The sequence below is a fragment of the Streptomyces goshikiensis genome, from assembly GCF_014650555.1.
Classification (GTDB): Bacteria; Actinomycetota; Actinomycetes; order Streptomycetales; family Streptomycetaceae; genus Streptomyces; species Streptomyces goshikiensis.
In genome coordinates this window covers 55,545-111,183 of record NZ_BMVE01000011.1, presented here as the reverse complement: position 1 = coordinate 111,183, position 55,639 = coordinate 55,545, and the positions used below count along the sequence as shown (strand labels likewise).

Here is a 55,639-nt window from a genome sequence, read left to right as displayed (position 1 = left end):
ACGCCATCCGCCAGGCCCGCCGGGTCGTCGCCCGCCTCAACCACCGCAAGCCGCAGGCCGCCCCGCCGCGCGCCGAGGAGCCGGCGTACGACCCCGAGGAGCTCCTCGGCATCGTCCCCGCCGACCTCAAGACCCCCTTCGACCCGCGCGAGGTCATCGCCCGCCTCGTCGACGCCTCCGACTTCGACGAGTTCAAGCCCCTCTACGGCACCAGCCTGGTCACCGGCTGGGCCACCCTGCACGGGTATCCCGTCGGCATCCTCGCCAACGCCCAGGGGGTGCTGTTCAGCGCCGAGTCGCAGAAGGCCGCCCAGTTCATCCAGCTCGCCAACCAGCGCGACATCCCGCTGCTCTTCCTCCACAACACCACCGGCTACATGGTCGGCAAGGAGTACGAGCAGGGCGGCATCATCAAGCACGGCTCGATGATGATCAACGCGGTCTCCAACTCCCGCGTCCCGCACCTGTCCGTCCTCATCGGCGCCAGCTACGGCGCCGGCCACTACGGCATGTGCGGGCGGGCCTACGAGCCCCGGTTCCTGTTCGCGTGGCCCAGCGCCAAGTCCGCCGTCATGGGCCCCCAGCAGCTCGCCGGGGTGCTCTCCATCGTCGCCCGGCAGTCCGCCGAGGCGAAGGGGCTGCCCTACGACGAGGAGGCCGACGCCGGGATGCGCGCCTTCGTCGAGGCGCAGATCGAGTCCGAGTCCCTGCCGATGTTCCTGTCCGGGCGGCTGTACGACGACGGGGTCATCGACCCGCGTGACACCCGTACCGTCCTCGGCCTGTGCCTGTCGGCCGTCCACAATGCCCCCGTCGAGGGCGCCCGCGGCGGCTTCGGCGTCTTCCGGATGTGAGCCCGCACATGACGAACCTGACTTCCCTCCTGGTGGCCAACCGCGGCGAGATCGCGGTACGGATCTTCCGTACCGCCCGGGCCCTCGGCCTCGCCACCGTCGCCGTCCACTCCGACCCGGACGCCGACGCCCTGCACGTACGGGACGCCGACGCCGCCGTACGGCTCCCCGGCGCCGCCCCCGCCGACACCTACCTGCGCGGCGACCTGATCATCGCGGCCGCCCTCGCGGCGGGCGCCGACGCCGTCCACCCCGGCTACGGGTTCCTGTCCGAGAACGCCGGCTTCGCCCGGGCCGTCGAGGACGCGGGCCTCACCTGGATCGGCCCGCCCCCCGACGCGATCGAGGCCATGGCCTCCAAGACCCGCGCCAAGGAACTCGTGCGCGCCGCCGGGGTCCCGCTCCTCGACCCCGTCGACCCGGCGACCGCCACCGCCGCCGACCTGCCCCTGCTCCTCAAGGCCGCCGCGGGCGGCGGCGGCCGCGGCATGCGCGTCGTACGCGACCTCGACGCGCTGAAGGAGGAGCTGGAGGCCGCGTCCGCCGAGGCCCGCTCCGCGTTCGGCGACGGGGAGGTCTTCGCGGAGCCCTACGTCGAGCGCGGCCGCCACGTCGAGGTGCAGATCCTCGCCGACGCCCACGGCACCGTCTGGGCGCTCGGCACCCGCGACTGCTCCCTCCAGCGGCGCCACCAGAAGGTCATCGAGGAGGCCCCGGCGCCCGGCCTCCCGGACGCCCTGCGCGAGAGCCTCCACCAGGCCGCCACGGCCGCCGCCCGCGCCGTCTCCTACCGGGGCGCCGGCACCGTCGAATTCCTCGTCACCGCCGACGGCCGCCCGTACTTCCTGGAGATGAACACCCGCCTCCAGGTGGAACACCCCGTCACCGAGGCCGTCTTCGGCCTCGACCTCGTCGCCCTCCAGCTGCGCGTGGCCGAGGGCGCGGCGCTGCCCCCGGCGCCGCCCGAGCCCGGCGGGCACGCCGTCGAGGCCCGCCTCTACGCCGAGGACCCCGCCCGGGACTGGCGCCCGCAGACCGGCGTCCTGCGCACCCTCGCCGTCCCCGGCCGGGTCCGCGTGGACACCGGCTTCGCCGACGGGGACACCGTCGGCATCCACTACGACCCCATGCTCGCCAAGGTCATCGCCCACGCCCCGACCCGCGCCGAGGCCGTCCGCGCCCTCGCCCGGGCCCTCGCCGAAGCCCGGATCCACGGGCTGACCACCAACCGCGAACTCCTCGTACGGTCCCTGCGGCACCCGGAGTTCGCCGCCGCCCGCCTCGACACCGGCTTCTACGACCGCCACCTCGCCGCCCTCACCGAGGACACCCCGGACACCGCGCGCGCCCTCGCCCTCGCCGCGCTCGCCGCCGCCCTCGCCGACGCCGCCCCGGCCCCGGACGCCCCGCTCGCCACCCGCCTCGGCGGCTGGCGCAACGTGCCGTCGCAGCCGCAGACCCGCTCCTACCGGTCGGGCGAGACCACCTACGAGATCCGCTACCACCCCGCCCGCAGCGGGCCCCCGGTCCCCGTCGACCAGCCCGGTGTGCGCGTCCTGGCCACCGGACCCGCTCTCGTCACCCTCGAAGTCGACGGGATCCGGCGGATGTTCCACGTGAAACACGAATCGAACAGCCCCGAGGTCCACGTCGATTCGGCGCTCGGCGCCCACACCCTGACCCGGCTGCCCCGGTTCGCCGACCCCCAGGACCGCACCGCGCCCGGCTCGCTGCTCGCCCCCATGCCCGGCACCGTCGTCCGTGTCGCCGAGGGCCTCGCCCCCGGCAGCCCCGTCACCGCCGGGCAGCCCCTGCTCTGGCTGGAGGCCATGAAGATGGAGCACCGCATCGTCTCGCCCGCCTCCGGCACGCTCACCGCGCTCCACGCCGCCACCGGCCGCCAGGTCGAGTTCGGCGCCCTGCTCGCCGTCGTCCAGGAGGAAACGCCCGCATGAGCTCCGTCGTCGAAACCGAAGAGCACAAGGCCCTGCGTACCGCCGTCGCCGCCCTCGGGCAGCGCTACGGCCGTGACTACCTCGCCCGCGTCGCCCGCGAGGGCGGCCACCCCGACGAGCTGTGGGCCGACGCGGCCAAGCTCGGCTACCTGGGGGTCAACCTCCCCGAGGAGTACGGCGGCGGAGGCGGCGGCATCGCCGAACTCTCCATCGTCCTCGAAGAACTTGGCGCCGCCGGCTGCCCCCTGCTGATGATGGTCGTCTCACCCGCCATCTGCGGCACGGTCATCGCCCGCTTCGGCACCGAGGCCCAGAAGCGGGCCTGGCTCCCCGGCCTCGCCGACGGCAGCCGCACCATGGCCTTCGGCATCACCGAGCCCGATGCGGGCTCCAACTCCCACCGCATCACCACCACCGCCCGCCGCGACGGCGAGGAGTGGGTCCTCACCGGCCGCAAGGTCTTCATCTCCGGCGTGGACATCGCCGACGCCACCCTCATCGTCGGCCGCACCGAGGACGCCAGGACCGGCAGCCTCAAGCCCTGCCTGTTCATCGTCGACCGCGACACCCCCGGCTTCTCCCGCTCCGTCATAGAAATGGAGCTCCAGGCGGCGGAGAAGCAGTTCGAGCTCGTCCTCGACGAGGTCCGGCTGCCCGCCGGTGCGCTGGTCGGCGACGAGGACGCGGGCCTCCTCCAGCTGTTCGCCGGACTCAACCCCGAGCGCATCATGACCGCCGCGTTCGCCATCGGCATGGGCCGCCACGCCCTCGCCAAGGCCGTCGACTACGCGAAGACCCGCCAGGTGTGGAAGGAGGCCATCGGCGCCCACCAGGCCATCGCCCACCCCCTCGCGGCCGCCCACATCGAGCTGGAACTGGCCCGCCTGATGATGCAGAAGGCCGCCCATCTCTACGACGCCGGCGACGACATGGGCGCGGGCGAGGCCGCGAACATGGCCAAGTACGCTGCCGCCGAGGCCTGCGTGAAGGCGGTGGACCAGTCCGTCCACACGCTGGGCGGCAACGGCCTCACCCGCGAATACGGTCTGGCCTCCCTCATCACCGCCTCGCGGGTGTCCCGCATCGCCCCCGTCAGCCGCGAGATGATCCTCAACTTCGTCTCGCACCAGACCCTGGGACTCCCCAAGTCCTACTAGGGCGCGCGCACCGCGTCACCCGCCCCACCTCCGGAGGAGAACGGCATGTCCCCGCTCGTCGGCGCAGTGCTCACGCACGGCGTCACCACTCTCACGCTCGACTCCCCGGCCAACCGCAACGCACTCTCCGCGGCCCTGGTCGGGGAGGTGCGGGCGGCCCTCGCCGCGGCGGGCGCGGACCCGGCCGTGCGGGCGGTCGTCCTCACCCACACCGGCAACACCTTCTGTGCCGGGGCCGACCTCAAGTCCCCCTGCGACCCGGCCGACTTCCTGGCCCTGCTCCGGGAGATCGCCGAACTGCCCAAGCCCGTCGTCGCCCGCGTCACCGGCCACGTCTGCGCGGGCGGCCTCGGCCTGCTCGGCGCCTGCGACATCGCCGCCGCCGGGCCCGCGTCCACGTACGCCTTCACCGAGACCCACCTGGGCGTCGTCCCGGCCGTGATCTCCGCACCGCTGCTGCCCCGCCTGGACCCGCGCGCCGCCGCCCGGTACTTCCTGACCGCGGAGGCCTTCGACGCGGCCGAGGCGACCCGCATCGGCCTGCTCACCCTGCACGGCGAGGACGTGGACCAGGCCCTCGCACCCGTCCTCGCCGGCCTGCGCAAGGCCGGCCCGCAGGCCCTCGCCGAGACCAAGCGGCTGGTCACCGCCCCCGTACGGGCCGCCCTCGACCGGGACGGCGCCGCCCTGACGGAGCTGTCCGCCCGCCACTTCGCCTCCGACGAGGCCCGCGAGGGCATCGGCGCCCGCTTCGCGCGCCGGGATCCGTCATGGGCGCTGTGAGCGGCCCCGGCACCGAGACCCCCTCCAGGGCCGCCGCCGGACCCAAGCAGGCCCGCAGCCGGGTCACCCGCCGCCACCTCCTGGAGGCGGCCGTCTCCTGCCTCGCCGAACAGGGCTGGGCCGGCTCCACAGTCGCCGTCGTCGCCGAACGCGCCGGCGTCTCGCGCGGGGCCGCCCAGTACCACTTCCCGACCCGCGAGGACCTCTTCACCGCCGCCGTCGCCTACGTCGCCGAGGAACGCTCCGCCGCGCTGCGCGAGCTCTTCCACGCGGGCCCCGCCCCGCGCCTGGCGGTCGTCGAGGCCCTGGTCGACCTCTACACCGGCACCCTCTTCCGCGCCGCCCTGCAACTGTGGGTCGCCGCCTCCAACGAGGACCAGCTGCGCCCCCAGGTCACCGAACTCGAAGCCCGGGTCGGCCGCGAGACCCACCGCATCGCCGTGGAACTCCTCGGCGCGGACGAGTCCGCACCGGGCGTACGGGAGACCGTGCAGGGCCTGCTCGACATGGCCCGCGGTCTCGGCCTGGCCAACGTCCTCACCGACGACACGGCCCGCCGCGCCCGCGTCGTCGCCCAGTGGTCCCGCATCCTGGACGCCGCCCTGGGCTGAGCGCGGCGCACACCGGGCACGCCGGGCACACCGGGCACGCGGAAGGCGCCGCACCCCGCCGTGGGGGTGCGGCGCCTTCCGCGCGCTCAGGCCGTTCAGGCCGTCGCGGCGATGTCCTCGTAACCGGCGATCTCCCGCGGGTTGCGCACCCCCGGTCCGATGTACCGCGCCGACGGCCGCACCAGGCGGCCCGTGCGCTTCTGCTCCAGGATGTGCGCCGACCAGCCGGCGGTCCGGGCGCAGGTGAACATCGAGGTGAACATGTGCGCCGGGACCTCCGCGAAGTCCAGCATGATCGCGGCCCAGAACTCCACGTTCGTCGCGAGCACCCGGTCGGGACGGCGCGCGTGCAGCTCCTCCAGCGCGGCCTTCTCCAGCGCGGCCGCCACCTCGTAGCGCGGTGCGTCCAGCTCCTTGGCGGTGCGCCGCAGCACGCGCGCACGGGGGTCCTCGGCGCGGTACACGCGGTGCCCGAAGCCCATCAGCCGCTCGCCCTTGTCCAGGGCCTTCTTCACGTACGCCACGGCGTCGCCGGTGCGCTCGATCTCCTCGATCATGCCGAGCACGCGGGACGGCGCGCCGCCGTGCAGCGGCCCGGACATGGCGCCGACGGCACCCGACAGGGCGGCGGCGACGTCCGCGCCGGTCGAGGCGATCACCCGGGCGGTGAACGTCGAGGCGTTCATGCCGTGCTCGGCGGCCGAGGTCCAGTACGCGTCGACGGCCTTGACGTGCCTCGGGTCCGGCTCGCCCCGCCAGCGGATCATGAACCGCTCGACGACCGACTCGGCCTTGTCGATCTCCTTCTGCGGAACCATCGGCAGGCCCTGCCCGCGCGCGGACTGGGCGACGTACGACAGCGCCATCACGGCCGCGCGCGCCAGGTCGTCGCGGGCGGTCCGCTCGTCGATGTCGAGCAGCGGTTTCAGGCCCCACACGGGGGCGAGCATCGCGAGCGCGGACTGCACGTCGACGCGGATGTCCCCGGAGTGCACGGGGATCGGGAAGGGCTCGGCGGCGGGCAGGCCGGGGTTGAACGCGCCGTCGACCAGCAGACCCCACACGTTCCCGAAGGACACGTGCCCGACGAGGTCCTCGATGTCGACGCCGCGATAGCGCAGCGATCCGCCTTCCTTGTCCGGTTCGGCGATCTCGGTTTCGAACGCGACGACCCCTTCGAGCCCGGGTACGAAGTCGGACATCAGGCGGCTCCTCAGATAGTGCGAACACGCGCGGCTCCCGGCGTGATTCGCGGTCCGGCGCGGTCATCCCCGTTGATGCCCGGCACGGCCGTCGGTGACCCCTCGGGGGCCCCTCGGACCGGCCCCAAGATTTTGGCGGTTCCCGATGGCGTGCGGAAGCGTGACATACGGCACACTGCCGGGCGCCGTCCTGCGGCAGGATGACCGGGGTGACCCATCAGGACCTTGATCCCGCCCTCATGCGCAAGCAGTACCGCTCGGAAATCGTCGCCGAGGAATCCCTCGAAGACGACCCCATGCGGCAATTCACCCGGTGGTTCCAGCAGGCGGCCAACGCGCACCTCTTCGAACCGAACGCGATGATCGTCTCGACCGCGACCTCCGACGGCCGGCCCAGCTCCCGCACGGTGCTGCTGAAGCAGTTCGACGACCGGGGCTTCGTCTTCTACACCAACTACGGCTCCCGCAAGGGCCGCGAGCTCGCGGAGAACCCGTACGTCTCGCTGCTCTTCCCCTGGCACCCCATCGCCCGCCAGGTCATCGTCACCGGCACGGCCTCCCGTACCGGCCGCGACGAGACGGCGGCCTACTTCCGCTCCCGCCCGCACGGCTCCCAGCTGGGCGCCTGGGCCAGCGAGCAGTCCCGGGTGATCGCCTCCCGCGCCGCGCTGGACCGCCGCTACGCGGAGCTGGAGGAGCGCTACCCGGAGGGCGAGCAGGTGCCGGTCCCGCCGGAGTGGGGCGGCTACCGCGTCGTCCCCGACGCCGTGGAGTTCTGGCAGGGCCACGAGAACCGGCTGCACGACCGGCTGCGCTACGTCAGCGAGGGCGGGAAGTGGCGCGTGGAGCGTCTCTGCCCGTAGTCGACGGGCGGGGCCCGCGCGGGCGTCCCGGGGGCCGGGCATCCGGGCGTCCGGCCGGGGCCGGAACGCAGGCGACCCGCGGGCTCTGGTTCCTCTCCTGCAGTGAGAGGAGCCGGCCGGACGTACCGGCGAGCCCGCGGGTCGGGTGACTGCTTGGGATTGGCGCCTGGCGATCCCGCCGGGCACCGCACTGGGTGCGTGCGACGACGGGCGCTTAGCCCGCAGCCACCTCACGCGTCCGGTTTCCGTACATTTCGGGAACCACCTCCCTTCTCGTGTACGCCGAGCATACGAGCCCCTTCCCGGGTGCTCAAGGGATTTATTTCTCGGGGCAAAACGGGATGATTCAAAGAACCGTGTGTGGGCTGCGTCACGTTCCAGTTGAATGATCTGACGTGCCGCACACGCGAACACCTGCGGGGGGTGCCAGGTGAGTGCTTCCGGGCGTAACGAGACCGCCGACGATCTGCTCGCGGCGTTGCTGGACGGGATGGACGCCGCCCTGTGCGCGTTCGACGCCGGCGGGGTGATCACCCACTGGAACCGCGAGGCCGAGCGGATCCTGGGCTGGTCCGCCGCCGAGGCGGTGGGGCGGCACGGGTTCGCCGGGTGGGCGGTGAGACCCGCCGACGCCCACGACGTACAGGACCGCCTGATGTCCGCCCAGGACGCGCCGGGCCGCCAGGTGCACGAGTTCGCCCTGCTCACCAAGGACGGCGGCCGCGTCCTCGTCCGCACCCAGTCCGCCGCCGTGCCCGGCGCGGACGGGAAGCCCGCCGGGGTGTACTGCGCCTTCAGCGAGGTGCACGCGCAGATCGACCTGGAACGCTCCATCGCCCTCAGCGAGGCGCTGATGGACGACGCCTCCTGGGGCGTCGTCCTCGTCGACGTCGACCTGCGTCCGGCGGTGGTCAACGCGCACGCCGCCCGCGCCTTCGGAACCGGGCGCACCGCGCTGCTGGGGCGCCCGCTCGGGGAGCTGCTGGCCCAGGGCGTGGAGGAGCTGGAGGGCGCGCTCCAGCACGTACTGGCCGAGGGGGCGCCGCCCGCCCCGGTGGAGCTGTGGGTGTCGGTGCGCACCCCGGAGGGCGTGCGGCGGCGCTGCTGGCGGTGCGGGTTCCTCCGGCTCGGCTCCCCGCTGGCGGAGGAGCCGGTGCCGCTCGGCGTCGGCCTGCTGTTCCAGGACGTCACCGAGGCGCGCCGGGCGGAGCTGGACACCGGCCAGCTGCGGTTCCGGGCCAACCAGCTGTACCGGGCGGGGCGGGCCGCCGCCGAGTGCGAGGATCCCGCCGAGGCGGCGGCCGTACGCCTGGACTTCGCGCTCGCCGGGTTCGCGGAGCACGCGCTGGTCGACGTACTGGAGCGGCCCGGCGGCCCGGATTCCGTGCGGCCGCGGCTCGTCCGGGCGGCCGTCTCGCCGTCCGGGATGACCCTGCTGCTGCCGGGGCGGGCCGCGATCCCCTTGCGGTACGAGGCCGGGCACCCGGCGTTGCAGGCGCTGGACCGGATCGGCCCGGTGCGCAGCAGCTCCCCGCGCGGCGAGGCGGACGAGGCCTGGGCGCGGGCCCGCCAGTGGCCGCAGGGCGCGGCGCACGCGCTGTCCACGGTGCTGCGCAGCCGGGGGCGCACCCTGGGCGCGCTCACCTTCCTGCGGGGGCCCTCGCGCCCGGCGTTCGAGCGCGCCGACGCCCTCTACGCGGAGGAGGTCGCGGCCCGGGTCGCCGCCGACCTGGACCTGGCCGCGCCGGGTCCGGCGTAGCCGGGCGGTCCGGCGCGGGTCGGTGGCACGATCGGCGGCGTGATCAGTGGTGCGATCAGCGGCGTGATCAGTGGCGGAAGAAGATGCGGTCGCCGTACTGCTTGAGGACGCGCCCGTTCCACTCGTGGCCGCCGTCCACGTTGCCCGAGCGCAGCAGCGGGGGCTCCACGCCGCGCGCGACGAGCTCGCCGGCCGCCGCCGCCATCACGGCCTGCATGATCGCGCTGGTCACGACGGTGGAGGCGGGGGCGAACGGGGCGTCGATGCCGTCCAGGCTCAGCTCGGCGTCCCCGACGGTGATCTTGCTGTCGAGGACGATGTCGCAGTGGTCCTTGAGGTAGCTGCCCGAGGCGTGCCGCGACTTGGTCTCGGTCGCGTACGCCACCGAGGTGACCCCGATGACCTTGAGGCCGAGGGCGCGGGCGTTCATGGCCATCTCGACGGGCAGGGCGTTGCGCCCGGAGAGCGAGATGATCACGAGCACGTCGCCCGCGGTGGCCGGGCTGCTGTCCAGGACGGCCCCGGCGAGGCCGTCGACCCGCTCCAGGGCGCTGCCGAGGGTGGCCGGCATGACGTCGATGCCGACGGTGCCGGGGACGGCGAGGAAGTTCATCAGGGCGAGCCCGCCGGCCCGGTAGACCACGTCCTGGGCGGGGAGCGAGGAATGGCCGGCGCCGAACGCGAACAGCCGGTTTCCGGCCGCGACGGCCTCGGCGATCACGGCGCCCGCCTCGGACACCCGCTCGCCCTCCTCGTCCCGCACCCGCTCCAGCAGGCCGATGGCGGCGTCGAAGAACTGCCCGGCCAGCTTGCTCTCGCTCATACGCCGATGGCCCTTTCGGAGGTGCGATGCGGTGGGTGTGCGCCTGTGTGGTGCCCGTGTTCGCCGCTCACCGTGCGGTCTGGACCAAGGGCGTGTCAATACGGCCGTCAATCCCGGGGCTGAAGGGGAGGGAGGGGCGGGGGAGATGTCCGGGGGGCGGGCACCGGGTGATCGCCGGATGTCCAGGACTGCCCTTGACGCTTGGCACGGGACGGTTGTCCGCGTGATGCGTCAGAATTGGGGGCAGGGCCAGCGCACGCAATCCGAGGGGCACGAATGTCCGGACTGATCGATACCACGGAGATGTATCTCCGCACCATCCTCGAACTGGAAGAGGAAGGCGTGGTCCCCATGCGCGCCCGTATCGCCGAGCGGCTCGACCAGAGCGGTCCGACGGTGAGCCAGACGGTGGCGCGGATGGAGCGCGACGGCCTGGTGGCGGTCGCCAGCGACCGGCACCTGGAGCTGACCGACGAGGGCCGCCGGCTGGCGACGCGCGTGATGCGCAAGCACCGCCTCGCGGAGTGCCTGCTCGTCGACGTCATCGGCCTGGAGTGGGAGCAGGTGCACGCCGAGGCCTGCCGCTGGGAGCACGTGATGAGCGAGGCGGTGGAGCGGCGGGTGCTGGAGCTGCTGCGCCACCCGACCGAGTCGCCGTACGGGAACCCGATTCCCGGCCTGGAGGAACTGGGGGAGAAGGCCGAGGCCGATCCGTTCATCGAGGACGGCATGGTCAGCCTGAACGAGCTGGATCCGGGCGCCGAGGGCAAGACCGTCGTCGTACGGCGGATCGGGGAGCCGATCCAGACGGACGCCCAGCTGATGTACACGCTGCGGCGGGCGGGCGTGCAGCCCGGCTCGGTGGTGAGCGTGACCGAGTCCCCGGGCGGGGTGCTGGTCGGCAGCGGCGGCGAGGCCGCCGAGCTCGACGCGGAGATCGCCTCGCACGTGTTCGTGGCGAAGCGCTGACCGCGGGGCGGCCTGCGGCCGCCCGACGGAGCGCGTGGACGTGTGGCGGCCCCGCTGCGGGCGGCCCGCACATGTGGACGGCCCCGGCGCCTTTACGGCGCCGGGGCCGGTCCTCCCCTGGTGACCTGGAGCCCCGAGCTCTCAAGGTCATCCCCTCGGACCGTCTTCCCCGAGCGGCCCGCCTCCCCGTTGGAAAGATCCCCTCGGTAGCGGCGGCCAATCCTTGAGGAAGGTCACTCGAAAGAGCGGTGTTGGCGGCGAGACAGGCGTTTTCGAATACGGGTTCGATAGTCTGGCCGGGAGCGAAGGGGGTGCATCTGCGGTGGTACAGCGCATCGATGTGACAGGGTCCGGCGGCGTCCGCCTGGCCGCCTGGGAGTTCCGGGAACCGGCCACCGAGGGCGCACCGGATCCGGAGCGCCCGGCCGTGCTGTTACTCCACGGGCTGATGGGCCGCGCCTTCCACTGGGCCGGCACCGCCCGCTGGCTCGCCGAGCGGCACCGCGTCGTGGCCCTGGACCAGCGCGGGCACGGCCAGAGCGACCGCCCGGCCACCGGCCCGTACACCCGCGAGGCGTTCGTCGCCGACGCGGAGGCCGTGATAGAGCAGCTGGGCCTGGCCCCCGTGACCCTGATCGGCCACTCCATGGGCGCCCTCACCGCCTGGCAGCTCGCCGCCCGCCACCCCGATCTGGTGCGGGCGCTCGTCATCTGCGACATGCGGGCCTCCGCCCTCGGTGAAGCCTCCCAGCAGGAATGGGAGGAGTGGTTCCACCGCTGGCCCCTGCCCTTCCCCACCCAGGACGCCGCCCGCCGCTGGTTCGGCGAGGACGACCCCCGGGTGGAGCGCCCCGACCCGGGCCGGGGCGCCTTCTTCGCGGAGGTCATGCACCAGGCGCCGGACGGCTGGCGCCCGCTGTTCTCCCGCCGCCAGATGCTGACCGCGCGCGAGACCTGGGTGCACGACGCGCACTGGGAGGAGCTGGCGCAGGTCCGCTGCCCGACGCTGGTCGTCCGGGGGCTGGACGGCGAACTCGGCCGCGCCGAGGCCCAGGAGATGGTCCGGGTCCTCCCGGCCGGCCAGTACGCGGAGATCCCCGATGCGGGGCACTACCTCCACTACGACCAGCCCACCGCGTGGCGCGCGGCGCTGGAGCCGTTCCTGGACGGGGTCAAGAGCGGCCCGTGACCCCGTGGCCGCCCGGGCTCAGGCGGTGAGGACGAGGGCGCCGATGACGGGGGCCGCGTAGAGCAGCGGGAAGGGGATGTGGGCGTAGGAGCGGGCGCGGATCACGGTGATGACCGCGCCGGTGAAGTACAGGACCAGGGAGACCGCGGCGACGGCGCCGATGACGGGTACGAACAGCCCGAGCAGCAGCCCCGCCGCGCCCGCGGCCTTGGCGGCGCCGAGCCGGGTCCACCAGCCCTGGGGGACGCGGTACTCGGTCATGGCCTCCACGACCCACGGGGCGCGCGAGAGGAGCGAGTACCCCGAGAAGCCCGACATGGCGGCGGCGAGAACGGTGACGACGGTGGCGGCGACGGACATGAGAGGTGCTCCTCGTCAGGCGGGCTGCGGCGGTTTCTTGCTCGACACCGCACTGACGGACCGGACGCCGCGGATGTGACGGCCCGGGGAGATTCATCTTTCCGGGGCGGGGCGGGCTACTCGGTGCGGGGCAGCCAGCCGCGCTGGACCGCTCGGACGCCGAACTCGAAGCGGCTCGCGGCGTCCAGGCGTTCCATCAGGCCGTTCGCCAGCCGGCGGGCCGTGCGCGGGGAGACCGCGAGGCGCTTGGCGATGGCCTCGTCGGTCAGGCCCTGCGCCAGGAGCCGGATCACCGTGCGCTCCTGCGAGCTGAGCCCGCCCTCGTCCCGCTCCTCCGAGGTGCCCAGCGTGCGCGCCCCGGCCCAGACGTTCTCGAAGAGCGCGCACAGGGCCGTCAGCGTCCCGTGCCCGGTGAGGACGACCGCGCCCGCCGCGCTGTCCTCGCTGCTGACGGGGATCACCGCGGTGGCCCCGTCGAAGATCATCATGCGGGTCGGCAGATCGGGGGCCGTGCGGATCTCGCCGCCGAGCTCGCTGAGCCACGTCGCGTACGCCACGGTGCTCTGGCTGTTGCGCACGCTGTCCTGGAACAGCGACCGCATCCGCACCCCGCGCCCCAGCAGTGCCGCGTCGTTCGGCTTCGAGGCCTCCAGGGTCTCCGGCCGGTGGCCCCCGCCCGGGGCGAAGCTCATCAGCTCGCTCTGGAGTCCGTGCGCCAGGCCCGAGATGCGGTTGCGGATCTCGTCGAGGCCGACGAGCTGCTCGACCCCGGGGCTGGCGGCGGCCGGGCTCAGGTCGGCGTACTCCGCGATGAGCTGCGCGGCGGCCGCGCGCGAGGCCTCGATCCGCAGCTGCTGGGCCGCGAGCTCCGCCTGCTGGCGGGCCATCAGGATCTCCATGCCGACCTCGGGCGAGACGGCGCGGAGCTCTCCGGCGTGGTCGTAGGACGGCCGGATCAGTGCGAGCTCGCTGAGCGTGTCCAGGCTGCGCCGTACATCGGTTTCGGATACCCCGAGGCGGGCGGCGAGCGCCTTCACCCCGTCGCGCGGCGCCGCGAGCATGGCGCGGTAGACGGCCTCCGCAGTCGTGTCGAGGCCCAGAGTGGCCAGCACAGTCCCCCCCGGTGTGTGCCGTAATGATCAAAGTTGGTCGGATTATCTCACGCGGGGGTCTGGCGGACCATCGGATGGACGGTTCCGTCCAGGGCCCGAAGTGTCCACCCCGGGGGGCTTCGCTGGAGGCGCGTCATTCGCCAGGATGGGGCTCATGTACCTCGTTCACGCAGGTCTTCGGGCTGCCGAGCCCGGCTCCCAACTCCCGTCCGAGACGGCAGAGTTGATTCGCTCGGTCGCCGACACCGACGGCCCTCCCGCCGAGCACGTCTCGGCGCATCCCGACGCCCTGCCCGACCCCGTCGTGGGCGTCTTCCTGGTCGCCGACGGCCTCGCCGAGGCGGAGCGCACCGCGGAGACCCTCTTCCGGCGCGCCCTGGCCGTGGTGCCCGCGCTGCGCGGCTGGCGGCTCACCCGGGTCGGGGCGCCCCTGGTCACGCCGTACTACGAGCAGCTGCTGCTGTCCTCTTCCGGTCCCGCTGGCCGGATCGGGTCAGGGCCGCTTCCGTCCAACTGAACCCCCTTCCACCCGTCCTGACCTGCGACGAGAGTAGTGATTGCCGGCAGGGAGCCACACGGAACCCGGCCGGCGCCACCGGAGGAAACGTCACCGCGGGACGCGAATCCGGACCACCACCGCCTCGTTCCGGCTCTCGCAAAGGACCACTGCCATGCTTCGCACCCGCCTCGTCAAGGCCGCCGCGGTCACCACCCTCGCCCTCGCCGCCTTCGCCCCGGCCCTGACGGCCCACGGCGCCGGCCGGACCGGCCACGTCTCCGCCACCACCGCCTGGGAGACCGCCCCGGCGGGCAAGAACACCACCGCCTGGGAGACCGCCCCGGCGGGCAAGAACACCACGGCCTGGGAGACGGCCCCGGCGGGCAAGAACACCACCGCCTGGGAGTAGGCAAAGGCCGGCCCCTCCCCGTCCGGGAGCACAGGCCGGCCTCGTGTCCGTACGGCGCGGGACGCTCAGCCCTTGCTGACCGCCACCAGGATCTCCGGCAGCTTCCGCGCCACCGTCGGCGCCGCCAGCCGCAGCCCCGCCCACGTGGCCAGCACGCCCCAGCCCGCGCCCAGCGGAAGCAGCAGCGCCGCCAGGAACCGCTGGTCGGCGACGTCCGCGTAGATCGTCAGCGCGATCACCGGCGCGCAGATCAGCGCCGACGTCAGCATGCCGCCGAAGATGCCGATCCAGGCGAGCCCCGCCTGCCCCGGCGCGACGTTCTTGAAGGCCCCGTCCGACGGGATGGAGTACGGGAAGCGGGCCGAGGCCAGCGCGCCCGTGCACAGCATCGACCCCAGCAGCGCCAGCGCCAGCCCCGTCGCCGCCGGGAAGTCCCGCCAGTTGCCGACGAGCGCGGCCGTGACCACCGTGAGCAGCACCGTGTACGGGACGGTGACCAGCGCCAGCGCGTACGACCGGGCGCGCAGCTCCACGAACGCGTCGCGCGGGGTCGAGATGGTCTGCGCCACCATCCAGAACGCCGAGGTGTCCTGCCCGAACTGGTTGTACATCTGGATGCCGAGCATGCCCGCGCCGAAGCACGCCAGGTACAGCGAGCCGGTGCCCTGGAGGGCGTTGGCCACGGGGACGATCACCCCGATCGCCAGCGCCGTCACCCACGCCGACTTGGTCTTCGGATCGCGGACCGCGTACCGCAGCGTGCGCCGCATCGCCGCGCCCGTGCGGCCGCCCGGCATCAGCGACCAGAAGCCGCCGTCCCGCTCGGCCTTGCCCGACGCGGCGGACTCCGCGACCGCGAGCGTCGAACCGTCCGGGGAGACCATCAGCTTCGTCAGGCTGCGCTCCCAGGACCACAGCAGCAGCGCCAGCGCCGCCAGCGTCACCGCCAGCTGGGCCGCGGCCACCCCGTACGAGCCCTCGCTCGCCGAGTCCACCATGCCGACGGCGGTCGCGGGCGGCAGCCAGCGCACCACCGCCTCGGCGGGCTCCAGCTGCGCCAGGCCGCCGCTCTGGAACAGGCGCTGGCTGCCGAAGTTGGCGGCCTGCCCGCCCACCGCGATCAGCAGGCCGCTGAGTACGGCCAGGTCGCGCCCCTTGCGGCTGGTCAGCAGCCGGACGTTCGCCGTGGCCACGGCGCGGGCGAGCGCCACGCAGCCCAGCAGCAGCAGCGGCGCGGCCAGCACCGCGGCCAGCGCGCCGACGGGCCCCCGGGCCACCGCGATGGCCGATCCGGCCGCCAGGCACAGGGTGAACAGCGGGCCGATGCCGACCAGCGAGGACGCGAACAGCGCCCGCACCAGCGGCCGGGGCCGCAGCGGCAGCATGACGAGCCGGCTCGGGTCGAGGGTCTCGTCCCCCGTGGGGAAGAACAGCGGCATGAAGGCCCAGCCGACCGCGAGGATCGCCGCCAGCAGGACGACGACCGTCCCGGCGTGGGCGTTCCCGTGCAGCATCGCCAGGCCGAGCGTGACGAAGAAGGCGACGACGAGGGCGAAGACGAGGCTGGAGACGTAGGCGGCCTTGCGCTTCGAGGAGCCCTTGAGCCCGTTCCTGATCAGCGACAGCTTGAGGCGGACGAAGACCGGGGTCAGGGAGGCGGCCCGCTCGCGCCCCGGTGCGAGGGTGCTCATCGCGCGGCCGCCCCGCCGCCGAGCCACTCCAGGGAGTCGCCCGAGTCCCGGCCCCGCGCGCCGACCAGCTCCAGGAATGCGGCCTGCAGCGACGGCGCCTCCCCCCGTACGTCGGCGAGCGGGCCCGCCGCGCGGATCCGGCCGGCCGCCATCACGGCCACCCAGTCGCACAGCGACTCGACGAGCTCCATCACGTGGGAGGAGAAGACGACGGTGGCGCCGGAGGAGGTGTACCGCTCCAGCACCCCGCGGATGGTCTGCGCCGACACCGGGTCCACGCCCTCGAACGGCTCGTCCAGGAAGAGCACTTCCGGGTTGTGCAGCAGCGCGGCCGCCAGGCCGATCTTCTTCCGCATGCCCGTCGAGTAGTCCACGACCAGCTTGTTCTGGGAGCCCGCGAGGTCCAGTACGTCCAGCAGCTGGGTGGCCCGCTTGTCCGTCTCCTCGCCCGGCAGCCCCCGCAGCCGGCCCATGTAGCCGAGCAGTTCCCGCCCCGACAGCCGCTCGAAGAGCCGCAGCCCCTCCGGCAGCACGCCGATGCGGGACTTCACCTCGGCCGGATCCGCCCAGACGTCGTGCCCGGCGACGAAGACCCGCCCCATGTCCGGGCGCAGCAGCCCGGTCACCATCGACAGCGTCGTCGTCTTGCCCGCCCCGTTCGGCCCGACGAGCCCGATGAACTGCCCGGCCGGCAGCTCCAGATCGATCCCCGAGACGGCCACCTGCTCACCGAACCGCTTCCACAGCCCCTCGACCCGCACGGCGGGGACGGCGGACGGCGCCGGTCGCGCTCCGTCCGCCCCTGCCGCCCCGTCCGTCCGGCCCGCCGCATCACCCTGGTCAGGCATGCGCCCGCCTCTCCTGTGTCCCCGTATGCGTAGGTCCTACGCTCCTGCGTTCTTCACGATAGGAGGAGGGGGAAGGGGCCGAGCAGTTACGAATGTCATGAACTTGCCCGTACGAACGGCACGTACGAACCGCAGGTACGAGCAGCGGGTACGGCCCGCTACGCCGACTTGCGGTCGCGCGCCTCCGCCGCGTCCCGGCCGCACGCGTACGCGAGCCCGTCGATCAGCTCCTCCACGTCCGGCAGCCACCGGTTCGCCGCCGTCGGGGCCTGCGCCCACTGGACGGAGCCCCGGCCGCCGAAACGCGTCGGGGGAGCGGCCACGTACTGCCCCTCGCTGCGCGCGAACAGGTCCAGCGCGGACGGGGACCAGCCGAGGTCGCGCACCAGGTCCTCCAGCTTCGCCCCGGCGCCCGGCAGGACGAAGAACAGCATGCGGTGGTCGGGGCTGAGGGTGACCGGGCCGACGGTGCGGTTCATCCGGTGCAGCCGCGCCAGCGCCAGGAACCCGGCGGAGTCCGGTACGTCGATCGCGTCGAAGGTCCGGCCGGTCGGCAGCAGGATCGAGGCGTTCGGCTGCTTCCCCCAGATCCGCCGGACCTGCACCGCGCTGCCCGAGGCCAGCGCCTGCCAGTCCTCGACGGCGGGGTGGGCCCCCGGAGCCGGGCAGTCCGCGGCCCCGCAGGAGCACAGTTCCCGCCCTTCGGCCGGCTCCAGCCAGGTGCCGGCGAAGACGTCCCAGTGCCGTTCTTCCGCGTACCGCACGGCATGGTCCAGCAGCCGCTCGCCGCGCTGCTCGGGGATGGGTGCCGTCTCCGTGACTCCGATGGTCTCTTCCACGCCCATCACAACTCTCGCGCCCACCGGTGGTTACGGCCGCAAACCGGCCGGTGGCCGGAGCATCGATCCTGCAAACGGGGCGCATGGATGCATGAGCGGGGGCGCGTGGGAGGTCGGGGCGCCGCGCGTGGGTAGCCACACCACGCAGAGGGGAAGATTCTCCGCACATCAGGCGGGAAGTGATCATTCCAATGCTCACCCGCGGCCTCAGGGGGTTTTCATGGCAGCCAGGCCTCTCGTCGCGCGCCAGCCGAACGAACGGCTCCAGGCGCTCATCCAGGAAGCCGGGTGCTCCAACGCCGGGCTCGCCCGGCGCGTGAACATGTGCGGGGCCGAGCACGGCCTCGATCTCCGCTACGACAAGACCTCCGTGGCCCGCTGGCTGCGCGGCCAGCAGCCGCGCGGCCGGGCTCCCGGCATCATCGCCGAGGCGATCGGCCGCAAACTCGGCCGGACCGTCACCATCGACGAGATCGGCATGGCCAACGGCAAGAACCTCGCCTCCGGCATCGGGCTGCAGTTCTCCCCGACCGTCATCGGCGCCATCGAGCAGGTCTGCGAGCTGTACCGCAGCGACGTGGGCCGGCGCGACTTCCTGACCGGGGCGAGCGTGGCCTCCTCCGCGCTCGTCGAGCCGAGCCGGGACTGGCTGATCACCGGGGCGGACGCGCAGGTGGCCCGCAGCGGGGGCGCGCGCGTCGGGATGTCGGACGTGGAGGCCGTGGTGGCCACCACCGAGGCGCTCAAGGAACTCGACCACCGGTTCGGCAGCGGGCACGTCCGGCCCGTGGTGGTGCACTACCTCAACTCCGTGGTGTCCGGGCTGATCGGCGGCTCCTACCGGGAGCCGGTCGGGCGGGCGCTGTTCGCGGCGGTTTCCCGGCTGACGGAACTGGCGGGCTACATGGCCGTCGACACCGGGCAGCCGGGGCTCGCGCAGCGGTACTACATCCAGGCGCTGCGGCTCGCCCAGGCGGCGGGGGACCGGGCGTACGGGGGGTACGTGCTGGCCGCGTCGATGAGCCACCTCGCGGCGGAGCTCGGGAACCCGAGGGAGATCGCGCAACTGGCGCGGGCCGCGCAGGAAGGGACGAGGGGGCAGGTCACACCCCGGGTGGAGGCGATGTTCTACGCCGCCGAGGCGCGCGGGCACGCGCTGCTCGGCGACAACCGGGCGACGGCGGTGCTGTCGGGGCGGGCGGTGACGGCGCTGGAGCGGGCCGAACCGGAGTCGGGGGACGACCCGGTGTGGATCCGGCACTTCGACGGGTCCTACCTCGCGGACGAACTGGCGCACTGCCACCGGGACCTGGGCCAGGCGGAGGCGGCGGCGCGGCGCGCGGAGGAGGCGCTGCGGGGGCTCCCGGAGACGAAGGCGCGCCGCCGGGCGATCGGGCTGCTGCTGCTGGCGGCGGCGCAGGTGCAGCAGCGGGAGGTGGAACAGGCGTGCCAGACGGCGACGAAGGCGGCGGAGCTGCTGGGGACGCTGCGCTCGCGCCGGGGCGCCGAGTACCTGGACGACTTCCGCGTCCGGCTGGAGCCGTACCGGGAGGAGGCGGCGGCGCGGGAGTTCGGCGCGCGGCTGGAGGCGGTGTCGGTGGCGTAGCTGGGACCTGCGTCACAGTGGCGCCGGCCGGGCGTCACTGTGGTCAGGGCCCTTCCCGCCCGTCGCGGAACCCCCGCGGGCCTCCCCCTCGGCGGGGTCCCCGGGGTGCGGGCTGCCCGGGGACGGCGGTGACCGGGTAGCGTGACCCGACGGTTCCGAAGGTTCGGGCGAGTCGGAGAAGGAGTCCCGGTGACGGAGAGCGGACAGGGAAGCGGTCAGCACCGCGCCCCGCAGTCTGGCGTCCCGCAGGGCGGTGAGCCGTGGGGGCAGCCCGGTTACGGGTACCCGCAGCCCGAACCCGAGCCCGGGCACGTCGTGGGGCCCGGCTTCGAGGGGCCCGGCCAACCGCACGGGTACGGCTACCCGCCGCTGCCCGAGGCCGTCACCCAGTACATCCCGCCGGTCCCGCCGGGCCCCGGTCCCGGCCAGCACGAGGCGGCGACGCAGTACATCCCGCCGGTTCCCTCCGGTCCTGGCCCTGGCCAGCACGAGGCAGCCACCCAGCTCATCCCGCCGGTCCCGCCGGGCCCCGGTCCCGGCCAGCACGAGGCGGCGACGCAGTACATCCCGCCGGTTCCCTCCGGTCCTGGCCCTGGCCAGCACGAGGCAGCCACCCAGCTCATCCCGCCGGTTCCGTCGGGCCCCGGCCCCGTTTCCGGGCAGCACGAGGCGGCCACCCAGTACATCCCGCCGGTCCCCTCCGGCCCCGGTCCCGGCGCTGGCCAGCACGAGGCGGCCACCCAGTACATTCCGCCGGTCCCGTCGGGCCCCGGCCCTGGTTCCGGCCAGCACGAGGCGGCCACGCAGTACATCCCGCCGGTTCCTTCCGGTCCTGGCCCCGGTCCCGGCGCTGGCCAGCACGAGGCGGCCACCCAGTACATTCCGCCGGTCCCGTCGGGCCCCGGCCCCGGCGCCGGGCAGCATGACGCGGCCACGCAGTACATACCGCCCGTCCCGCCCGGCCCCGCGCCGAACGCCGCCGAGGGGTTCGACGGGCTGTTCCGGAACGACGCCGCCGCCGGGCAGACGCAGCACCTGCCGCCGGTCCAGGCACCGGTGCGCCGGCAGCAGCCCCCGCCGCGCGGCTACCCGCAACAGCAGCAGCCGCCGCAGGCGCACCCCCACCCCCAGCCCGCCGCGCAGCAGTACGCGCCGCCGCCGCCCGCCGAGCCCGGCCGCCGGGTCTCGCCCCTGATCATCGGGGCCGTCGTCGTCGGTCTGGCCGTCGTCGGCCTCGGCGTCGGCGCGCTGCTCAGCGACGACAAGCCGCAGAACACCGACCCCGGCGCCGCCCCCGCCGCCCCCACCGGCTCCGGCTCCGCCGCGGCCGGCGGCGAGGCCCCGGTGGACCCGGCCCGCCCCCAGGCCGTCCAGCTCGACAAGCTGCTCGCGGACAGCAACGACAGCCGCGCCTCGGTGATCAAGGCCGTCGATGACATCAAGGGCTGCCGCAACCTCGGCCAGGCCGGCGACGACCTGCGCGACGCCGCCCGCCAGCGCGAGGAGCTCGTCACCCGGCTCCAGGAGCTCAAGCTCGACAAGCTCCCCGACCACGCGAAGCTGTCCGCGGCGCTCACCAAGGCCTGGAAGTCCTCGGCGGACGCCGACAACAGCTACGCGGCCTGGGCCGACGACGTGGGCGACGGCAAGAAGAACTGCAAGGACGGGCAGGCCAAGTCCACCCCGCACGCCGTGGACGGCAACAAGTCCAGCGGCGAGGCCACCCGGGCCAAGGACTCGGCCGCGGCCATGTGGAACTCGATCGCGGCCAAGTACGGCCTCACCAAGCGGGACAAGTCCCAGCTCTGACGGGCGGCTACGCCGCGCGCGGGGCCTGCTCCAGGGTCGGGGTCATGTCCATGGACTCCTCGCCCGGCTGCGCCACGAGCCGGCCCGACCGGACGATCTGGAAGGTGACCTGCCCGTTCACGATGCGCGGGAACCCGGCGACGGCCCGCATGTCCTGGTAGCGCCAGGACAGGTCCGGGGTGAGGCCGCCCGTCCGGATCTTCTCCGACTGGTTCAGCACGCGCGCGACCTTCCGCGCCGTGATGTCCTCGCCGTCCTTGAACCGCTTCACGACCTCGTCCAGCACCGTGTACGCGATCCAGGTGGTCTGCGCCCCGCTGTCGTCGGGGTCCACTCCGTCGTCGCCGAAGGAGTGCTCGGAGATCACCTTCCGCATCGGGTCCCACAGCGGATCGTTCGAGACGGGGTACCAGCTGGTGAGGAACGCGCCCTCGAAGGGGCTCTCCTTGCCGCCGGTGCGGTTGACCAGGGCCTGGCTGACGCTGCCGAGGACCGAGGAGATCTGCGGCGTGCGCTGCTTCTCGGCGGCGGCGCGGCGGAAGGCGTCGAAGAACGTCTCGGTGCGCTCGCCGAGGACGGCGGTGACGCAGCCCTTCTCCTTGTCCTTGTCCTTCTCCTTGGCGGACGCCCCACCGGCCCCGCCCGCCCCGGCCGTGTCGGCGAGGGCCTCCCGGGCCGGCGCGGAGAAGTCGGCGGTGTCCTCGGCGGCGCGGATGTCGGAGGCCTCGGGCGCCTTGTTGGCCTTCAGGCCGGCGTTGAGCAGCACGGGCATCGAGTCCCCGGCGAGGGTGTCCGGGCGGACGATGGACACCTGGCCGCAGGCGCGTCCGAGCTGGTGTCCGGCGCCGGCGAGGAGCACGGGCTGGCCGCCGTTGACGGGGTAGGAGAGGGTGCTCTGGAACTCCTCGGAGGAGACCCCGTAGCCGCCGATGAAGGGGATTCCCTCGGCCTCCAGCGGGGCCATGAAGGCACGGCCGTGCTGGCTGTACGAGCCGACGACAGCGACCGCCTTCTCGGAGATGGCCTTGCGGGCGCAGTCGGCGGCGCCGGCCGGGGTGTTGCGCTCGTTGCAGGTCAGGACCCGGAGCTTGCGGCCGTTGATGCCGCCCTTGGAGTTGACCCAGCGCTCGTACGCCTTGGCCATGGCGGTCATTCCGGGCATGTTGGTCGCCTTCGTGCCCTCCGGGGCGAAGGTCATGACCGTGAGGGTGTCGCCGGGACCCCCCGAGCCGCCGGGTATGGCCCCACAGCCGACGACGAGAGCGGCGCCCGTCGCCGTGGCCAGGAAGGTGCGGGAGAGGGTTGCTGCGCGTCGCCAATCGGTCATGTCCATGCACCATGCCGCCCCACGGGTAACTGGAGTCTGAGGTGTACACAACATCCGGTGACGCCCAGGTGAATTGCCGGGGTGATCACGCACAGCTGCCTGAAGATCACGAAATGGCGGAACGTACGATCGAAAGCGTGACAATCGCCCAAGGTTCGAAGAACCCTTCCCGTCGCGGCGGCCGCTCCTCCACCATGGGCGGCATGCCCCTCAACGACATGCCGTGGTGGCGCTGGCGCAGCAACGTGCGCTCGGCGCTGCACATGCTTTCCGACCCGGAGTTCCAGGAGAACACCTGGCTGGCCGGCGTCCAGGGGTACGGGGATGTCACCGACGCCGTGTACCGGCTCGTCGAGGACACCTGGCTCGACAGCTGGTCCGCCGACAAGTACGTCGGGACGATCTTCCGCGACTCGCAGGAGGCGGCCCTCGTCGACCTGGCCGTCCTGCGCGTGCTGCGGATCCTGCACCAGATCGGTCCGGACGCGCCCGTCTCCAGCTACCTGGAGCACCACGCGTGGCCCGAGGCGGTGCGCGCGGCGCGCGAGGCGCACGTACGGCTGACGATCGCGGACGGGGACGATCCGGACGTACGGCCGCGGTCGCTGGAAGTGCTGAGGATGCTCACCCGCGCGGTGTGAAAGGCTGTGGGGTCATGAGCGCAGACCCGCAGTCCCAGGCCCCCCAGCAGTACGTTCTCACCCTGTCCTGCCCCGACAAGCAGGGCATCGTGCATGCCGTGTCCAGTTACCTGTTCATGACCGGATGCAACATCGAGGACAGCCGCCAGTTCGGCGATCACGACACCGGCCTGTTCTTCATGCGGGTGCACTTCTCGGCGGAGACGCCCGTGACGCTGGAGAAGCTGCGGGCCAGCTTCGCGGCGATCGGCGACTCCTTCCGGATGGACTGGGAGCTGCACCGCTCGGACGCGCGGATGCGGATCGTGCTGATGGTGTCGAAGTTCGGGCACTGCCTGAACGACCTGCTGTTCCGCGCGAGCATCGGGGCGCTGCCGGTGGAGATCGCGGCGGTCGTCTCCAACCACACGGACTTCGAGGAGCTCGTCGGCTCGTACGACATCCCCTTCGTCCACATCCCGGTGACGAAGGACACGAAGGCGGCGGCGGAGGAGCGGCTGCTGGAGCTGGTGCGGGAGCAGGACGTCGAGCTGGTGGTGCTCGCGCGGTACATGCAGGTGCTGTCGGACACCCTGTGCAAGGAGCTCAGCGGGCGGATCATCAACATCCACCACTCGTTCCTGCCGAGCTTCAAGGGCGCGAAGCCGTACCACCAGGCGCACGCGCGCGGTGTGAAGCTGATCGGCGCGACCGCGCACTACGTCACCGCCGACCTGGACGAGGGCCCGATCATCGAGCAGGAGGTCGAGCGGGTCGGCCACGAGGTCACCCCGGACCAGCTGGTCGCCGTCGGGCGCGACGTGGAGTGCCAGGCGCTGGCCCGCGCGGTGAAGTGGCACAGCGAACACCGCGTCCTCCTGAACGGCTCCCGCACGGTCGTCTTCGCCTAGCCCTGCCGTTGGCCTCGCCGACCCCCCTTCAGCCTCGCCGGCGTTTGAGGCGCGGGGTCTGGGGCGGAGCCCCGGGAAACCCGGCTCCGCCGGGCACCGGGCTCCGCCCGGGCCCTCCCCAGACTCCGTCCGGGGGACCCCCACTCAAACGCCGGCGGGGCTGAGGGGGTCCCCGGCGGGGCTGAAGCGGCCCGGGGAACCGCCGGAGGTTACAGGCGGCTGAGGGAGGCGGCGGTGAACAGGACGTCGCGGATGGCTTCGCGGTCGCCCTGCTGGCCGATGGCCGCCTCCTCCGGGGAGATGTGGCCGGCGGCCAGCTGGCAGAACTCGCCGCCGTCCAGCGCGATGTGCGCCACCCGGTGTTCCGGCGACGGCTTCGCCGCCGGGGAGTCCAGGGCGATGTCCCAGCTGCCGCCGCCCGAGCCCTCGATCTCCAGGTGCAGGGTCCGCCCCGGCGCGCCCGCCGCGACCAGGCCGCGCGGCGGGGCGGCCAGCCCCGACCGGCGCCGGTGCGCGAGCGCCCCCGGTAGCAGCCGCGCCGCCAGGTCGATCATGCGGTGCATGTCCGGCCCCGACGGCGGGTCGTACGGGTAGTCCACCGCCTCCGCGATGTCCCACGCGTGGACCCAGCACTCGAAGGCCCGCTCCAGGAACGCGTCCCCGAGCGGCAGCGCGAACGGCCCGTAGTCGACGGACAGTTCCGCGACCCCGCGCCCCGCGAAGGACACCGTACGGACCAGGGTGTGGCCCTGTTCCCGCCACGGCTCGCGGACCTGCCGCGTCACCGGCCGGTCCGAGCCGCCCCAGAAGAACTCCGTACGCTTCGACGGATTGCCCTGCGGCGCGTCCGGGCCGAGCGGGTCGTCCAGCCCCAGCGCCGTCGCGACCATGCCGTCGACCGTCAGCAGGTGCCCGATCACCCCGGCGACCGTCGTGCGGTGCGACCGGCCCCGCTCGCCCTCGAACCACTTCAGCCGGACCGGCGTGTGCCACTCCGCGTCGCCGAAGTCCTGGAGCAGCGCGTCCAGCCGCGCCGTCTCCGTGTCGTACGGGGTCGCCCACGCCGGCACCGGGATCCGCGCCGGCCGCTTCCCGAGGCAGTCCTCCAGCACCCGCGACCGCAGCATCGGCTTCAGGTCCAGGCTGTCCGCCGGGTGCAGCAGCCCCACCGCGTCGCGCAGCCGCAGCGCCTCCTCCGCGCAGGGCGCGCACTCCGTCAGGTGGTCCTCCACGGCCTGCGTCTCCTCCGCGGAACACGCGGCCAGCGCCCACGCCCCGAGCAGGGACTTCAGCACGCCGTGCGGCGGCGTCGGCGGCGGCGTCACCGGCGCGGCGACGGGCGGCGCGTCGGGCGCGTACCGCGGGTCGAGGTCGTCGGCGGCCCCGCGCGGGCCCGGTATCCGGGTCCCGCCGCCGGGGAGTCCGTACCCGTCGCCGCACCCGTCGTCGTACCCGTCGCCGGGCGCGCCGGAGGGACCGGTCATCGGGAGCCTCCGTAACCGGGCGGGGCGATGTCCTCCCGGGGGAGGGTGTTGGCGGTCGACAGCAGTTGCAGCCCCAGGCGCAGCCGGCGCCGCGCCTCGTCCTCGCTGATCTTCAGGTCGGCGGCGGCCTGCCGGTAGTCGCGCCGCTTGAAGTACGCGAGTTCCAGCGCGGCGCGCAGCGGCGCTGGCATGGAGGTGACGATGAAGTCCGCGCGGGCGGCCGCGTTGGCGCCGGCCACCTTGCGTTCCAGGTCCTCGCGGGAACCGCGCCCCAACTCGGCCTGGCGCAGCCGGGCCACGGCCTGGACCTGGGTGACGCGGGCGACCCAGGACCGCATGGAGCCCTGCTTGGGGTCGTAGGCGTCCGGGTTCTCCCAGATGTAGCCGAAGACCTCGCGGGTGATCCGGTCCGCGGCGCTCTCGTCGCCGAGGACCCGGTGCGCCAGGCTGTGCACGAGCGAGGCGAACCGGTCGTACAGCTCCCCGAGCGCGGCGGCCTCGCCGCGGGCGAGGCGCTGCTGCATGCGGCGGTCCCAGCGCGGTGGTACGTCCTTCGGCATCGTGCCCCCAGCGGTGTGTCGACCCTACGAATGTAGTGGCCACGGGGTGGATCCCGCCCGTTTTGAGGGAATCCCGTCTCCGGTCCCGATCTTCGTGCTACGGACGGCACATGGGCACACCCGTACGCGCCGTGGCGCGCTTCCCGTGCGCGGGTTCGATGCGGCCGCCTGCTTGTCCGCTTCGCTTAACGCGCAGGCCACTGAGGGCTTACGCTCCTGCCTTGACTTGAAGCCTCGTCTTGAAGAGGGCACCCACCGCACAGGTAAGGCGGAACACGAATATGGACAGCGCAGAGTACGAGCGCAAGATCGCCTCCCGATTCGCCACCTTCGACCAGGACGGGAACGGCTCCATCGACCGGGAGGACTTCAGCGCGGCGGCGCGCGCCGTGCTGGCCGAGTTCGGGGTCACGGCGCGGTCCGACAAGGGCCAGGCCGTCTTCGCGGGCGCGGAGGCGTTCTGGCAGGGCATGGCCGGGATCGCGGACGTGGACGGTGACCAGCGGGTGTCCCGCGAGGAGTTCATCACCGGAGCGGCGAAGCGGCTTCGGGACAGCCCGGACCGGTTCGCGGAGATCGCGCGCCCGTTCCTGCGGGCGGTCATCGCGGTGACCGCGCCGGACGCGGCCCGTACGGGCGCGACCCCGGAGGCCGTCGCCCGCGTCCTCGGTGTCCTCGGGACCCCGGCCGAGCTGTCCGCCCAGGTGGCGGCGGCCCTGGACGGGGACGGCGACGGCCACGTCTCGGAGGACGAGATCCTGGCGGCCTTCTCGGGCTACTGCGGCGTCGAGGCCCCGGACGCGTGACCGCCGCGGCCGCCGCCCCGGCCGGCGCGTCGGCCCCATCGGCCTCGGCTGACACGGCTGTTACGCGAACCGCTCGCGGAGCTTGTACTTGAGCACCTTGCGCAGGGCGTCGTTGCGGGGCAGGGCGTCCACCAGCTCCAGCTGCTCGGGGAGTTTGTGGGGGGACAGCCCCTGGGCCCGCAGGTGCGCCGTCAGCCGCTCCAGCGTCAGGGGGTCGGCGTCCGCGGGCTGTTCGACCACCGCGCAGACGCGTTCGCCGCGGGCGGGGTCGGGGAGGCCTATGACGGCCACGTCGGTGATGCCCGGGAGCTGGTGGAGGAGGTCCTCGATCTCCTTCGCGGAGATGTTCTCGCCCTTGCGGATGATGACGTCCTTGCTGCGGCCGGTGAGGACGAGGTGGCCGCTCCCGGTGAGGTGCCCGAGGTCGCCGGTGATCAGGTAGCCGTCGGCGTCGAAGGCGCCGGTGTTCTGGCCGGGGTCGAGGTAGCCCCGGCACACCGCCTCGCCGCGCAGCCGGACCTCGCCGTCCCTGCCGGCGGGCAGCGGGGTGCCGTCGGGCGCGGTGACGCGGACCGACATGCCGGCGGGGGGCCGGCCCTCGGTGGTGGCCAGGTTCTCGGGGGTGTCCCGGGGGTCTCCCATGGTGATCATCGGGACCTCGGTCATGCCGTAGCCGTGGGTGAGCTGGCAGCCCAGCTCCCGCACCACCGCGTGGTAGATCTCCGGGGGTTTGGGGGCGCCGCCGCCCGCCAGGAGGCGCAGGGTGGGGATGAGCGGGGTTCCCGGGGCCTTGCGCTGCTCGGCCAGGAACATGGAGTAGAAGGCCGTGGAGCCGCCGGCGACCGTGACGCCGTGGCGGCGGTACCCGTCGAGGGCGTCCGGCAGGGCGAACTTCTCGAACAGCACCGCCGGGAACCCGTAGAGCAGCAGCATCACGGTGTAGTCCGGGCCGGCGATGTGCGCGAAGGGGAACGCCATCGAGCCGACGTCGGCCGGGCCGAGGCGCAGGGCGTGGGCCAGGCAGGAGCCGCCGGCGATCAGGGAGCGGTCGGTGTGCAGGACGCCCTTGGGGTCGGAGGTGGTGCCGGAGGTCCAGTAGATCCAGCGTACGGAGGTTCCCTCGGGGGGCGGCGGGGGCAGGGTGGCGGGGTCGCCGGCGGGGAGGGAGTCGTAGGCCTCGAAGACGCCTCGGGCGCCGAGCCGCCGGGCCATGGCGGTGTGGTCGAAGCCGCGCCAGACGCCGGGGACGGCGAAGAACTCGGCCTTCGACTCGCGCAGCGCGAAGCCGACCTCCCGGTCCCGGTAGAAGGGGATCACCGGGGACTGGACGGCCCCGATCCGGGCGAGGGCGAGGGAGAGCAGCACCGTCTCGATGCGGGTCGGGAGCTGCCAGGCGACGACGGTGCCGGGGCGCACGCCCATGCGGTACAGGCCCGCGGCGACGCGTTCGCAGCGGTCGCGGAGCTCGCCGAAGGTGACGGTGCGGTCCCGCGCGGGGTCGTCGGCGGCCTCGATGAGGACGGGGGCGTCGGGCGTCAGCGCGGCGCGCCGGGCGACGAGCGCCCACAGGGTCCCGGACCCGCTCAGATCCCGTGCGGTGGCGGCCGTACCGGTGGTGTCCGACATCCCAACCTCCCCATAGCTGACGGACAGTCAGGTCAACCGCAGAGCGTAGGGCGCGGGCGCTTGTCGGTCCAGGGGTCGCGGAGCTAGCTTGTTTCTGACGGTTCATCAGATATGGCATCGGTACGGCCATCCGCTTGCGGCGAGGGGACACCATGGAACTGCCTCGGATCATCAGCGTGGACGACCACGTGATCGAGCCCGCGCACCTCTTCGACGTGTGGCTGCCCGCCAGGTACCGCGACCGCGGGCCGAGGCCGCTGACCGCCGGCATCGGCGAGCTCGCCTACACCGGCGGCAAGTACGTGATCACCATGGACCCGGACGGCCCGCCGACCGACTGGTGGATCTACGAGGACCTGAAGTTCCCGTACAAGCGCAACATCGCCGCCGTCGGCTTCGACCGCGACGAGATGACCCTGGAGGGCATCACCCGCGAGGAGATGCGGCGCGGCTGCTGGGACCCGAAGGCCCGCCTCGCCGACATGGACCTCAACCACGTCGAGGCGTCCCTGTGCTTCCCGACCTTCCCGCGCTTTTGCGGCCAGACCTTCGCCGAGGCGCACGACAAGGAGGTCGCCCTCGCCTGCGTGCGCGCCTACAACGACTGGATGGTCGAGGAGTGGTGCGGCGACAGCGGCGGCCGGCTCATCCCGCTGTGCATCATCCCGCTCTGGGACATCGACCTCGCCGTCGCCGAGATCCGGCGCAACGCCGCCCGCGGGGTGAAGGCGGTGACCTTCTCCGAGATCCCCACCTACCTCGGGCTCCCCTCCATCCACTCCGGCTACTGGGACCCCTTCTTCGCCGTCTGCCAGGAGACCGGCACCGTCGTCAACATGCACATCGGGTCCTCCTCGCAGATGCCCGCCGCCTCCCCCGACGCCCCGCCCGCCGTCCAGGCCTCGCTCAGCTTCAACAACGCGATGGCCTCGATGATGGACTTCCTCTTCAGCGGGGTGCTGGTGAAGTTCCCGACCCTGAAGCTCGCGTACAGCGAGGGCCAGATGGGCTGGATCCCGTACGCCCTGGAGCGCGCCGACGACGTGTGGCAGGAGCACCGCGCCTGGGGCGGGGTCCGCGACCTGATCCCCGAGCCGCCGTCCACGTACTACTACCGGCAGATGTTCTGCTGCTTCTTCCGCGACAAGCACGGCATCGCCTCGCTCGACGTCGTCGGCCGCGACAACGCCACCTTCGAGACCGACTACCCGCACGTCGACTCGACCTTCCCGCACACCAAGGAGGTCGCCCTCGACCACGTCAAGGGCCTCGACGACGAGACGGTCTACAAGCTGATGCGCGGCAACGCCATCCGGATGCTCGGCCTGTCCCTCGACCAGGACCGCGTGAGCCGCTGATGGACCTCACCTACACCGAGGAGGAACGGGAGTTCCGCGCCCGACTGCGCGCCTGGCTCGCCAAGGTGCTGCCCGAGCTGCCCGCCCGGCCGTCCCCCGACGACTGGCCCGGCCGCCGCGCCCACGACACCGGCTGGCAGCGCCGGCTGTACGACGCCGGGTACGCCGGACTCCACTGGCCCCTCGACGCGGGCGGCCGCGGGGCCACCCCGACCCAGCACCTGATCTTCCTGGAGGAGACCGAACGGGCCGGCGCCCCCTACGTCGGCGCGAACTTCGTCGGGCTGCTGCACGCAGGCCCCACCATCGCCGCCGAGGGCACCGCCGCCCAGCGGGCGCGCTGGCTGCCGCCCGTCCTGCGCGGCGACGAGGTGTGGTGCCAGGGGTTCAGCGAGCCGGACGCCGGCTCCGACCTTGCCGCGCTGCGCACCCGCGCGGTCCGCGACGGCGACGACTACGTGGTCACCGGGTCGAAGATCTGGACCTCGCACGCGGAGGTGGCCGACTGGTGCGAGCTGCTCGTGCGCACCGGCCCGGCGGCCCCGAAACACCGCGGGATCACCTGGCTGGCGATGCCGATGGACGCGCCCGGCATCACCGTCCGGCCCCTGCGCACCCTCGCGGGATCGACCGAGTTCGCGGAGGTGTTCCTCGACGAGGTCCGGGTGCCCGTCGCGAACCGGGTCGGGGACGAGAACGACGGCTGGCGCGTCACCATGGTCACCCTGTCCTTCGAGCGGGGCACCGCCTTCGTAGGCGAGGTCGTCGCCTGCCGGCGGACCCTCGCGCGGCTGGCGCGCGCCGCTCGCGCGAGCGGCCGCTGGGACGATCCCGTCCTGCGCAGGAAGCTGGGGCGCCTGTACGGGGAGTTCGGCGCCCTCTGGCGGCTGACGCAGTGGAACGTCAGCGAGTCGCAGAGGTCCGGCGGGGTCCCGGGCACGGGCGGCAGCGTCTTCAAGCTGGCGTACTCGCACGCGCGGCAAGAGCTCTACGACACCGCCGCCGAGGTGCTCGGCGCGGACTCGCTCTCGCTGGAGGAGGAGTGGACGGCGGACCGGCTGTCCTCCCTCTCGTACACGATCGCGGCGGGCACCTCGCAGATCCAGCGCAACATCGTCGCCGAGCGCATCCTCGGCCTCCCGAAGGGGCGGTGAGCGGCCGTGGACTTCCAGCCGACGCGGGACCAGCGGGACCTGCGCGCGGGCGTGCGCGAGCTCCTCGCCGGGCGGTACGGGCGCGACGCGCTGCGGGCCGCCGTCGACGGCGGGAGCGCCGTCGACCGGGAGCTGTGGCGGGAGCTCGGCGCGGCCGGGTTCTTCGCGCTGCGGCTCCCGGAGGCCGAGGGCGGGGTCGGGCTCGGTCTACCCGAGGCGGTGCTCGTCTTCGAGGAGGCCGGGCGGGCGCTGCTGCCGGGGCCGCTGGTGGCCACGCACCTGGCCGCCGGGGCGGTCCCGGGGGCGGCGGCCGGGACGGCCGTGGTGACGGCGTTCGACCTCGGGGAGCGGGGCGGGCCGCTGGTGTCGTACCTCGCGGAGGCGGACGCGGTGCTGGGCGCGGCGGGCCTCCCGCCGGGCGAGCCGGTGCGCTCGGCGGACCCGCTGACCCCGCTCCACCGGGTGACGGGGGGCGGGCCCGCGGACGTCTCGGCGTACCGGGAGGCGGGCGCGCTGCTGACGGCGGCGCTCCAGGTGGGCAGCGCGCTGCGGACGCTGGAGCTGGCGGTGCGGTACGCGGGGGAGCGCGAGCAGTTCGGGCAGCCGATCGGGGCGTTCCAGGCGGTCAAGCACCTGTGCGCGGGGATGCTGGTGCGGGCCGAGGTGGCCCGTACGGCCGTGTACGCGGCGGCGGTCACGGCGCAGGCGGCCGACGCGGCGGACGGGCAGGCGGCGGACGGGCAGGACGCGGACGGGGAGGCCGCGGAGGCCGCGGAGGCCGCCGAGGTGGCCGGGGAGATCGCGGCGGCCAAGCTGCTGGCGGACGAGGCGGCCGTGCGAAACGCCCGGGACTGCCTCCAGGTCCACGGCGGGATGGGGTTCACCTGGGAGGCGGACGTACACCTGCACCTGAAGCGGGCGTGGGTGCGGGCCGAGCAGTGGGTCACCGCCGCGGAGGCGGAGGAGGCACTGGCGGCGGAACTGTCGCGCACTGCGACGGGTGGAGAGGCCCGGTAGCGGGAACGATCACGGACGGGGCCGGTAGGCGGTCGCCCAGTGTTACGGGAAGGACGGTGCGGGACGCATGTCTGATTACAGAGAGTTGATATCGGTTTGTGTCCTTCGCCCGACTCATTACGGCCCGGAGTCGGGGGCCTGCTCCGGTACGCTCCCGGGAATGCGAGCGGTTGAGCGGCGTGAGCGTCGCACAGTATGCACCACGCCTACTCCTTCGCGCTGGAATATGCCCGAAGCGCTTGTTGTGGTGACTGTATGTCAACCATGCTGCTCCGCAAGGGGGTCACGGATCGTGATCCCGTTCCGTCGTGAGGCGAAGTGTCCGCCGGTTCGGATGGTGTGAGCGGTGCAGGTGCTTCAGGTTCAGCTGGAGGTAGGACCGGACCCCGCGGAGGTCGGCCGGGCCCGCCGATGGGCGCGCTCCCGGCTGGCGGGCTGCGGCATAGGGGAGGACGAGCCGCTCGCCGAGACACTGATCCTGCTGATCTCCGAGCTGGTCACGAACGCGGTCGTGCACACGGGCTGTCCGGCCGTGCTGCGCATGCTGTTCGGGGGCCCGGGGGTGCGGGTCGAGGTCGCCGACGCGAGCGCCCGGGGACCGGCCCGGCGGCAGGCCGCCGGGGACGACACGGGCGGGCGCGGGCTGGAGCTGGTGGACGGCCTGGCCGACCGCTGGGGCTGGCAGCGCGAGGGCGCCGGCAAGCGGATCTGGTGCGAGATCGACCGCGCGGAGAAGGACGGGAAACGCGCGGCCGGCCGCCCGGACGCCTGCTCCGAGGAGCAGCCGGAAACTCGTGGCCAGATCCGGGAACCGCGCGTGTACCTCTAACGAGGTGTTGACGGACCGTCATGTGTTGATCACCCTGGTGGTGAACGATTCGTCGCGAGGGGACGCCAAGGGTCCTTGCCTTGACGAGTGCGGGTCGTGGGGTGGCGGCTGCCGTGCCGCGCTCGGGGCGTGCATGGACGCACGCCGCCACCCGCAGGTCTGCCCGCCCGCGCCTACTCGGCGCGCCGGTCGTGCGGGACGTACACGGTCAGTGTCATCTCGGCGGCCTCGGCGTGGTCGTTGCGGTACCCGTGCGGGACGTCGGCCGCGAGCGCGGCCGAGTAGCCGGCCGGCAGCGTATGGGTCTCCCCGTCCACGATCAGCGTGAGCTCACCCGCGGTGACGTGCAGGAGTTCGGTCGTGCCCGGCGGATGCGGGGAGGACTCGGACATCTCCCCGGGTTCGAGCCGCCAGAGCCACAGCTCGATGGCCCCCTGGTTGCAGCGCCCGGTCAGGAGCGTGCTGAAGCTCCCCGAGTCGGTGGACCAGACGCGGACGGCCCGGCCCGGGGGCGTGATGCGGACGTGGGGTTCCTGGTTGAGGTCGAGCAGGGCCGTCATGTCGACGCCGAGGGCGTCGGCGAGCTTGACCATGGTCTCCAGGCTGGGGTTCGTGCGGGCCTGTTCGACCTGTATGACCATGCCGCGACTGAGCCCGGCCCGGGCGGCCAGGCCGTCGAGGGTGAGCCCCCGACGGGTCCGCCAGTGCTTGAGGTTCCGGGCGAGTGACTGTGAGAGCTGGTCCATGTCCAACGCGTCTCGTCCAATACATTAGACGGTGCGGTTCATTTGAGTACCCTATGATGTGTAGCACTGGAACGTTCAACTCGGGTTACTTCAGGGCTAGTTGGCCGTGATGGGGAGTGTCGGTGGCAATCCAGCAGCGTGCGGCGAGAACCAAGCAGATCATCTTATGGGCAGCAGCCAGTGAGTTCGATGAGGGCGGATACGAGCGTACGTCGCTGAGTCGCATCGGGGCCCGGGCGAAGGTGACCACGGGGGCCGTGGTCTTCCACTTCGCCACCAAGGCCGAACTGGCCGAAGCGGTCAGGCAGCGGTCCCGGACGGTGACCCGAGAGGCCGTCCAGTGGGCGGCGTTCGACGTGTCGGGGGCGGTGCGCAAGCTGATGGCCGTCACCCGCACGCTCATCGCCCTGTTCGAGACCGACGAGGTGGTGCGGGCCGGCGAGCGGCTGGCCCGGGAGCTGAAGCCGCAGTCGGATCCGGGCGAGGAGTGCCCGTGGCGCCGCGAAGTGGCGCGGCTGTCCCGCGCGGTGGAGGCCGAAGGGCTGCTGAGCCCGGGAGCGGACGCCGCGACGCTGGCGGCGCTGGTCAGCTATGTCGTCAGCGGAGTGGAACTCGCGATGCGGCGCACGCCCCCGCCCGCCGACGAGCCCTGGCTCGGCGAGGCCGGTTCGCTGTGCGGGGCGGCGCAGGTGCAGCTGGAGCGCATCTGGGCGCTGCTGCTGCCCGTCCTCGGCGGGCCGGTGGCCGCCGCGGCGCTCTAGGGCGCGGGGCCCGCCGGCCGCGGGGCCCCGGCCGTACGGCGGTCAGGGTGGGGTGGGGTTCAGGAGCCGGCGCGCGGACAGGACGAGGGCCTGGACGATGCGCTCGTGGGGGATGCCCAGGGTCTTGAGCTGGTGGTGGTAGAGCTCGGGGGCGAGCGGCCCGAGCGCGATGTCGGCGAGGGCGTCCGGGTCCTGGACGCCGCCGGCGGTGAGCAGCGTACGGACGTGCAGCCGCCAGAACCCGTAGGCGCCGGTCTCGTAGCGGGCGGGGCCGGTCTCCGCGCCCAGCGCGAGGGGAAGGTGGCGCCGCAGCAGGTCCAGGTACGCCATGTAGAAGGCGGCCAGCCGCTCCCCGGGCGGAGCGCCGGGGCCCAGCGGCGGGGGACCGTAGATCATCTGGCCCTGTAGCCGCTTCTCGTGTTCGTCCAGGAGGGCCATGGCGACGGCGGACGGGTCGGGGAACGAGCGGTAGAGGGTCGCCCGCCCGACGCCCGCGGCCTTGGCGATCTGCTCCATGGTCACGCCGCGCGGATGGGGCGTGGCGGTGAAGAGCGCTTCGGCGGCGGACAGGATCTGCGCGCGGTTGCGCAGTGCGTCGGCCCGCTGCCGGGGCGCGGCCACGGGCCCTGTCGGGGCCTGGAGATCGCCGCGCAGGACTACGGGCGGGGCGGGGTTCTCGGCGCCGTTGCTCATGCGGATCACCTTACTTCCCGAAAGATTAAGTGGACGCCTTGTCCGTTTGGGCTGTACACCTCTATCTTAAGTGGGACGACCGTCCGTTTGATGTGTGGGAGTAGAAGATGAACGCTGCGCTGCTCGCGGCAGCCCTTCTGGTCGGGTGCCTCCTGGCCGTACAAGCGTCGGTGAACCTGCAACTGAACAAGGCCGTGGGGACGCCGTACGGCGCCTCCACCGTGCAACTGAGCGTGGCCACCGGACTCCTGCTCGTCATCGCGGCGGTCACGGGCTCGCTCGGCGCGCTCGGAAAGCTTCCCGACGTCGAGTGGTGGCACTTACTCGGCGGCCTGGCCAGTCCCCTCTACATCACCAGCGGCATCCTGCTCTTCCCCCGCCTGGGGGCGCTGGCCTCCGTAGGGCTGTTCGTCACGGGGCAGATGTTCTCCTCCCTGGTCCTGGACCTGGGCGGCTTCTTCGGCCTGGAGAAGAAGGGCCTGAGCCCCGGCATCGCCTTCGGCGCCCTCGCCGTGCTCCTCGGCATCGTCGTGATCATCAGGGGCCAGAAGGCCACCGCCCCGCCCGGAGCCCCGACGATGTCCGGCCCGGGCCGCGCCGGATGGATCGCGCTCGGCATCGTCGCCGGCGGGGTCCTGCCGGTCCAGGGCGCGGTCAACGCCAAGCTCCGGCACGGCCTGGGCGCCCCGATCACCGTCGCGGCCTTCAGCTTCACGGTGGCGACCCTCACGATCGCCGTCGTCCTGCTGGTCCTGCGCCTCACGGGCAAGACCCCCAAGCCGCAGCTGGCTCCGCTCAAGCAGATGCCCTGGTGGGGGTGGCTCGGTGGAGCCTGCGCCGCCGGGTACGTCACCGGCACCTTCCTGCTGATCCCCGAGATCGGCGCCGCGGTGACCGTCGGGCTGACCGTCACCGGCCAGCAGCTGACCTCCGCCCTGATCGACCACCGGGGCATGTTCCGGCTGCCGACCCGGGTGCTGACCGCCCCCCGCCTGACCGGGCTGGGCCTGCTCCTCGCCGGTTCGCTCGCCATCCAACTCGTCTGACGCCGGGAGAGGACCGTCCACGGTGCTGAAAACCCATTCCGCGGGACCTGAACTCAGCGTCCTGACCTCCGAGTTGCCGATACCCGACCTCGGTCTCCAGCCGGTCAACGCCTTCCTGCTGCGCGGTGAGCAGCCGATGCTGGTGGACACCGGGATGCCCGTCGACCGCGAGGCGTTCGAGGAGGCCCTGTGGTCCCTGGTGGACCCGGGCGACCTGCGCTGGATCGCCGTCACCCACGACGACCGCGACCACACCGGAAGTCTGGTCAGCCTCCTGCGCCGCGCCCCCGGGGCCAAGCTCATCACCAACGGGATATCACTCACCCGGCTGTCCGAGGAATTCGAAATTCCGAGTGAACGGGTGGTGACGGTGAACCCGGGAAGCCGAATCCGGATCGGCGACCGGGTGCTCAGCTTCCACCGGCCGCCGACATTCGATTCCCCCGGTACGCTCGCGCTGTTCGACCACGGCGCCGGGACGCTTTTCAGTTCCGACAGTTTCGGCACGGTGCTCCCGGAGAACGTGCCGCACTTCGAAGACGCCGACGCGAAGGAATTCTTCGAGGGTTTCGACGTCCTGAACCGGGCGATCGCCCCGTGGACGGCCCTGGTGGACGCCGAGAAGTTCCACCGCTCCGTCCAGGCGCTGGCCTCGCTCGCCCCCGCCCGGCTGCTGTCCGCCCACGGGCCGGCGGTGGCGGGCCCGGCGGTCGAGTCCCTGATGGACGCCATGGCCCGCATCCCGTTCCTGCCCGCCTGGCTGCCCGGCGCCGACATCGACCTGGAAGCCGCGCTCGACGCGCTCGACACGCAGGGCCCGCAGGGTGTCCCCGCCGCGGGCGCCGCGTGACCCGCCCACCCCTAGATCACATCCCTCCCCGTATGAATCGGAGCCACCGTTGACCAACGCATCCCTGACCCCGCCGCCGGGCGTGGTCACCGTCTTCGCCGACATCTGGTGTTCCTTCGCGCACATCGCCGTCCACCGCCTCCACGCCACCCGCAAGCGGCTGGGCCTGGAGGACCAGGTCGCCTTCGACCTGCGCTCCTTCCCGCTGGAGCTGCTCAACGACGCGCCGAGCCCCCGCCCCGGAACCGACAGCGAGGTGGGCCGGATGGCCAGCCTGGAGCCGGCGGCCGGCTGGCAGCTCTGGCAGGCCAAGGACTGGCTCTACCCGTCCACGATGCTGCCCGCGCTGGAGGCCGTCCAGGCCGTCAAGGCGCAGTCGCTGGCCGCTTCCGAGCAGCTCGACCTGGGCCTGCGCAAGGCCTTCTGGGCCGAGTCGAGGTCGGTCAGCCACCGCAAGGTCATCCTGGACGTCGCCGCGGAGACCGGCGCCGTAGACGTCGCGGCGCTGGCGGAGGCCCTGGACGACGGCCGGGCGCGCGCCACCCTGTCGGCGCAGGCGGCCGTGGCCCGTACGGACGCCGTCAGCTGTAGCCCGCACCTGTTCCTGCCCGACGGCAGCGACGTCGCCAACCCCGGGATCGAGGTCCGCTGGGAAGGCGCGTACGGCATCGGGTTCCCGGTGATCGAATCCGACGACCCGAAGATCTACGAGGAACTCCTTTTGAACGCGGCCACCGGGTAGCCGCAGCTCTTTGGATGAAACACCGAGACGGCCGAGAATTCCAGCACCTGGAGTTCTCGGCCGTTTTTGTTTTCGCGTAAAGCATCACGGTGATTATGAATTTCGTAACTCTGGCGTGATTCACCCGTTCGAGTGATCTCTGTAGCGTTTCCTGCGTGTTGCGGAGGGCGGCTGTTTTCGGCCGTCTGAGCCCGGACTTTCCATTGGGAACTAGCAGGGAGAATTCTCATGAAGGCAGATGTCAGTACCTTCGTCGACCTCACCCAGCACGAGATCGAAGCGCTCAAGACCCGGTACAACCTCGCTGACGCGCACACCCATCAGCGCCAGTCCCCCAGCCAGGACGCGATCGTCGCCCGCCTCCCCGAGCTCTGGTACGAGTCGGAGTCCAAGCAGCAGGCCCACTTCGAGGCCAAGTTCCTCGACGCCTTCTTCCGCCTGCACCGCCAGCCCACGGCCCGCGCCATGGGCCGCACCCTGCTCTCGTACTCCGCCAGCGTCTCCACCATGGTCGCCGGCATGTACCTCAAGAAGCGCGAGATGTCGGTGGCGCTCGTCGAGCCCTGCTTCGACAACCTCGTCGACCTCCTGCGCAACATGCAGGTGCCGATCTCCCCGCTCCCCGAGCAGGCGCTGCACCAGACCGAGCAGATCTACGACCGGCTCGTCCAGAACGTCACGACCGACGCGATCTACCTCGTGGACCCCAACAACCCCACCGGCTTCACGCTGCTGGCGCAGGAGCTCGAAGGCTTCCGCGAGGTCGTGCGCTACTGCGTCGACCACGGGAAGATCCTGGTGATGGACTTCTGCTTCGCCTCGTTCGCGCTGTGCGACGACACGATCGGCCGCGTGGACATCTACAAGCTGCTGGAGGAGTCCGGGGTCACCTACATGGTGATGGAGGACACCGGCAAGACCTGGCCGATCCAGGACGCCAAGTGCGCCATGATCACGGCCAGCCGGGACATCCAGGAGGAGGTCTACAACCTCCACACCAGCGTCCTGCTGAACGTCTCGCCCTTCGTCCTGAACATGGTCACCGAGTACGTCGAGGACTCCATCGCCGACGGCTTCGCCTCGGTGCGGGAGATCATCACCACCAACGGCGCGGCGGCCCGCGAGGCCATGGACGGCACCGTCCTGGAGTTCCAGGAGCCGGTCGTCGGCACGTCCGTCGCCTGGTTCAAGATCCTGGCCGAGGACCTCACCGCCACCGAACTCCAGGCGGTCCTCTTCGACGAGGAGGTCTACGTCCTGCCCGGCACCTTCTTCTACTGGGACACCCCGGCGCGCGGCGAGCGCTACGTGCGCCTGGCGCTGGCCCGCAACCCCGAGGTGTTCGCCGGCGCGATGGACCGCATGAAGAAGGTGCTTGAGCGCTATGCCCGCTGACCCGTCCGACGTCTTCATCGACGCCACCGTCTTCATGGGCATGCACAGCGGCGACCAGGCCGTCCGCAGGGCGTGCAAGCGGTTCTTCATCGAGCGGCTCGCCGGCGGCGTCACGATGAGCTGGGAGCAGGTCGGCCGCTGCGACGACCTCGTGTGGGGCTACGACCGGGACGTCCAGGACGCGTACTACCCGTTCATGGACGTCCTGCACACGGAGATGGCGATCGCCCGCGTCGGCTACGGCGAGGAGGACACCCGCCTGGCCTTCACGACGACCGCCCTGGAGGGCCTCCCCAGCCACGAACGGCTGCTGCTCGGCCAGGTCCTCTCGCGCTCCGGACTGCTGTACACCGCGAGCCCCCGCCTGACCGGCCGCTCCGGACTCCCCGTCGCCGCCGTCCCGGCGGCGCCGGGCGAGGGCGCCGAGGACGTCTTCCCCGGCCACCTCGAAAAGCTCTACCAGGACTCCCTCGTCCTGACCGTCGATTCGCACACGCTGTGAGGAGCCCGGCCATGTACTCCGGCACGATCGTTCCCCTGATGACGCCGCTGAACGAAGACGAGACCGTCGACGAGCGGAGCACGGCCCGCCTCATCGACCACGTCCGCTCCGAGGTCTCGGGCCTGATGCCGGCCCTCACCTCCGGAGAGGGCTGGAAGCTGGACGAGAGACAGTGGACGGACATCGTCACCTACACCGTCCGCCACTCCGGCGACCTTCCGGTGCTCGCCGGGATCCAGCTGCCCGAGACCGCGCAGATCATCGAGCGGGCCCGCCGCGCGATGGACATCGGAGTGGACGCGGTGGTCGTCACCACCCCGTTCGGCGCCGGCGTCACCCAGGACGACATCGTCGAGCACTACCGGGCCATCCGGGCCGCCACCGGCGCTCCGATCTTCCTCTACAACGAGGAGGCCCTCTCGGGCAACAAGATCGAGTACGACACCCTGCTCACCCTGTGCGAGATACCGGGGATCGTCGGCATCAAGGAGTCCAGCGGCGACGCCGCCTTCACCCGCAAGATGGCCGAGGCGGCCACCGGCATCCCCGTCTTCGAGGGCTGGGAGAACCTGATCTCCGCCGCCAGCGGGATCAACGGGTTCATCGGCCCGCTGGCCAACCTCGAACCGGGCCTGTGCAACGCGATCCTGGTCGACCCCACCCCCGAGCGTCAGGCCGAGGTCGACGCCGTCTGCGAGAAGTACGGCGTGTTCAAGGACGACTGGTACCGGTGGGTGAAGAAGGAGCTCCACACCCGGGGCATCATCTCCTCGCCCGCGGTCCACAAGGACCTGCGGTGAACCCGGCCACCGTCGCCGCGCGGCTCCAGCGGGACCGGACGCAGCGCGAGCTGCACGGGCTCTACGGGCAGGTCCCCGACCTCGACGGCTACGCGGCCATGCTCGCCATCGAGGAGCAGTGGATCCTGCCGGCCGCCCGCGCCCACGAGGCGGCCGCGCCGGACTTCGCCTCCGCCGGCGAGCTGCTGGCCGGGCTGAAGGACTTCCTCGCCGCCGAGGAGGCCGACATCTCCGACAACCACCGGTTCCTTGCGAACGAGGCCACCCTCGGCCAGTTCAAGGTGGTGGTGGGCGAGTTCGCGCTCGACGGGCTCACCGAGTCCGAGTCGCTGCTGCCGGTCGTGCCCCGGCTGCCCTACCGGTCCGGGATGGCCGTCTTCCGCGTCCTGATCGACGAACTGGGCTGCGGCAACGACGAGAAGTCGCACTCCCAGCTCTACCGCGACCTGCTGCTCGAACTGGGCATGAGCACCGACCCGGACAGCTACCTCGACTCCACGGGCCCGGAGTGCTACGCCTACGTCAACATGTTCCACTGGCTGGCCAGCCGCGCCCCCTCCCCGCAGTACTTCCTGGGGGCGTACGGGTACTTCGAGTCCAGCGTGCTGTACGGGTTCCAGAGCTTCGCCCGGGCCGCCAAGCGCCTCGGGATCCAGCAGGACGCGTACTACACCGAGCACCTGTACATCGACTCGTACCACAGCAACCACATGCGCACCGCGATCCGGGCGCTGGAGGAACCGGACCTGGCGAAGATCTGGGCCGGTGTCCGGCTGGCCAGCGACATCGTCGGGACCGCCACCGAGGCGGCGATCACCCGCGCGCGCAAGGCCTCCCTCTGATGGCCGCCGAGGGCACGATCAGGGAGGTCGGCGAGGACCTGGTGCTCGTCGAGCTGGCGGGCCGCAAGGTCCTGGTGTCGGCCCGGTGCCCGCACCGGCAGGGCAAGCTGAAGTTCGCCCACCTCGACGGCGGCCGGATGAGGATCACCTGCCCGCTGCACTACTCGACCTTCGACCTGGGCACAGGGGAGCGCACGGCGGGGCCCGCCTGCGACCCGCTGCGGATCGTCGACACGCTGCCCGCCCAGGACGCGGCGGAGACGGGACGGACCGGCGCATGAGCACGCTCCACGAGGGGGTGGCGCCGGCCACGGCGCCGCCCCGCCCGCAGCGGCCCGAGGTGGACGGCATCGAGCCGATCCCCGAGGCCGAGCGGACCTCCCGGCCCTCCGAGTTCTGGTGGATCTGGCCGTCGGCGCAGTTCTCGTTCGGCACCGTGGTGCTGGGCGCCTTGCCCGTCGTCTTCGGTCTCGGCTGGTGGGGCGCCATCAGCGCCATCGTGGCCGGGGTCGCGGTCGGCACCGCCCTGCTGGCGCCGCTGGCCCGCCTCGGGGTCCGGACGGGGACCAACGACCCGATCGCGTCCGGGGCGCACTTCGGGGTGCGCGGCCGAGTCATCGGCAACGTCCTCACGATCGTCACCGCGCTCGGGTTCTTCGCGATCGCGGTGTGGACCGGCGGCACGGCCGTGATGGTCGCGGGCAACCGGCTGGCCTCCACGCCGACGGGGCCGGGCGCCCTGACCGCGGCCATGGCGGCCACCGCGCTGGTGGTGACCTTCGTCGCCGTGCGCGGACACGCCCTCATGGTCCGTACGTACCGGATCACCGCGGTGATCGGCGGGATCGTGCTCATCGGCACGGTCCTGGTGCTCTCGCCGCGGTTCAGCGCCGGATACGCGGGCGGGGACTACGTACTGTCCGGCCCGCTCCACACGTGGCTGCTCGCGGCGACCGCCTCGGCGACCGTTCCCCTCTCGTACGCCACGTTCCAGGGGGACTACACCCGCTACATGCCCTCCAGCACCCCGCCGGGGAAGCTGGTGCGCCACTCGGGCGCGGCCATGGCCGCCAGCAGTGTCGTCGCGCTGGGCACGGGCGCCTACGTGAGCACCCTGCTCGCCGGCCCCGACGTCCCCTGGCTGCAAGGGCTCACCGACGCGGTCCCGGGCTGGTTCGCGGTCATCGTGGTGGTCTTCGGCTTCGCCGGAACGATCCCGCAGGGAGCCCTGTGCCTCTACGCGGCCGGCCTGTCCGCCAACTCGGTGTTCTGGCGCGCCTCGCGCTCCGTGGTCACCGCGGTGGTCGCGGCGCTGGCGCTGGTCGTGCTGTACCTGGGCGCGGTCGTCTACGACGCCATGGAGTCCATGGGCGCGTTCGTGACGCTGCTGCTGACCGTGATCGCTCCGTGGGCGGCCGTGCTCATGGCCGGCTACCGCCTCCACCGGGGCCGCTACCGGCCCCTGGACCTGGGGACCTTCACCACCGGGGGCGGCGGGCTCTACTGGTACGGGAACGGGGTCAACCTCCGGGCGCTGGCCGGCTTCGCGGCCGGCTCCCTCGTGGGTGTCCTGTGGGTCAACAACCCTTTGTACGTCGGCCCGTTGGCCGAGCTGACCAGCGGGGTCGACCTCGGTCTGCCCGTCTCCTTCGCGGTGGCGGCCGCCGTGTACACGGCGCTGTGCCGCAGGTGGCCGGAGCCCGCCACCTGCGCGGAGCCGGGCTGAGCCGGCCCCTACCGCACCGGGCCCGTACCGCACCGGGCCCGTACCGCACCGCACCGCACCCAACGAGCCGCGCCGACAGGAAGGTTTCCGATGGCCGACGTCCTTTCCCCGCCTCCCGCGCTGCGGCTCCGGGTCCAGGACACCGTCCGTGAGGCGGACGGTGTCCTCGGGCTGCTCCTCGCCGACCCCTGGGGCGCGCCGCTGCCCGCGTGGGAGCCCGGGGCGCACCTCGAAGTGAGCCTCCCCTCCGGCCGGATACGCCACTACTCCCTGTCCGGCGACCCGGGCGACCTGAGGACGTACCGGCTGGGCGTCCTGCGCGATCAGGGCGGCAGGGGCGGCTCGGAGGAGATCCACACGAGCGTCCCCGCCGGATCCCTCCTGGACGTGCGCGGCCCGGTCAACCGGTTCCCCCTGGTCCCGGCCGAGCGGTACGCGTTCATCGCGGGCGGCATCGGGATCACCCCGCTGCTGCCGATGGTCCGCGAGGCGGCGGCCCGCGGCGCCGCGTGGTCCCTGCTCTACGGCGGCAGGACGCTGACCTCCATGGCCTACCGGGACGAACTGGCCGCCCTCGGCGGCGGGAACCTCGTCCTCGCCCCCGAGGACACCCACGGCCGCCTCGACATCGACTCCCTGCTGCGCGGCCTGCCGGACACCGCGGCCGTCTACTGCTGCGGCCCGGCCGGGCTCATCGCGGCGGTCGAGAGCCGCTGCGCGGCCCTGTTCCCGGCGCGCCCCCCGCACGTGGAACGCTTCACGGCGGCCCCGGACACCGCCCTCGGTTCCGCTTCCGGCCCGGACGAGGGCGGGTTCGAGGTGGAACTGCGCCGCAGCGGCGCGGTTCTGTGCGTGCCGCCGGGGCGGTCCCTGCTCGACGTCGTACGGGAAGCGGTGCCCTCGGTCCCCTCCTCCTGCGAGCAGGGGATCTGCGGCACCTGTGAGACGAAGGTCCTCGCCGGCGCGCCGGACCACCGGGACTCGGTCCTGTCCGAGGCGGAGAAGGCGGCCGGGAACACGATGATGATCTGCGTCGGCCGCTCCCGGGGCGGCGCCCGCCTGGTCCTCGACCTCTAGGCGGGCCGGTCCGTCGGCGCCCTCACAGGACGGCGACCGGGGAGACCGGAGTGCCGACGGCGCCGACGAAGGGTTCCGGCATCGCGGACAGCAGGAACGCGTGGCGGCCCGCTTCCGCACAGGCTGTGGACAACTTTTCGAGATTCCAGTTCTGGCCCTGGTGCATGCCCATCTCGACCAGGTCGAGCGCGTGCACCGGCAGCCACAGGTTCTCGATCTCCGGCGGGAAGATCTCGAAGGTCAGCGTGTCGTTGGCGACGGCCGCCACGTCCCGCGCGTGGAACCACTGCGGCGTACGGACCGACAGCCCGGGTGAGGGGAACCCGTAGCCGTGCTTGTCGCCCGCCAGGTAGAGCTGGATCTGGCCGGTGCGGACGAGGACGATGTCCCCGGCGCGGACCGTGACCCCGCCGAACTCCTCCGCCTCCGCCAGGTCCTCCGGGGTCACCGCGTGACCCCCGGGCAGCCGGTCCAGGCCCTTCGCGCGGGCCACGTCGAGCAGGACCCCGCGCGAGACGATCGGGCCGGCCTTCTCGATGCCGCTGAACTCGGCCCGCGCGTGCGCCGTGATCGTCCCGGCCGGGCGGCCGTTGTAGATCTTCCCCGAGTGCGAGACGTGGGTCAGGGCGTCCCAGTGGGTCGCGCACTGGAGGCCCATCGTCACGGCGTCGTCGCTGCACGCCACCGTGCCCGGGCCGAAGAGCTCCTGGTTGATCTGCACCATCGTGTGCAGCGGGTTGACCCGGCCGGGGATCATGCCCACCTGGACGCCGTCCTCCTGGAGCGGGAGTGCGAGCGGGATCCGGCGGCCGGTGCGGATCCCGGCGGCGGCCGCGCGCACGACCTCGTCGGTGATCAGGTTCAGGGTGCCCATCTCGTCGGCGGTGCCCCAGCGGCCCCAGTTGTTGACGCGCTTGGCGATGTCGTGGAACTCGGCGGGCATGCCCATCTGGATCACCAGCTCCTTGCCGTTCGGCATACGAAGCCCAACGAGGGCTTGTGCAGCGGTATCTGACTGCCCATAGAATCTAACGGTCCGTCAGAAAACGTGGGAAGGGGCCGTACGTGGGCAACGTGGGGAACTTCTTGGCCGGCAAGGTCGTCGCCGTCACCGGGGCGGGCCGGGGCATCGGCCGGGCCGTGGCGCTCGCCGCCGCCGCGCAGGGCGCCAGGGTCGTCGTCAACGACTACGGCGTCGGCATCGAGGGCGGCGAACCCACCAGCGAGGTCGCCGAGGCCGTGGTGAAGGAGATCGTCGCGGCCGGCGGCGAGGCCGTCGCCGTCGCCGACGACATCTCCACCATGGAGGGCGGACAGCGCATCGTCGACACGGCCCTCGCCCGCTACGGCCGCATCGACGGGGTCGTCTGCGTCGCCGGCATCCTGCGCGAACGGATGCTGTTCAACATGTCCGAGGAGGAGTGGGACCCCGTGGTCGCCACCCACCTCAAGGGCACCTTCACCGTCTTCCGCGCCGCCTCCGCCGTCATGCGCCGCCAGGGCTCGGGCACCCTCATCGGCTTCACCAGCGGCAACCACCAGGGCTCGGTGGCCCAGGCCAACTACAGCGCCGCCAAGGGCGGGATCATCTCCCTCGTCCGCTCCGCCGCCCTCGGCCTGCACAAGTACGGGGTCACCGCCAACGCCGTCGCGCCCGTCGCCCGCACCCGGATGTCGGCCAACGTGCCCATGGAGCTCAAGGAGATCGGCGAACCCGAGGACGTCGCCGCGCTGGTCACCTACCTGCTCAGCGACAAGGCCGTCGCCGTCGGCGGCGAGCGGATCACCGGGCAGGTCTACACGATCGCCGGCCCGAAGATCGCCGTCTGGGCGCAGCCGCGCGAACTGCGCGCCGGGTACGCGGAGGGCGCCTGGACCCCGGAGAAGATCGCCGACTTCCTGCCCGGGACGGTCGGCACCGACCCGATGCCGATGCTGGTCCAGCTGGAGGCCATGGCCAGGGCGGCGGCCGCCAAGGACCGCCCCAACGCGTAGGAGGGGGATCCGGTGGACTTCAGCTTCGGGGCCGGGGACGAGGAGCTGCGCGGGCGCGCCCGCGCGTGGCTGACGGAGCACCTCGTCGGCCCGTACGCGCGGGCGGCCGGCCTCGGCGGGCCGGGCAGCGAGCACGAGGGGGTCGACGAGCGGCGGGCCTGGGAGCGCGAGCTCGGCCGCGGCGGCTGGATCGGGCAGGGCTGGGAGGTCCCCGCCGGGGCGTACGGGCAGCAGCGGCTCTCCCTGACCGGGCAGGTGGTGTGGGCCGAGGAGTACGCGGCGCTGCGCGCCCCCGGCCGGGTCGGCCACATCGGCGAGAACCTCCTCGCGCCGACGCTGATCGCCCACGGGAGCCGGGAGCAGCGGGACCGCTACCTGCCCGGGATCGCGCGGGGCGAGGAGCTGTGGTGCCAGGGGTACTCCGAGCCCGGCGCCGGCTCCGACCTCGCGGGCATCCGTACGACGGCGGTACGGGACACCGGCCCGGCCTCGGACGGGCGCTTCCGGGTCACCGGGCAGAAGATCTGGACCTCGCTCGCCCGGGAGGCCGACTGGTGCTTCGTCCTCGCGCGCACCCGGCCCGGCTCCCGGCGCCACCGCGGGCTGTCGTTCCTGCTGGTGCGGATGGACCAGCCCGGCCGGGTCGAGGTCCGGCCGATCCGGCAGCTGTCGGGGACCGCGGAGTTCAACGAGGTCTTCTTCGACGGGGCGGTCGCGGCGGAGACCGTCGGCGGCGAGGGCAACGGCTGGACGGTCGCCATGGGGCTGCTCGCCCTGGAGCGCGGCGTGTCCACGCTGGTCCAGCAGATCGGCTTCGCGGCGGAACTGGAACGCGTCCTCGCCGCGTACACGGCCCCGGGCGCGGCCTCGGCGGACCCCGTCCTGCGGGACCTCCTCGTACGGCAGTGGGCCGAGCTGCGCACGATGCGGTGGAACGCGCTGCGGACGCTGGGCGGCTCGGGGGATCCGGGCGCGCCGAGCGTGGCGAAGCTGCTGTGGGGCGGCTGGCACCGGCGGCTCGGCGAACTGGCGGTGGCGGTGCGCGGCGCGGCCGCCTCGGCGGGGGCGGCGGACTGGTCGCCGGAACTGCCCTACGAGCGCGGGCTGGACGCGGAGCAGCGGCTGTTCCTGTTCACCCGCGCCGACACGATCTACGGCGGCTCGGACGAGATCCAGCGGAACATCATCGCCGAGCGCGTGCTCGGCCTGCCTAAGGAGTCCAGGTGAGAGGCGTCGTGTTCGACGGCAAGCAGGCCCGGGTGGTCGACGATCTGGAGGTCCGCGATCCGGGGCCGGGGGAGGTGCTCGTCGCGATCGCGGCGGCCGGGCTGTGCCACAGCGACCTGTCGGTGATCGACGGGACGATCCCGTTCCCGCCGCCGGTGGTGCTGGGGCACGAGGGCGCGGGGGTGGTGGAGGCGGTCGGATCCGGGGTGACGCACGTGGCGGCGGGGGACCACGTGTCCCTGTCCACCCTCGCCAACTGCGGGGCGTGCGCCGACTGCGACCGGGGCCGTCCGACGATGTGCCGCAAGGCGATCGGGATGCCGGGCCGGCCGTTCTCGCGGGGCGGGGCGGCGCTGTTCCAGTTCGCCTCCAACTCGGCTTTCGCGGAGCGGACGATCGTCAAGGCCGTGCAGGCCGTGAAGATCCCGGCGGACATCCCGCTGACGTCGGCGGCGCTGATCGGGTGCGGGGTCCTGACGGGGGTCGGCGCCGTACTGAACCGGGCGAAGGTCGACCACGGGGACTCGGTGGTCGTCATCGGCACGGGCGGCATCGGGCTGAACGTCCTCCAGGGCGCCAGGATCGCGGGGGCGACGACGATCGTGGCGGTGGACGCGAACCCGGCGAAGGAGGCGGTGGCCCGGCAGTTCGGGGCGACGCACTTCGTCGACGCCTCCGCGGTCGCCGACTCCTCGGCGGCGGTCCGCGAGATCCTCCCGACGGGCGCCGACCACGCCTTCGAGTGCGTGGGCAACGTGAAGCTGATCCGCCAGGCCGTCGACCTCCTGGACCGCGGCGGCCAGGCGATCCTCCTCGGGGTGCCCGGCTTCCGGGAGGAGGCCTCGTTCCTGGTCTCCTCGATGTACCTGGACAAGACCATCATGGGCTGCCGGTACGGCTCCTCCCGCCCGCAGCGCGACATCGCCCTGTACGCGGAGCTGTACCGGCAGGGCAAGCTCCTCCTGGACGAGCTGGTGACGGAGGTCTACCCGATCGAGGACTTCGCGAAGGCCGCCGACGACGCCTCCCACGGCCGCGTGGCCCGCGGCGTCCTCACCTTCTGACCCCGTCCCCCTGCCCACCCCGGAGCCCGCCCGAACGGGGGCGGCGCTCCGGCGGGGTCGTTCAGTCCGCCAGGCGGCCGAAGCGGCCCTTGTGGAAGAGGAGGGGGGCGCCTTCGCCGGCCGCGCCCATGGCTTCCACGCGGCCCACGACGATCAGGTGGTCGCCGCCGGTGTGTACGGCGTGGATGCGGCAGTCGATCCAGGCCGGTACCGCCTCCAGCTGCGGGGATCCGGTCGCCGGGGCCGGGGTGTGGGCGACGCCGGCGAACTTGTCGGCGCCGCTGACGGCGAACGAGCGGCACAGGCCGCCCTGTTCGGCGCCGAGGATGTTCACGCAGAACACCCCGGCGCGGGCGATCCGGGGCCAGGTGGTCGACGTACGGGCCACCATGAACGTGACCAGGGGCGGGTCCAGGGACAGCGAGGCGAAGGACTGGCAGGCGAATCCGGCCGGGCCGTCCTCCCCCTCCGCGCCCGGGGCGGTGATGACGGTGACCCCGCTGGCGAAGTTCCCGAGCACGGCCCGGAATTCGGCGGGGCTGACGGGCGCGCGCTCGTCCTCCCCGACCGCCCGCAGGTCGGGCCGCGGCAGTGCGTCGATCCGGCTGGGTTCCCGCGCCGCGGCCGTGGCGGCGGAGGTGGGGGAGCCGGCTGACCTGAGGTATCGGACGACGGTGGCCGCCATCCCTGCGTGTCCCATCACACGGCCGATTGAAGCTGACGGTCCGTCAGATGGGAAGGGGTGCGGACGGGTGGCCCGAAAAGGTGTATGGTCCCCATCGATTGAACGCGTTCAATTGATGGGGTGGGGGCCATGGTGACGCCAGAGGTGTACGGGAAACCCACGCCGGAAGCGGCCGTGCGCGGCGGACGATGGGCGCGGCTGGCGACCGGCGCCGAACTGGCCTTCATGGCGCAGGTCATCGTGGCGGCGGCGGTGTTCCTCGCCACCTCCGGCACGCGCGACGACCACGGGACCGGCTTCGCGGCCGGCACCGAAGTCCTCAAGGTCCTCGTGGGGGGTCTGCCCCTGCTGCTCCTGGCCGGATGTCTGCACTGGGCGCTGTTCAGCCTGCCCGCGACGGCGCTGGCGCGGCTCACGGGCGGCAGCGGGTGGGAGACGGCCCGGGTGGCGCTCTGCGCGGCCGCCGTCACCGCGGCCCACGCCTGGTGGGTCACCGCCCTGTGGGAGGTCCCCTTCGGCCGGGCGGCGGCCTGGATCGCGGGGACCGGGGCGCTGCCGCTCGTGGCGGCCTGGCACGCGCGCCGCCGCTCCCTGGGATGGGGCGCGATGCTGGCCCGGATCGGCGCGCTCACCGGGATCACCCTGCTCGCCGCCCTCGCCGGCGCGTTCCTCCAGGCCCGCACGGGCTGGCTCGCGTACGAACCGCCCCGGCTGGAGCGGGACCAGTACGCCGGGACCTGGGTCGGGGGCGGCGGCGCCCACCGGCTGCGGCTGGACGGGAACGGCGGGGCGGAGGCCGGCAACCTGCCGCTGGAGGACCGGAGCACCACGCTGTGGGACGCGTGCTCGGGGACCGGTACCTGGGCGTTCGAACCGAAGGACGCGGCCGGCGGCCCGGGCCCCTCCGGCGGGGCGCGGGACCGCGTCACGCTCACGATCGAGAGCTGCGGCCGCATGCTCGACTGGCGCATCGGCGGCACGGCCGGCCGGCCCGAGCTGTTCACCGTCGTCGACGCGTCGGACAGCCGGCGCGTCATCACGCTGCACCGCCCGTAGGCCGGGAGCGGGCTGCGCCCGTACGGGTGGAACCGGCGTCCCGCCGGTGCCCGTACGCGGACGCCCCCCGGCGGGGTCGGCATCGTGGCCGACCGGGGCCGGCCCCCCCGGCCCGACCACCCGCCCTCCAGGAGGACCCATGCTCGGCACCGACTTCAGTACCGGATCGCCCAACTGGCTCGACCTCGGCAGCCCCGACACCGACGCGGCCGCCGCGTTCTACAGCGCCGTCTTCGGCTGGCGGTTCGTCTCCGCCGGGCCCGAGGCGGGCGGGTACGGCTTCTTCCAGGTCGACGGGAAGACCGTCGCCGCCCTCGGACCGCTCACCGAGCAGGGGGCCGGCTCCGCCTGGATGATCCACTTCAAGGCCGACGACATCCGGGCCACCGCCTCGGCCGTCACCGCCGGCGGCGGCACCATCCGCATGGAGCCCATGGACGTCATGGGCGAGGGCTGGCTGGCCCAGGCCACCGACCCGCAGGGCGCCGAGTTCGCGCTCTGGCAGCCCGGCAAGACCGCCGGCCTGGGCCTCACCTCCGCCCCGGGCACCCTGCTCTGGGCGGAACTGCACGTCCCCGACCCGCTCGCGGCCATCACCTTCTACGAGGGCCTCTTCGGCTGGCGCAGCCAGGACATGCAGGCACCCGGCATGACGTACCGGGTGCTGAGCACCAAGGACGGCGACCAGCAAATGGCCTCCTTCGGCGGGGTCGCCCCGATGGGCGACGGCGCGGGCGGCGGGGTCGAGCGGCCCCGCTGGGTGCCGTACTTCCACGCCGAGGACGTCGACGCCACCGTCGCGGCGGCCACGGCGAAGGGCGGATCCGTACTGATGCCGGCGGCCGACGTCCCGGACGTCGGCCGGATCTCCTGGCTCGCCGACCCCTTCGGCGCGGTGTTCGCGCTGCTGAGGCCCGACCCGCGGATGTAGCCCGGGCGGGGCCGCGCGGCGGACGGCGGCTCAGCGGCCGAGGTACTTGGGCGTACGGCGCTCCACGAAGCTCGCCACGCCCTCGTTCGCGTCGGCGGTGCCCATGTTGAGCTCCTGGGCGGTCGCCTCCGCGGCCAGCGCGGTCGCCCGGTCGCCGTCGAGGGAGGCGTTGACCAGCTGCTTCGTCATCGCCAGGGCGCGGGTCGGCCCCTGCGCGAGGCGCTCCGCCCACTCGCGGGCGCTCTCCTCCAGGGCCTCGGCCGGGACCACCCGGTTGACGAGCCCCAGCCGCTCGGCCTCGGCCGCCGGGACCGCGTCGCCGAAGAACATCAGCTCCTTCGCCTTCTGCGGGCCGACGAGGCGCGGGAGCAGGTACGCGCCCCCGCCGTCCGGCACCAGCCCGCGGCGGACGAACACCTCGATGAACCGGGCCGGTTCCGCGGCGATGACCAGATCGCAGGCGAGCGCCAGATGGGCGCCGATCCCGGCGGCCGTGCCGTTGACGGCGGCGATGACGGGCTTCTCGCAGTCCAGCACCGCCGTGATCAGCCGCTGCGCCCCCAGCCGGATCATCCGCGCCACGTCACCCGCCACCCGCTCCCCGGCGGCCGGCGCCCCGCGCAGATCCGCGCCCGCGCAGAACCCCTTCCCGGTCGCGGTGACCACCACCGCCCGCACGCCCGGATCGGCCGAGGCCGCCCCGAGCAGCGCGATGACGCGCTCGCGCTGCTCCCAGGTGACGGCGTTCATCGCCTCGGGCCGGTTGAGCGTGATCCACGAGACCCCGCCCTCGAAGCGGTGCAGTACCTCGTCCTCGGAGATGCCGGTCATACGGTGAACTCCCGTTCGGGGTGGGTGGGACACAGCTCGGCGCACCGGCGCCAAGGCATCGGACATCAGCGGCAGCGGATCAGCGGCAGACGGCGAGGGCGTCCAGCGCCACCGCCCCCTGGCCGCGCGGCAGGACCATCAGCGGGTTGATGTCCAGCTCGGAGAGGGAGTCGCCCAGCTCCAGCGCCATCCGCTGGACCCGCAGCACGACCTCCACCAGGGCGTCGACATCGGCCGGGGGAGCGCCCCGTACGCCTTCCAGCAGCGCGTGGCCGCGCAGCTCGGTCAGCATCGCCCGCGCCTGGTCCTCGCCGAACGGCGGCACCCGTACCGCCGCGTCGTGCAGGACCTCCACCAGGACCCCGCCGAGGCCCACCGTCACGGTCGGGCCGAACAGGTCGTCCCGGGTGACGCCGACGACCATCTCGACGCCCCGCTCCACCATCTGGCAGACCAGGATCCCGTCCAGCGGGACGTTCTCGTAGCGGGCGATGTCGGTCAGCTCCCGGTAGGCGTCCCGGATCTGGCTCGCCGAGGTCAGGCCGATCTTCACCAGCCCGAGTTCCGTCTTGTGCCCGAGCTGCGGGCCCGACGCCTTCATCACCACCGGGTACCCGACCAGCCCCGCCGCGCGCACGGCGGCCGCCGCGCTGGTGACGAGCTGCTCGCGGGGCACCCGTATCCCGTACGCGCGCAGCAGCTGCTTCGCCGCGTGCTCGCTGAGCTGCTGGCCCGGCCGCATCAGGGCCTGCGCCTTGCGGTACGAGGGCGAGGGCGTGCGCGGGGCGTCCTCGAAGGGGGAGCGGTAGCCGGCCGTGAACCGGTGGTGGCCGAGGTAGGCCCGTACGGCGGTGATGCAGTTGCCGAACGTACGGAAGGTGGCCACCCGGGAGGAGCCGAGGAGGGTCGTGCGGTAGGCCTCCTCGGTACCGACCGGGGATCCCCAGATCACGCAGACCAGCTTGTCGCTCTGTTCCGCCGCGTCCACCAGGTCCTGCGCGAGCCTGTCGCTCATGGGCGGGAACGGGCCGGTGATCGGGCAGATCAGCACGCCGACGGACGGGTCCGCGAGGATCGCGTCGATGATCTTGCGGCCGCGCCAGTCGCCCACCGGGTGGCCGCCGTTGTCGACGGGGTTGGCGACGTTCAGGTACTCCGGGATCCACTGGTGCAGCTCGTCCTGCTTGGCCCGCGAGAGGGTCGGCAGGCTCAGGCCCGCCTCGCTCGCCAGGTCCGAGAAGTGCGCGCCGGTGCCGCCGGATATGGAGTAGACGACCACCCCGTCGGCCAGGGGTTTACGGGCCCGGGCCAGCAGCGCGGCGGTGTCCTGGAGCTCGTCGAGGCCGTCGACGCGGATCACCCCGAACTGCCGCATGGCGGCGTCCACGACGGTGTCCGCGCCGGTCAGCTTCCCGGTGTGGGAGGCGGCCGTCCGGGCGCCGGTCTCGGTGCGGCCGACCTTCACGGCGACGACGGGGACCCCGTTGCGGGCGGCCCGGTCGGCGGCGAGGAGGAACTGGCGGCCGTCCCGGAGGCCCTCGACGTAACAGGCGATGGCCCCGACCTCGGGCCGCTCGGCGAAGTACGAGATGAAGTCGGAGGTCTCCAGATCGGCCTCGTTGCCCGTGGGCGCCCAGTGGGAGAGGCGGATGCCGAGCTCCTGGAGGGTGAAGACGGGGCGGCCCTGGTGGCCGGACTGGGTGATCAGCGCGATGGCCGGGCCGTCGAGGTCGTCGCGGAACCGCTCGAAGGCGTTGAGGTTGGTGTTCGGGCCGAGCAGGCGCAGGCCGGAGCGGCGCACGGCGGCGGCGAGCCGCTCCTGCGCGGCGGCGCCCGCGTCGCCGGTCTCGGCGAATCCGGAGGCGAAGGCCACGGCGAACTTCACCTTGGCCTCGGCCAGTTCCTCGATGACGGGCAGCGGATCGGCGACGAGCAGCACCGCGAGGTCCACCTGCTCGGGCAGCTCGGCCACCGAGGCGCGGCACGGCAGCCCGAAGACGCTGGTACGGGTGGGGTGCACGGGGTGGACCCGGGCGCCGACGCGCTGCGCCCAGGCGATGAGCTGCCGGGTGATGCCGGTGTTGGGCCGGCCTTCGGTGTCGGAGGCGCCGATGACGGCCACGGACTCGGGCCGGAAGAACCGGTCCAGGTCGGGCACGTCGGAGCGCAGGGGCCGTCCGCTGACGTCGAGCGCGGCGGTGTCCTCGGCGGACGGCGCCGCGGTGGAGTGCACCGCCGTCCGGGGGGTTTCCCCGCAGGCCTCGACGCGCGCGCGGAAGTCGGTGGTGAGGGTGCCGTGAGTAGATCCAAGCATCGTTCCGCCCGCTCCCTGCTCGAAGATCTCCGTGAACTCCTTAACTGACGCGTAGTCAGATTACTGAACTGACGCGCCGTCAGGAACAGGCCTGCGCGGGAAAGCTGGTGGAGGTGATGTGTGGAACGGTCGCAGACCCCCCGGGCACCGGTCCAGGGCGCGATTCGGCCGCCCGTCCGCATCCCGCCGTGGGCCGCCGCAGGCGGCCGGGCCGGGCCGGGGCGGGTGTCGCGGGGCGGGCGGGCCGGGCCGGGGAGGTCAGGCCGGGGGGTCTACCGGGCGTAGGCCGGTGTCCGGTAGGTGCGCGGCCGCCCGCCGGGCCTCGGCGCGGACGCCGAGCCGGCGGGCGAGCGCCTTGGCGATCTTCTCGGCGTCCAGCGCCATCTCCCGGAACATCCCGCTGATGGGGTTGGTGAAGCCGGTGAAGTACAGGCCGGGGGCCTGCGCCGGGGTGCGCCGGCCGTGCGCGAGCGGCCGCCCGCGCTCGTCGAGCACGTCGAGGTGCCCGATCAGCCCCTCCAGGCCGCGCCGGTAACCGGTGGCGGCGACCACCGCGTCCGGGGTGATGCGCGAGCCGTCCGCGAGGACCACCTCGGCGCCGTCGAACGCCTCGACGGCGGCCACCGGCTCCACCGTGCCCGCCCGTACGGCGGCGATCAGGCCGACGTCCTGCACCGGGATCGCGCCCTGGCGGACCCTGCTGTACAGGCCGGACTCCGGGCGCGGGAGCCCGTACGCGGTCAGGTCCGGGACGGAGACCTTCGCGGTGAGCGCGCCGAGCCGGTCCACCAGGCGCACCGGCAGCCGCCGCACCAGGATCCCGGTGCGCTGGGCGGGCCAGCCGGCGGTGGAGCGGCGCACGATGTGCGGGGCGGTGCGCACGGCGAGGCGGACCCGCGCCGCCCCGCCCTCGGCCAGGTCGACGGCTATCTCGGCGCCGGTGTTGCCGGCGCCGACGACCAGTACGTCCCGGCCCTCGTACGGCTTCGGGTCGCGGTAGGCGGCGGCGTGCGCGAGCGCGCCGGTGTACGTGTCCCGGCCGGGCCAGTCCGGCAGGCGCGGGGTGTGGTTGAAGCCGGTCGCCACGACCACGGCCCGGCCGGCGAGCACCCGGCCGCCGCTGGCGTGCAGGAGCCAGCCGGGCCCCTCGCCGGCTGCGGCTCCGCCGCCGTCCCTGGCGTCGTCCCCGGCACCGGCCACGGCGGGCGCGCGCTCGATCCGGGTCACCTCGACCCCGGTCACCAGCTCCAGCTCGTGGAACTCGGCGTACTTCTCCAGGTACCGCACCACGTCGTCCCGCGACACCCACCGCCCGAACCGGCGCGG

The 55,639-nt window shown here is 73.1% G+C and carries 54 protein-coding genes (2 of these 54 only partly in view); 36 read left to right on the top strand and 18 right to left on the bottom strand.

The genetic code is table 11. From position 1 onward, the window contains the following. The 5 genes in view from IE248_RS27125 to IE248_RS27105 are tightly spaced (at most 45 nt apart) and all read left to right on the top strand, a layout consistent with a single transcriptional unit that may run on beyond the window. On the top strand, positions 1-854 hold the 3' portion of the coding sequence (locus IE248_RS27125) for an acyl-CoA carboxylase subunit beta (RefSeq protein ID WP_073775071.1). It extends 745 nt beyond the left edge of the window; 854 of the gene's 1,599 nt are visible here — the last part of the coding sequence; its start codon lies off the left edge, out of view; the stop codon is at positions 852-854. Between the two features lie 8 nt (positions 855-862). Then, positions 863-2,809 (top strand): ATP-binding protein, encoded by a 1,947-nt coding sequence (locus tag IE248_RS27120; protein WP_190031994.1) that lies wholly within the window; start codon positions 863-865, stop codon positions 2,807-2,809. Next, complete coding sequence (locus IE248_RS27115; RefSeq protein WP_037797793.1) at positions 2,806-3,966, top strand: acyl-CoA dehydrogenase family protein; 1,161 nt, start codon at positions 2,806-2,808, stop codon at positions 3,964-3,966. Before IE248_RS27120 ends, IE248_RS27115 begins: the two co-directional genes overlap by 4 nt. Positions 3,967-4,011: 45 nt before the next feature. Then, on the top strand, positions 4,012-4,749 hold the full coding sequence (locus IE248_RS27110; protein ID WP_190031993.1) for an enoyl-CoA hydratase family protein: 738 nt from the start codon (positions 4,012-4,014) through the stop codon (positions 4,747-4,749). Further along, entirely contained in the window at positions 4,737-5,360 is a 624-nt protein-coding gene (locus IE248_RS27105) for a TetR/AcrR family transcriptional regulator (protein WP_190031992.1), read from the top strand. The genes IE248_RS27110 and IE248_RS27105 overlap by 13 nt, the downstream gene beginning before the upstream one ends. Positions 5,361-5,455: 95 nt before the next feature. Here IE248_RS27105 and IE248_RS27100 read toward each other — a convergent pair whose 3' ends face one another. Next, complete coding sequence (locus IE248_RS27100) at positions 5,456-6,562, bottom strand: citrate synthase 2 (protein ID WP_037794287.1); 1,107 nt, start codon at positions 6,560-6,562, stop codon at positions 5,456-5,458. A 200-nt stretch (positions 6,563-6,762) separates the two neighbouring features. Here IE248_RS27100 and pdxH point away from each other — a divergent pair, with 200 nt between their 5' ends. Both pdxH and IE248_RS27090 read left to right on the top strand, forming a co-directional pair. Further along, a complete protein-coding gene (pdxH, locus tag IE248_RS27095; protein WP_229895558.1) occupies positions 6,763-7,425 on the top strand; it encodes a pyridoxamine 5'-phosphate oxidase in 663 nt (220 codons plus the stop codon). 430 nt (positions 7,426-7,855) lie between these two features. Further along, a complete protein-coding gene (locus IE248_RS27090; protein ID WP_190031991.1) occupies positions 7,856-9,184 on the top strand; it encodes a PAS domain-containing protein in 1,329 nt (442 codons plus the stop codon). Between the two features lie 67 nt (positions 9,185-9,251). Here IE248_RS27090 and IE248_RS27085 read toward each other — a convergent pair whose 3' ends face one another. Next, positions 9,252-10,007, bottom strand: a complete 756-nt coding sequence (locus IE248_RS27085; protein ID WP_008742687.1) for an SIS domain-containing protein — start codon at positions 10,005-10,007, stop codon at positions 9,252-9,254. A 276-nt stretch (positions 10,008-10,283) separates the two neighbouring features. Between IE248_RS27085 and IE248_RS27080 the strand changes: the two genes are divergently transcribed. Both IE248_RS27080 and IE248_RS27075 read left to right on the top strand, forming a co-directional pair. Beyond that, positions 10,284-10,976 (top strand): iron-dependent transcriptional repressor DtxR, encoded by a 693-nt coding sequence (locus tag IE248_RS27080; RefSeq protein ID WP_073775054.1) that lies wholly within the window; start codon positions 10,284-10,286, stop codon positions 10,974-10,976. Positions 10,977-11,298: 322 nt separating this feature from the next. Continuing rightward, positions 11,299-12,165, top strand: a complete 867-nt coding sequence (locus IE248_RS27075) for an alpha/beta fold hydrolase (protein ID WP_037794283.1) — start codon at positions 11,299-11,301, stop codon at positions 12,163-12,165. 18 nt (positions 12,166-12,183) lie between these two features. Here IE248_RS27075 and IE248_RS27070 read toward each other — a convergent pair whose 3' ends face one another. Both IE248_RS27070 and IE248_RS27065 read right to left on the bottom strand, forming a co-directional pair. Beyond that, entirely contained in the window at positions 12,184-12,525 is a 342-nt protein-coding gene (locus IE248_RS27070) for a DoxX family protein (RefSeq protein ID WP_190031990.1), read from the bottom strand. 116 nt (positions 12,526-12,641) lie between these two features. Continuing rightward, positions 12,642-13,637, bottom strand: a complete 996-nt coding sequence (locus tag IE248_RS27065) for a helix-turn-helix transcriptional regulator (protein WP_008742683.1) — start codon at positions 13,635-13,637, stop codon at positions 12,642-12,644. Positions 13,638-13,791: 154 nt separating this feature from the next. On the opposite strand from IE248_RS27065, the gene IE248_RS27060 reads away from it, so the two are divergent. Both IE248_RS27060 and IE248_RS27055 read left to right on the top strand, forming a co-directional pair. Further along, complete coding sequence (locus tag IE248_RS27060) at positions 13,792-14,154, top strand: hypothetical protein (protein WP_047960610.1); 363 nt, start codon at positions 13,792-13,794, stop codon at positions 14,152-14,154. Positions 14,155-14,308: 154 nt separating this feature from the next. Continuing rightward, a complete protein-coding gene (locus IE248_RS27055) occupies positions 14,309-14,545 on the top strand; it encodes a hypothetical protein (RefSeq protein WP_190031989.1) in 237 nt (78 codons plus the stop codon). 65 nt (positions 14,546-14,610) lie between these two features. Here the strand turns inward: IE248_RS27055 and IE248_RS27050 are convergent, their stop codons facing one another. The 3 genes from IE248_RS27050 to IE248_RS27040 all read right to left on the bottom strand — a co-directional run bounded on the left by IE248_RS27050 (position 14,611) and on the right by IE248_RS27040 (position 17,929). Beyond that, entirely contained in the window at positions 14,611-16,236 is a 1,626-nt protein-coding gene (locus IE248_RS27050; protein WP_073799687.1) for a transporter, read from the bottom strand. After that, positions 16,233-17,084, bottom strand: coding sequence for an ABC transporter ATP-binding protein (locus IE248_RS27045; protein ID WP_037794280.1), 852 nt, complete (start codon positions 17,082-17,084; stop codon positions 16,233-16,235). Before IE248_RS27045 ends, IE248_RS27050 begins: the two co-directional genes overlap by 4 nt. Before the next feature lie 158 nt (positions 17,085-17,242). Next, on the bottom strand, positions 17,243-17,929 hold the full coding sequence (locus IE248_RS27040) for a bifunctional DNA primase/polymerase (protein WP_190031988.1): 687 nt from the start codon (positions 17,927-17,929) through the stop codon (positions 17,243-17,245). A 214-nt stretch (positions 17,930-18,143) separates the two neighbouring features. Here IE248_RS27040 and IE248_RS27035 point away from each other — a divergent pair, with 214 nt between their 5' ends. Beyond that, positions 18,144-19,529: an NsdA family TPR-like regulatory protein gene (locus tag IE248_RS27035; protein WP_008742675.1), complete on the top strand. Its 1,386-nt coding sequence runs from the start codon at positions 18,144-18,146 to the stop codon at positions 19,527-19,529. Positions 19,530-19,718: 189 nt separating this feature from the next. Beyond that, positions 19,719-21,338, top strand: coding sequence for a hypothetical protein (locus IE248_RS27030; protein ID WP_229895557.1), 1,620 nt, complete (start codon positions 19,719-19,721; stop codon positions 21,336-21,338). Positions 21,339-21,345: 7 nt separating this feature from the next. Here IE248_RS27030 and IE248_RS27025 read toward each other — a convergent pair whose 3' ends face one another. After that, the gene (locus IE248_RS27025; RefSeq protein WP_190031986.1) at positions 21,346-22,665 is read right to left on the bottom strand and encodes an ABC transporter substrate-binding protein; all 1,320 of its coding nucleotides are present in this window, start codon (positions 22,663-22,665) and stop codon (positions 21,346-21,348) included. Between the two features lie 194 nt (positions 22,666-22,859). Here IE248_RS27025 and IE248_RS27020 point away from each other — a divergent pair, with 194 nt between their 5' ends. Next, positions 22,860-23,306, top strand: a complete 447-nt coding sequence (locus tag IE248_RS27020) for an SCO4402 family protein (protein ID WP_373301635.1) — start codon at positions 22,860-22,862, stop codon at positions 23,304-23,306. 14 nt (positions 23,307-23,320) lie between these two features. Then, positions 23,321-24,196: a formyltetrahydrofolate deformylase gene (purU, locus tag IE248_RS27015; RefSeq protein ID WP_008742671.1), complete on the top strand. Its 876-nt coding sequence runs from the start codon at positions 23,321-23,323 to the stop codon at positions 24,194-24,196. Between the two features lie 209 nt (positions 24,197-24,405). Here the strand turns inward: purU and IE248_RS27010 are convergent, their stop codons facing one another. Together IE248_RS27010 and IE248_RS27005 are read right to left on the bottom strand one after the other, a co-directional pair. Beyond that, positions 24,406-25,680 carry a maleylpyruvate isomerase N-terminal domain-containing protein gene (locus IE248_RS27010; protein WP_190031985.1) on the bottom strand — a complete coding sequence of 425 codons (1,275 nt, stop codon included), beginning with the start codon at positions 25,678-25,680 and terminating at the stop codon, positions 24,406-24,408. Then, positions 25,677-26,240 (bottom strand): sigma factor, encoded by a 564-nt coding sequence (locus IE248_RS27005; RefSeq protein ID WP_008742669.1) that lies wholly within the window; start codon positions 26,238-26,240, stop codon positions 25,677-25,679. Before IE248_RS27005 ends, IE248_RS27010 begins: the two co-directional genes overlap by 4 nt. A gap of 281 nt (positions 26,241-26,521) precedes the next feature. On the opposite strand from IE248_RS27005, the gene IE248_RS27000 reads away from it, so the two are divergent. Then, the gene (locus IE248_RS27000) at positions 26,522-27,046 is read left to right on the top strand and encodes an EF-hand domain-containing protein (RefSeq protein ID WP_073775035.1); all 525 of its coding nucleotides are present in this window, start codon (positions 26,522-26,524) and stop codon (positions 27,044-27,046) included. Between the two features lie 60 nt (positions 27,047-27,106). Here the strand turns inward: IE248_RS27000 and IE248_RS26995 are convergent, their stop codons facing one another. After that, positions 27,107-28,672, bottom strand: coding sequence for an AMP-binding protein (locus tag IE248_RS26995; protein WP_100582874.1), 1,566 nt, complete (start codon positions 28,670-28,672; stop codon positions 27,107-27,109). A 152-nt stretch (positions 28,673-28,824) separates the two neighbouring features. Here IE248_RS26995 and IE248_RS26990 point away from each other — a divergent pair, with 152 nt between their 5' ends. The 4 genes from IE248_RS26990 (at position 28,825) to IE248_RS26975 (ending at position 33,030) form a co-directional block, all read left to right on the top strand. Beyond that, a complete protein-coding gene (locus IE248_RS26990; RefSeq protein WP_008742666.1) occupies positions 28,825-30,030 on the top strand; it encodes an amidohydrolase family protein in 1,206 nt (401 codons plus the stop codon). After that, a complete protein-coding gene (locus IE248_RS26985) occupies positions 30,030-31,184 on the top strand; it encodes an acyl-CoA dehydrogenase (protein WP_073799588.1) in 1,155 nt (384 codons plus the stop codon). The genes IE248_RS26990 and IE248_RS26985 overlap by 1 nt, the downstream gene beginning before the upstream one ends. A gap of 6 nt (positions 31,185-31,190) precedes the next feature. Beyond that, the gene (locus tag IE248_RS26980) at positions 31,191-32,201 is read left to right on the top strand and encodes an acyl-CoA dehydrogenase family protein (protein WP_190031984.1); all 1,011 of its coding nucleotides are present in this window, start codon (positions 31,191-31,193) and stop codon (positions 32,199-32,201) included. 346 nt (positions 32,202-32,547) lie between these two features. Continuing rightward, complete coding sequence (locus IE248_RS26975; RefSeq protein ID WP_073799586.1) at positions 32,548-33,030, top strand: ATP-binding protein; 483 nt, start codon at positions 32,548-32,550, stop codon at positions 33,028-33,030. A 173-nt stretch (positions 33,031-33,203) separates the two neighbouring features. On the opposite strand, the gene IE248_RS26970 is transcribed toward IE248_RS26975, so the two are convergent. Beyond that, entirely contained in the window at positions 33,204-33,776 is a 573-nt protein-coding gene (locus IE248_RS26970) for a helix-turn-helix domain-containing protein (protein WP_037794271.1), read from the bottom strand. Between the two features lie 116 nt (positions 33,777-33,892). Between IE248_RS26970 and IE248_RS26965 the strand changes: the two genes are divergently transcribed. Beyond that, positions 33,893-34,537, top strand: coding sequence for a TetR family transcriptional regulator (locus IE248_RS26965; RefSeq protein ID WP_308438186.1), 645 nt, complete (start codon positions 33,893-33,895; stop codon positions 34,535-34,537). Positions 34,538-34,579: 42 nt separating this feature from the next. Here IE248_RS26965 and IE248_RS26960 read toward each other — a convergent pair whose 3' ends face one another. After that, complete coding sequence (locus IE248_RS26960; RefSeq protein ID WP_190031983.1) at positions 34,580-35,230, bottom strand: TetR/AcrR family transcriptional regulator; 651 nt, start codon at positions 35,228-35,230, stop codon at positions 34,580-34,582. A gap of 107 nt (positions 35,231-35,337) precedes the next feature. Between IE248_RS26960 and IE248_RS26955 the strand changes: the two genes are divergently transcribed. The 10 genes from IE248_RS26955 (at position 35,338) to IE248_RS26910 (ending at position 44,210) form a co-directional block, all read left to right on the top strand. Beyond that, positions 35,338-36,276 (top strand): DMT family transporter, encoded by a 939-nt coding sequence (locus IE248_RS26955; protein WP_073799585.1) that lies wholly within the window; start codon positions 35,338-35,340, stop codon positions 36,274-36,276. A gap of 22 nt (positions 36,277-36,298) precedes the next feature. Further along, positions 36,299-37,126 carry an oxygen-binding di-iron domain-containing protein gene (locus tag IE248_RS26950; protein WP_229895556.1) on the top strand — a complete coding sequence of 276 codons (828 nt, stop codon included), beginning with the start codon at positions 36,299-36,301 and terminating at the stop codon, positions 37,124-37,126. A 49-nt stretch (positions 37,127-37,175) separates the two neighbouring features. After that, positions 37,176-37,868, top strand: coding sequence for a DsbA family oxidoreductase (locus IE248_RS26945; RefSeq protein WP_047960609.1), 693 nt, complete (start codon positions 37,176-37,178; stop codon positions 37,866-37,868). Between the two features lie 228 nt (positions 37,869-38,096). Continuing rightward, positions 38,097-39,263, top strand: a complete 1,167-nt coding sequence (locus IE248_RS26940; RefSeq protein WP_190031982.1) for an aminotransferase class I/II-fold pyridoxal phosphate-dependent enzyme — start codon at positions 38,097-38,099, stop codon at positions 39,261-39,263. Beyond that, positions 39,253-39,765: a DUF6190 family protein gene (locus IE248_RS26935; RefSeq protein ID WP_100582878.1), complete on the top strand. Its 513-nt coding sequence runs from the start codon at positions 39,253-39,255 to the stop codon at positions 39,763-39,765. The genes IE248_RS26940 and IE248_RS26935 overlap by 11 nt, the downstream gene beginning before the upstream one ends. An 11-nt stretch (positions 39,766-39,776) precedes the next feature. Further along, positions 39,777-40,565, top strand: coding sequence for a dihydrodipicolinate synthase family protein (locus tag IE248_RS26930; RefSeq protein WP_100582879.1), 789 nt, complete (start codon positions 39,777-39,779; stop codon positions 40,563-40,565). Then, positions 40,562-41,407, top strand: coding sequence for an iron-containing redox enzyme family protein (locus tag IE248_RS26925; RefSeq protein ID WP_008742652.1), 846 nt, complete (start codon positions 40,562-40,564; stop codon positions 41,405-41,407). Before IE248_RS26930 ends, IE248_RS26925 begins: the two co-directional genes overlap by 4 nt. Beyond that, positions 41,407-41,688 (top strand): Rieske (2Fe-2S) protein, encoded by a 282-nt coding sequence (locus tag IE248_RS26920; RefSeq protein WP_008742651.1) that lies wholly within the window; start codon positions 41,407-41,409, stop codon positions 41,686-41,688. The genes IE248_RS26925 and IE248_RS26920 overlap by 1 nt, the downstream gene beginning before the upstream one ends. Beyond that, a complete protein-coding gene (locus IE248_RS26915) occupies positions 41,685-43,133 on the top strand; it encodes a purine-cytosine permease family protein (RefSeq protein WP_100582880.1) in 1,449 nt (482 codons plus the stop codon). Before IE248_RS26920 ends, IE248_RS26915 begins: the two co-directional genes overlap by 4 nt. A gap of 90 nt (positions 43,134-43,223) precedes the next feature. Further along, entirely contained in the window at positions 43,224-44,210 is a 987-nt protein-coding gene (locus IE248_RS26910; protein ID WP_190031981.1) for a PDR/VanB family oxidoreductase, read from the top strand. 22 nt (positions 44,211-44,232) lie between these two features. Here IE248_RS26910 and IE248_RS26905 read toward each other — a convergent pair whose 3' ends face one another. Further along, a complete protein-coding gene (locus IE248_RS26905) occupies positions 44,233-45,159 on the bottom strand; it encodes a cyclase family protein (RefSeq protein WP_190032038.1) in 927 nt (308 codons plus the stop codon). Positions 45,160-45,284: 125 nt separating this feature from the next. Here IE248_RS26905 and IE248_RS26900 point away from each other — a divergent pair, with 125 nt between their 5' ends. Genes IE248_RS26900 through IE248_RS26890 form a run of 3 tightly spaced genes read left to right on the top strand, consistent with a single transcriptional unit; the run spans position 45,285 to position 48,496 of the window. Next, on the top strand, positions 45,285-46,205 hold the full coding sequence (locus IE248_RS26900) for an SDR family NAD(P)-dependent oxidoreductase (protein ID WP_008742647.1): 921 nt from the start codon (positions 45,285-45,287) through the stop codon (positions 46,203-46,205). 12 nt (positions 46,206-46,217) lie between these two features. Then, the gene (locus IE248_RS26895) at positions 46,218-47,432 is read left to right on the top strand and encodes an acyl-CoA dehydrogenase family protein (protein WP_073799580.1); all 1,215 of its coding nucleotides are present in this window, start codon (positions 46,218-46,220) and stop codon (positions 47,430-47,432) included. After that, the gene (locus IE248_RS26890; RefSeq protein ID WP_073799579.1) at positions 47,429-48,496 is read left to right on the top strand and encodes a Zn-dependent alcohol dehydrogenase; all 1,068 of its coding nucleotides are present in this window, start codon (positions 47,429-47,431) and stop codon (positions 48,494-48,496) included. The genes IE248_RS26895 and IE248_RS26890 overlap by 4 nt, the downstream gene beginning before the upstream one ends. Positions 48,497-48,557: 61 nt before the next feature. Here IE248_RS26890 and IE248_RS26885 read toward each other — a convergent pair whose 3' ends face one another. Next, complete coding sequence (locus tag IE248_RS26885; RefSeq protein WP_008742643.1) at positions 48,558-49,181, bottom strand: flavin reductase family protein; 624 nt, start codon at positions 49,179-49,181, stop codon at positions 48,558-48,560. A 129-nt stretch (positions 49,182-49,310) separates the two neighbouring features. On the opposite strand from IE248_RS26885, the gene IE248_RS26880 reads away from it, so the two are divergent. After that, positions 49,311-50,237, top strand: a complete 927-nt coding sequence (locus tag IE248_RS26880) for a hypothetical protein (protein WP_159032091.1) — start codon at positions 49,311-49,313, stop codon at positions 50,235-50,237. A gap of 139 nt (positions 50,238-50,376) precedes the next feature. Then, positions 50,377-51,168, top strand: coding sequence for a VOC family protein (locus IE248_RS26875; protein ID WP_190031980.1), 792 nt, complete (start codon positions 50,377-50,379; stop codon positions 51,166-51,168). A 30-nt stretch (positions 51,169-51,198) separates the two neighbouring features. On the opposite strand, the gene IE248_RS26870 is transcribed toward IE248_RS26875, so the two are convergent. From IE248_RS26870 to IE248_RS26860, 3 genes are all read right to left on the bottom strand, one after another. Then, the gene (locus tag IE248_RS26870) at positions 51,199-51,999 is read right to left on the bottom strand and encodes an enoyl-CoA hydratase/isomerase family protein (RefSeq protein ID WP_008742640.1); all 801 of its coding nucleotides are present in this window, start codon (positions 51,997-51,999) and stop codon (positions 51,199-51,201) included. Positions 52,000-52,078: 79 nt separating this feature from the next. After that, positions 52,079-54,313, bottom strand: a complete 2,235-nt coding sequence (locus tag IE248_RS26865) for an acetate--CoA ligase family protein (protein WP_100582937.1) — start codon at positions 54,311-54,313, stop codon at positions 52,079-52,081. Positions 54,314-54,571: 258 nt separating this feature from the next. Then, positions 54,572-55,639, bottom strand: the 3' portion of a protein-coding gene (locus IE248_RS26860) for a flavin-containing monooxygenase (RefSeq protein WP_229895555.1). The gene runs 204 nt beyond the window's last position; 1,068 of the gene's 1,272 nt are visible here — the last part of the coding sequence; the start codon falls outside the window, past its right edge; its stop codon occupies positions 54,572-54,574.

Excerpts from the sequence above, each read along its gene's own strand:
- IE248_RS26995 (WP_100582874.1), bottom strand. The coding sequence starts at position 28,672 with ATGTCGGACACCACCGGTACGGCCGCCACCGCACGGGATCTGAGCGGG.
- IE248_RS26935 (WP_100582878.1), top strand. The coding sequence starts at position 39,253 with ATGCCCGCTGACCCGTCCGACGTCTTCATCGACGCCACCGTCTTCATG.
- IE248_RS26915 (WP_100582880.1), top strand. The coding sequence starts at position 41,685 with ATGAGCACGCTCCACGAGGGGGTGGCGCCGGCCACGGCGCCGCCCCGC.
- IE248_RS27110 (WP_190031993.1), top strand. The coding sequence starts at position 4,012 with ATGTCCCCGCTCGTCGGCGCAGTGCTCACGCACGGCGTCACCACTCTC.
- IE248_RS27040 (WP_190031988.1), bottom strand. The coding sequence starts at position 17,929 with ATGGGCGTGGAAGAGACCATCGGAGTCACGGAGACGGCACCCATCCCC.
- IE248_RS27050 (WP_073799687.1), bottom strand. The coding sequence starts at position 16,236 with ATGAGCACCCTCGCACCGGGGCGCGAGCGGGCCGCCTCCCTGACCCCG.
- IE248_RS27100 (WP_037794287.1), bottom strand. The coding sequence starts at position 6,562 with ATGTCCGACTTCGTACCCGGGCTCGAAGGGGTCGTCGCGTTCGAAACC.
- IE248_RS26930 (WP_100582879.1), top strand. The coding sequence starts at position 39,777 with ATGTACTCCGGCACGATCGTTCCCCTGATGACGCCGCTGAACGAAGAC.
- IE248_RS26940 (WP_190031982.1), top strand. The coding sequence starts at position 38,097 with ATGAAGGCAGATGTCAGTACCTTCGTCGACCTCACCCAGCACGAGATC.
- IE248_RS27120 (WP_190031994.1), top strand. The coding sequence starts at position 863 with ATGACGAACCTGACTTCCCTCCTGGTGGCCAACCGCGGCGAGATCGCG.
- IE248_RS26875 (WP_190031980.1), top strand. The coding sequence starts at position 50,377 with ATGCTCGGCACCGACTTCAGTACCGGATCGCCCAACTGGCTCGACCTC.
- IE248_RS27010 (WP_190031985.1), bottom strand. The coding sequence starts at position 25,680 with ATGACCGGTCCCTCCGGCGCGCCCGGCGACGGGTACGACGACGGGTGC.
- IE248_RS26885 (WP_008742643.1), bottom strand. The coding sequence starts at position 49,181 with ATGGCGGCCACCGTCGTCCGATACCTCAGGTCAGCCGGCTCCCCCACC.
- IE248_RS26970 (WP_037794271.1), bottom strand. The coding sequence starts at position 33,776 with ATGGACCAGCTCTCACAGTCACTCGCCCGGAACCTCAAGCACTGGCGG.
- IE248_RS27070 (WP_190031990.1), bottom strand. The coding sequence starts at position 12,525 with ATGTCCGTCGCCGCCACCGTCGTCACCGTTCTCGCCGCCGCCATGTCG.
- IE248_RS27060 (WP_047960610.1), top strand. The coding sequence starts at position 13,792 with ATGTACCTCGTTCACGCAGGTCTTCGGGCTGCCGAGCCCGGCTCCCAA.
- IE248_RS27000 (WP_073775035.1), top strand. The coding sequence starts at position 26,522 with ATGGACAGCGCAGAGTACGAGCGCAAGATCGCCTCCCGATTCGCCACC.
- IE248_RS26865 (WP_100582937.1), bottom strand. The coding sequence starts at position 54,313 with ATGCTTGGATCTACTCACGGCACCCTCACCACCGACTTCCGCGCGCGC.
- IE248_RS26920 (WP_008742651.1), top strand. The coding sequence starts at position 41,407 with ATGGCCGCCGAGGGCACGATCAGGGAGGTCGGCGAGGACCTGGTGCTC.
- IE248_RS26910 (WP_190031981.1), top strand. The coding sequence starts at position 43,224 with ATGGCCGACGTCCTTTCCCCGCCTCCCGCGCTGCGGCTCCGGGTCCAG.
- IE248_RS26880 (WP_159032091.1), top strand. The coding sequence starts at position 49,311 with ATGGTGACGCCAGAGGTGTACGGGAAACCCACGCCGGAAGCGGCCGTG.
- IE248_RS26955 (WP_073799585.1), top strand. The coding sequence starts at position 35,338 with ATGAACGCTGCGCTGCTCGCGGCAGCCCTTCTGGTCGGGTGCCTCCTG.
- IE248_RS26985 (WP_073799588.1), top strand. The coding sequence starts at position 30,030 with ATGGACCTCACCTACACCGAGGAGGAACGGGAGTTCCGCGCCCGACTG.
- IE248_RS27025 (WP_190031986.1), bottom strand. The coding sequence starts at position 22,665 with ATGACCGATTGGCGACGCGCAGCAACCCTCTCCCGCACCTTCCTGGCC.
- pdxH (WP_229895558.1), top strand. The coding sequence starts at position 6,763 with ATGACCGGGGTGACCCATCAGGACCTTGATCCCGCCCTCATGCGCAAG.
- IE248_RS27045 (WP_037794280.1), bottom strand. The coding sequence starts at position 17,084 with ATGCCTGACCAGGGTGATGCGGCGGGCCGGACGGACGGGGCGGCAGGG.
- IE248_RS27005 (WP_008742669.1), bottom strand. The coding sequence starts at position 26,240 with ATGCCGAAGGACGTACCACCGCGCTGGGACCGCCGCATGCAGCAGCGC.
- IE248_RS26870 (WP_008742640.1), bottom strand. The coding sequence starts at position 51,999 with ATGACCGGCATCTCCGAGGACGAGGTACTGCACCGCTTCGAGGGCGGG.
- IE248_RS27035 (WP_008742675.1), top strand. The coding sequence starts at position 18,144 with ATGGCAGCCAGGCCTCTCGTCGCGCGCCAGCCGAACGAACGGCTCCAG.
- IE248_RS27055 (WP_190031989.1), top strand. The coding sequence starts at position 14,309 with ATGCTTCGCACCCGCCTCGTCAAGGCCGCCGCGGTCACCACCCTCGCC.
- purU (WP_008742671.1), top strand. The coding sequence starts at position 23,321 with ATGAGCGCAGACCCGCAGTCCCAGGCCCCCCAGCAGTACGTTCTCACC.
- IE248_RS26990 (WP_008742666.1), top strand. The coding sequence starts at position 28,825 with ATGGAACTGCCTCGGATCATCAGCGTGGACGACCACGTGATCGAGCCC.
- IE248_RS26960 (WP_190031983.1), bottom strand. The coding sequence starts at position 35,230 with ATGAGCAACGGCGCCGAGAACCCCGCCCCGCCCGTAGTCCTGCGCGGC.
- IE248_RS27020 (WP_373301635.1), top strand. The coding sequence starts at position 22,860 with ATGGGCGGCATGCCCCTCAACGACATGCCGTGGTGGCGCTGGCGCAGC.
- IE248_RS27115 (WP_037797793.1), top strand. The coding sequence starts at position 2,806 with ATGAGCTCCGTCGTCGAAACCGAAGAGCACAAGGCCCTGCGTACCGCC.
- IE248_RS27080 (WP_073775054.1), top strand. The coding sequence starts at position 10,284 with ATGTCCGGACTGATCGATACCACGGAGATGTATCTCCGCACCATCCTC.
- IE248_RS27105 (WP_190031992.1), top strand. The coding sequence starts at position 4,737 with ATGGGCGCTGTGAGCGGCCCCGGCACCGAGACCCCCTCCAGGGCCGCC.
- IE248_RS26905 (WP_190032038.1), bottom strand. The coding sequence starts at position 45,159 with ATGGGCATGCCCGCCGAGTTCCACGACATCGCCAAGCGCGTCAACAAC.
- IE248_RS27085 (WP_008742687.1), bottom strand. The coding sequence starts at position 10,007 with ATGAGCGAGAGCAAGCTGGCCGGGCAGTTCTTCGACGCCGCCATCGGC.